Annotated in this window: 45 protein-coding genes, 1 tRNA gene and 1 other annotated feature (1 of these 47 running past the window's edge); of the genes, 44 read left to right on the top strand and 2 right to left on the bottom strand. The window is 46.0% G+C overall.

All coding sequences use genetic code 11. The annotated features are described in order from the left end of the window. From DWX28_RS19370 to DWX28_RS07960, 18 genes are all read left to right on the top strand, one after another. Positions 1–268 (top strand): hypothetical protein (locus DWX28_RS19370; protein ID WP_158565295.1); only part of this gene is annotated, 268 nt, incomplete at its 5' end. Between the two features lie 113 nt (positions 269–381). After that, positions 382–1,884 (top strand): glycerol kinase GlpK, encoded by a 1,503-nt coding sequence (glpK, locus tag DWX28_RS07875; RefSeq protein WP_022215633.1) that lies wholly within the window; start codon positions 382–384, stop codon positions 1,882–1,884. A 135-nt stretch (positions 1,885–2,019) separates the two neighbouring features. Then, positions 2,020–3,471, top strand: a complete 1,452-nt coding sequence (locus DWX28_RS07880) for an NAD(P)/FAD-dependent oxidoreductase (RefSeq protein ID WP_118252370.1) — start codon at positions 2,020–2,022, stop codon at positions 3,469–3,471. Continuing rightward, on the top strand, positions 3,471–4,751 hold the full coding sequence (locus DWX28_RS07885) for an NAD(P)/FAD-dependent oxidoreductase (RefSeq protein WP_118252422.1): 1,281 nt from the start codon (positions 3,471–3,473) through the stop codon (positions 4,749–4,751). The genes DWX28_RS07880 and DWX28_RS07885 overlap by 1 nt, the downstream gene beginning before the upstream one ends. A gap of 4 nt (positions 4,752–4,755) precedes the next feature. Further along, positions 4,756–5,151: a DUF1667 domain-containing protein gene (locus DWX28_RS07890; protein WP_118252371.1), complete on the top strand. Its 396-nt coding sequence runs from the start codon at positions 4,756–4,758 to the stop codon at positions 5,149–5,151. 92 nt (positions 5,152–5,243) lie between these two features. Further along, complete coding sequence (gene hemA / locus DWX28_RS07895; protein ID WP_118252372.1) at positions 5,244–6,473, top strand: glutamyl-tRNA reductase; 1,230 nt, start codon at positions 5,244–5,246, stop codon at positions 6,471–6,473. Then, positions 6,463–6,936 (top strand): precorrin-2 dehydrogenase/sirohydrochlorin ferrochelatase family protein, encoded by a 474-nt coding sequence (locus DWX28_RS07900; protein WP_022215628.1) that lies wholly within the window; start codon positions 6,463–6,465, stop codon positions 6,934–6,936. The genes hemA and DWX28_RS07900 overlap by 11 nt, the downstream gene beginning before the upstream one ends. Next, positions 6,926–7,837 carry a hydroxymethylbilane synthase gene (hemC, locus tag DWX28_RS07905; protein ID WP_118252373.1) on the top strand — a complete coding sequence of 304 codons (912 nt, stop codon included), beginning with the start codon at positions 6,926–6,928 and terminating at the stop codon, positions 7,835–7,837. Before DWX28_RS07900 ends, hemC begins: the two co-directional genes overlap by 11 nt. Next, positions 7,834–9,342 (top strand): uroporphyrinogen-III C-methyltransferase, encoded by a 1,509-nt coding sequence (cobA, locus tag DWX28_RS07910; protein WP_118252374.1) that lies wholly within the window; start codon positions 7,834–7,836, stop codon positions 9,340–9,342. The genes hemC and cobA overlap by 4 nt, the downstream gene beginning before the upstream one ends. A 5-nt stretch (positions 9,343–9,347) precedes the next feature. After that, on the top strand, positions 9,348–10,331 hold the full coding sequence (hemB, locus tag DWX28_RS07915) for a porphobilinogen synthase (RefSeq protein WP_118252375.1): 984 nt from the start codon (positions 9,348–9,350) through the stop codon (positions 10,329–10,331). Next, positions 10,331–11,608, top strand: a complete 1,278-nt coding sequence (gene hemL / locus DWX28_RS07920) for a glutamate-1-semialdehyde 2,1-aminomutase (protein ID WP_022215624.1) — start codon at positions 10,331–10,333, stop codon at positions 11,606–11,608. The genes hemB and hemL overlap by 1 nt, the downstream gene beginning before the upstream one ends. Positions 11,609–11,672: 64 nt before the next feature. Further along, complete coding sequence (locus tag DWX28_RS07925; protein WP_118252376.1) at positions 11,673–12,251, top strand: LytTR family transcriptional regulator DNA-binding domain-containing protein; 579 nt, start codon at positions 11,673–11,675, stop codon at positions 12,249–12,251. A 257-nt stretch (positions 12,252–12,508) separates the two neighbouring features. Beyond that, positions 12,509–20,662, top strand: a complete 8,154-nt coding sequence (locus tag DWX28_RS07935) for a Cna B-type domain-containing protein (protein ID WP_118252378.1) — start codon at positions 12,509–12,511, stop codon at positions 20,660–20,662. Continuing rightward, on the top strand, positions 20,659–22,575 hold the full coding sequence (locus DWX28_RS07940) for a SpaH/EbpB family LPXTG-anchored major pilin (RefSeq protein ID WP_022215620.1): 1,917 nt from the start codon (positions 20,659–20,661) through the stop codon (positions 22,573–22,575). Before DWX28_RS07935 ends, DWX28_RS07940 begins: the two co-directional genes overlap by 4 nt. Beyond that, positions 22,576–23,430 carry a class C sortase gene (locus tag DWX28_RS07945; protein ID WP_022215619.1) on the top strand — a complete coding sequence of 285 codons (855 nt, stop codon included), beginning with the start codon at positions 22,576–22,578 and terminating at the stop codon, positions 23,428–23,430. Next, positions 23,427–24,269, top strand: coding sequence for a class C sortase (locus DWX28_RS07950; protein WP_022215618.1), 843 nt, complete (start codon positions 23,427–23,429; stop codon positions 24,267–24,269). Before DWX28_RS07945 ends, DWX28_RS07950 begins: the two co-directional genes overlap by 4 nt. After that, entirely contained in the window at positions 24,266–24,997 is a 732-nt protein-coding gene (locus tag DWX28_RS07955) for a pilin N-terminal domain-containing protein (RefSeq protein ID WP_022215617.1), read from the top strand. Before DWX28_RS07950 ends, DWX28_RS07955 begins: the two co-directional genes overlap by 4 nt. A 189-nt stretch (positions 24,998–25,186) precedes the next feature. After that, positions 25,187–26,296: a lactonase family protein gene (locus DWX28_RS07960; RefSeq protein ID WP_118252379.1), complete on the top strand. Its 1,110-nt coding sequence runs from the start codon at positions 25,187–25,189 to the stop codon at positions 26,294–26,296. A 185-nt stretch (positions 26,297–26,481) separates the two neighbouring features. Here DWX28_RS07960 and aroC read toward each other — a convergent pair whose 3' ends face one another. Next, positions 26,482–27,576, bottom strand: coding sequence for a chorismate synthase (gene aroC / locus DWX28_RS07965; RefSeq protein WP_118252380.1), 1,095 nt, complete (start codon positions 27,574–27,576; stop codon positions 26,482–26,484). Between the two features lie 270 nt (positions 27,577–27,846). On the opposite strand from aroC, the gene DWX28_RS07970 reads away from it, so the two are divergent. The 14 genes from DWX28_RS07970 to DWX28_RS08040 all read left to right on the top strand — a co-directional run bounded on the left by DWX28_RS07970 (position 27,847) and on the right by DWX28_RS08040 (position 42,775). Further along, a complete protein-coding gene (locus DWX28_RS07970) occupies positions 27,847–28,788 on the top strand; it encodes a magnesium transporter CorA family protein (protein ID WP_022214634.1) in 942 nt (313 codons plus the stop codon). Between the two features lie 66 nt (positions 28,789–28,854). Beyond that, complete coding sequence (locus DWX28_RS07975; RefSeq protein WP_022214633.1) at positions 28,855–29,733, top strand: hypothetical protein; 879 nt, start codon at positions 28,855–28,857, stop codon at positions 29,731–29,733. Between the two features lie 32 nt (positions 29,734–29,765). Continuing rightward, positions 29,766–31,058 carry a diaminopimelate decarboxylase family protein gene (locus DWX28_RS07980; protein WP_022214632.1) on the top strand — a complete coding sequence of 431 codons (1,293 nt, stop codon included), beginning with the start codon at positions 29,766–29,768 and terminating at the stop codon, positions 31,056–31,058. 80 nt (positions 31,059–31,138) lie between these two features. Further along, positions 31,139–31,218 (top strand) — tRNA-Leu (locus DWX28_RS07985). A gap of 216 nt (positions 31,219–31,434) precedes the next feature. After that, positions 31,435–33,306: an ATP-dependent zinc metalloprotease FtsH gene (gene ftsH / locus DWX28_RS07990; protein WP_022215463.1), complete on the top strand. Its 1,872-nt coding sequence runs from the start codon at positions 31,435–31,437 to the stop codon at positions 33,304–33,306. Positions 33,307–33,469: 163 nt separating this feature from the next. Beyond that, complete coding sequence (locus DWX28_RS07995) at positions 33,470–33,805, top strand: anti-sigma factor family protein (RefSeq protein WP_118252423.1); 336 nt, start codon at positions 33,470–33,472, stop codon at positions 33,803–33,805. A 43-nt stretch (positions 33,806–33,848) separates the two neighbouring features. Next, the gene (polA, locus tag DWX28_RS08000; protein ID WP_118252382.1) at positions 33,849–36,488 is read left to right on the top strand and encodes a DNA polymerase I; all 2,640 of its coding nucleotides are present in this window, start codon (positions 33,849–33,851) and stop codon (positions 36,486–36,488) included. Position 36,489: 1 nt separating this feature from the next. Continuing rightward, positions 36,490–37,080, top strand: a complete 591-nt coding sequence (coaE, locus tag DWX28_RS08005; RefSeq protein WP_118252383.1) for a dephospho-CoA kinase — start codon at positions 36,490–36,492, stop codon at positions 37,078–37,080. Beyond that, complete coding sequence (locus tag DWX28_RS08010; protein WP_118252384.1) at positions 37,077–37,874, top strand: MBL fold metallo-hydrolase; 798 nt, start codon at positions 37,077–37,079, stop codon at positions 37,872–37,874. The genes coaE and DWX28_RS08010 overlap by 4 nt, the downstream gene beginning before the upstream one ends. A 17-nt stretch (positions 37,875–37,891) precedes the next feature. Continuing rightward, positions 37,892–38,164, top strand: coding sequence for an ACT domain-containing protein (locus DWX28_RS08015; protein WP_022215458.1), 273 nt, complete (start codon positions 37,892–37,894; stop codon positions 38,162–38,164). A gap of 34 nt (positions 38,165–38,198) precedes the next feature. Further along, positions 38,199–39,563 carry a PFL family protein gene (locus DWX28_RS08020; RefSeq protein ID WP_022215457.1) on the top strand — a complete coding sequence of 455 codons (1,365 nt, stop codon included), beginning with the start codon at positions 38,199–38,201 and terminating at the stop codon, positions 39,561–39,563. Positions 39,564–39,659: 96 nt separating this feature from the next. Continuing rightward, positions 39,660–39,907 (top strand) — a binding site (T-box leader). Between the two features lie 69 nt (positions 39,908–39,976). Next, positions 39,977–41,002 (top strand): ABC transporter substrate-binding protein, encoded by a 1,026-nt coding sequence (locus DWX28_RS08030; protein ID WP_118252385.1) that lies wholly within the window; start codon positions 39,977–39,979, stop codon positions 41,000–41,002. Between the two features lie 70 nt (positions 41,003–41,072). Next, positions 41,073–41,984 carry an ABC transporter permease gene (locus tag DWX28_RS08035; protein WP_118252424.1) on the top strand — a complete coding sequence of 304 codons (912 nt, stop codon included), beginning with the start codon at positions 41,073–41,075 and terminating at the stop codon, positions 41,982–41,984. Positions 41,985–41,986: 2 nt separating this feature from the next. Then, positions 41,987–42,775 (top strand): ABC transporter ATP-binding protein, encoded by a 789-nt coding sequence (locus DWX28_RS08040; protein WP_118252386.1) that lies wholly within the window; start codon positions 41,987–41,989, stop codon positions 42,773–42,775. Between the two features lie 17 nt (positions 42,776–42,792). Here DWX28_RS08040 and DWX28_RS08045 read toward each other — a convergent pair whose 3' ends face one another. Next, complete coding sequence (locus tag DWX28_RS08045; protein ID WP_118252387.1) at positions 42,793–44,121, bottom strand: tRNA(Met) cytidine acetate ligase; 1,329 nt, start codon at positions 44,119–44,121, stop codon at positions 42,793–42,795. Between the two features lie 265 nt (positions 44,122–44,386). Between DWX28_RS08045 and pta the strand changes: the two genes are divergently transcribed. The 12 genes from pta to DWX28_RS08105 all read left to right on the top strand — a co-directional run. Then, positions 44,387–45,394 (top strand): phosphate acetyltransferase, encoded by a 1,008-nt coding sequence (gene pta, locus DWX28_RS08050; RefSeq protein WP_118252388.1) that lies wholly within the window; start codon positions 44,387–44,389, stop codon positions 45,392–45,394. A 59-nt stretch (positions 45,395–45,453) separates the two neighbouring features. Beyond that, entirely contained in the window at positions 45,454–46,644 is a 1,191-nt protein-coding gene (locus tag DWX28_RS08055; RefSeq protein WP_022215450.1) for an acetate kinase, read from the top strand. A gap of 196 nt (positions 46,645–46,840) precedes the next feature. After that, positions 46,841–47,368, top strand: coding sequence for a YceD family protein (locus tag DWX28_RS08060; protein ID WP_022215449.1), 528 nt, complete (start codon positions 46,841–46,843; stop codon positions 47,366–47,368). 3 nt (positions 47,369–47,371) lie between these two features. After that, a complete protein-coding gene (gene rpmF / locus DWX28_RS08065) occupies positions 47,372–47,554 on the top strand; it encodes a 50S ribosomal protein L32 (protein ID WP_005425421.1) in 183 nt (60 codons plus the stop codon). Positions 47,555–47,691: 137 nt separating this feature from the next. Further along, a complete protein-coding gene (locus DWX28_RS08070) occupies positions 47,692–49,122 on the top strand; it encodes a hypothetical protein (RefSeq protein ID WP_118252389.1) in 1,431 nt (476 codons plus the stop codon). 80 nt (positions 49,123–49,202) lie between these two features. Then, positions 49,203–49,883 (top strand): hypothetical protein, encoded by a 681-nt coding sequence (locus tag DWX28_RS08075; protein ID WP_118252390.1) that lies wholly within the window; start codon positions 49,203–49,205, stop codon positions 49,881–49,883. A 2-nt stretch (positions 49,884–49,885) separates the two neighbouring features. Further along, positions 49,886–52,249, top strand: coding sequence for a serine/threonine protein kinase (locus tag DWX28_RS08080; protein ID WP_118252391.1), 2,364 nt, complete (start codon positions 49,886–49,888; stop codon positions 52,247–52,249). Between the two features lie 3 nt (positions 52,250–52,252). Continuing rightward, complete coding sequence (locus DWX28_RS08085; RefSeq protein WP_118252392.1) at positions 52,253–53,953, top strand: serine/threonine protein kinase; 1,701 nt, start codon at positions 52,253–52,255, stop codon at positions 53,951–53,953. A gap of 11 nt (positions 53,954–53,964) precedes the next feature. Continuing rightward, entirely contained in the window at positions 53,965–55,551 is a 1,587-nt protein-coding gene (locus DWX28_RS08090) for a serine/threonine protein kinase (RefSeq protein WP_118252393.1), read from the top strand. 23 nt (positions 55,552–55,574) lie between these two features. After that, the gene (locus DWX28_RS08095) at positions 55,575–56,063 is read left to right on the top strand and encodes a VWA domain-containing protein (protein ID WP_118252394.1); all 489 of its coding nucleotides are present in this window, start codon (positions 55,575–55,577) and stop codon (positions 56,061–56,063) included. 38 nt (positions 56,064–56,101) lie between these two features. Then, the gene (locus DWX28_RS08100; protein ID WP_118252395.1) at positions 56,102–56,986 is read left to right on the top strand and encodes a hypothetical protein; all 885 of its coding nucleotides are present in this window, start codon (positions 56,102–56,104) and stop codon (positions 56,984–56,986) included. A 115-nt stretch (positions 56,987–57,101) separates the two neighbouring features. Further along, a protein-coding gene (locus DWX28_RS08105) for an MATE family efflux transporter (RefSeq protein ID WP_118252396.1) crosses the window boundary here: on the top strand, positions 57,102–57,671 show its 5' portion. Its footprint extends 777 nt past the window's final position; the window shows 570 of its 1,347 coding nt (coding positions 1–570); its start codon is at positions 57,102–57,104; its stop codon lies off the right edge, out of view.

A 57,671-nucleotide genomic window follows, 5' to 3' on the forward strand; every position in this document is an offset into this window, starting at 1 on the left:
AAAAGGCGGTATCCCGCCAGATTTCAGATGCTCTGGTAACTTGTTGCCGAGTAGTTCACCAGCAGTTTCACGTACTATTCTGAAGTCGCTGGCAGGATATTTTATTTTAAGTCTGCTTCTGGGAAAAGGCTGGTTTCTTCTTTTAAAGCTGATCCGATGGCTTTTGGAATCTACAATAGGTGTAATAGTGCTTATGCTTCTTGGCATTTCACTGGCTATTACGGTACCGGTAGCCATAGCATGGTGTATTGCAACACCAAGAAAATGAAGAATCAATCGGAAAGAAAAGGCATCTTCCAAAGGATTAGAAATCCGTTGAATCCCCACCATTTTTGCGTTACAATAAATGCATACTAAAATACCACAAAGGGGATTTTACCTATGCAGAAATACATAATGGCACTGGACGCGGGGACAACCAGCAACCGGTGCATCCTGTTTAATAAAAAAGGTGAAATGTGCAGTGTAGCACAGCGCGAGTTCCATCAGTACTTTCCGAAGCCGGGCTGGGTGGAGCATGATGCGGATGAAATCTGGGCGAGTATGCTTGGCGTAGCGGTGGAAGCCATGAATATGATCGGTGCGGAGGCTTCTGATATTGCGGCGATCGGAATTACCAATCAGAGAGAAACGGCAATTGTATGGGATAAGAATACCGGAGATCCCATTTATCATGCAATCGTCTGGCAGTGCCGCAGAACTTCCGAGTACTGCGACTCCCTCAAGGAAAAGGGACTCACAGAGAAATTCCGTCAGAAGACAGGTCTCGTGATCGATGCCTATTTTTCTGCGACCAAAATAAAATGGATTCTGGACAATGTAGAGGGTGCAAGAGAAAAGGCGGAACGTGGGGAACTCCTTTTCGGAACGGTTGAGACCTGGCTGATCTGGAAACTGACGAAGGGATCTGTGCATATCACAGATTACTCCAACGCATCCAGGACGATGCTTTTTAATATCAATACGCTTGAGTGGGATGAAGAGATTCTTGAGGAATTGAATATTCCATGCAGTATGCTTCCCGAGCCAAAGCCGTCAAGCTGTGTTTACGGAATGGCAGATCCGTCTTTCTTAGGCGGCGCGATTCCGATCGCAGGTGCAGCGGGCGATCAGCAGTCGGCACTTTTCGGGCAAACCTGCTTCCAGGCGGGAGAGGCCAAGAACACTTATGGCACAGGCTGTTTCCTTCTTATGAATACAGGAGAGAAACCGGTATTTTCGGAGAATGGTCTGGTAACAACGATTGCCTGGGGACTGAATGGCAAGGTGAATTATGCACTGGAAGGATCGATTTTTGTGGCGGGAGCTGCAATCCAGTGGCTTCGTGACGAGATGCGTCTGATCGATTCTTCAGAAGATTCAGAGTATATGGCACAGAAGGTTCAGGATACGAATGGATGCTATGTCGTTCCGGCATTTACCGGACTTGGTGCACCGCACTGGGATCAGTATGCGAGAGGTACGATCGTGGGAATCACCAGAGGAGTAAACAAGTACCACATTATCCGTGCGACACTGGAATCTCTGGCATATCAGGTAAACGATGTTTTACAGTCTATGAAGGCTGATTCCGGGATTCAGCTTGCGGCACTTAAAGTCGATGGAGGAGCCAGTGCCAACAATTTCCTGATGCAGACGCAGGCAGACATTATAGATGCACCGGTCAACCGTCCGAAATGTGTGGAGACAACGGCAATGGGAGCAGCCTATCTGGCAGGCCTTGCGGTAGGATACTGGAGCAGTAAGGAAGAAGTTCTCAAGAACTGGGCGATCGACCGGACCTTTGATCCGAAGATCACGCAGGAAGAGAGAACAAAACGAATCCGTGGATGGGAAAAAGCTGTAAAATATGCGTATGGATGGGCGAAAGACGAAGAGAACTGATCGAAGAATCAAGTGGACGATAAGTTTGTATTTAAAACAATTGCACATACTGGCGTGAAGAGGAGAGCCTGACAGGAAATCCATGAAAATGGGTTTATTTGTCAGGCTCTTTTATATATACAGGAGGTTTTTACAATGAATAAATACGATATTGCGATTATCGGTGCGGGAGTTTCCGGTACGGCGATTGCACGGGAACTGTCCCGTTACCGGATAAAGGTATGCGTACTGGAGCGGGAGGAAGATGTCTGCTGCGGAACCTCCAAGGCGAACAGTGCGATCATTCATGCAGGTTATGACGCAGAGCCGGGATCACTCAAAGCAAAACTGAATCTTCGGGGAAATCAGATGATGGAGCAGCTTTCCTGTGATCTTGATTTTCCATTCCGAAGAAATGGTTCACTGGTTTTGTGCCTGGATGAAAAAGACCGCCCCGGTCTGCAGAAACTTTATGAGAGAGGAATCCAAAACGGTGTAAAGGGACTTCGAATTTTAAATAAAGAAGAAATAAGAAAAATGGAGCCGAATGTTTCTGACCAGGCTGTGGCGGCATTGTACGCACCCAGCGGAGGAATTGTATGTCCATTCAACATGACGATCGCACTGGCAGAAAATGCCTGTGCAAACGGAGTGGATTTTTATTTCAATACAGAAGTGCACAAGATCACACGGGGAGAAAAAAACTGGACGATTGAGACAACAGAGGGAATTTTTGAGGCAGACTGTATTGTAAGTGCGGCAGGAGTTTATGCAGATAAATTCCACAACATGGTCAGTGAAAAGAAACTTCATATCACTCCGCGAAAAGGAGAATACTGTCTTCTTGATAAAGCTGCGGGGACACATGTAAGCCGGACGATTTTTACCCTTCCCGGCAAGTTTGGCAAAGGAGTTCTGGTCACACCAACCATTCACGGAAACCTGCTGATCGGGCCAACAGCCACAGATATAGAGAATAAAGAAGGAATCAATACCACCAGAGAAGGTCTGGAACAGGTTCTGAAAAAAGCGTCCGAAAGTGTCAAAAACATTCCGGTCCGTCAGGTGATCACTTCTTTTGCCGGACTTCGAGCACATGAGGACGGAGACGATTTTATTATAGGAGAGACGGAAGAAGGATTTATCGACTGTGCCGGAATTGAATCACCGGGCCTTTCCAGTGCTCCTGCGATCGGAGAAATGGTTGCTGACATTCTGAAGAAAAAATATGATCTGAAAGAAAAAGAGGATTTTCTTTCCACAAGAAAGGGAATTACCGATGTATCAAAGTTTTCACTGGAAGAACGAAATGCGTGGATTCGACAAAATCCGGCTTATGGAACGATTGTCTGCCGCTGTGAGATGGTGACAGAAGGTGAGATCATAGATGCGATTCGAGGACCTCTGGGTGCCAGATCACTGGATGGAGTGAAACGCCGTACCAGAGCAGGCATGGGACGTTGTCAGGCAGGATTCTGTTCGCCGCGTGTTATGGAGATTTTAGCCAGAGAACTTGGAATTCCCGTGGAAGAGATCACAAAATCCGGAGGCAACTCTGGAATCATAAAAGGCAGCAACAAAGATTCTTTTGGGGAGGACGGCAAATGATAAAAAAATATGACATTGTGATCATAGGCGGCGGTCCGGCAGGACTTGCAGCGGCTATTTCAGCGAGAAAAAACGGAATCGAAAGTACTCTGATTCTGGAGCGGGACAAAGAACTGGGAGGAATTCTGAACCAGTGCATTCATAATGGTTTTGGGCTTCATACCTTTGGAGAAGAACTGACCGGACCGGAATATGCCGACCGTTTTATTCGTCAGGTCAGAGAACAAAATATAGAATACAAACTGAATACCATGGTCATAAACATCAGCAGGGAAAAAGTTATCACAGCGATGAACCGTGAGGAAGGCATGTTTCTGATTCAGGCAAAAGCGGTGATTCTGGCAATGGGCTGCCGGGAACGTTCCAGGGGAGCACTGAATATTCCGGGGTATCGTCCGGCGGGAATTTATTCTGCGGGGACGGCACAGAGACTTGTAAATATAGAAGGGTATCTTCCGGGAAGAGAAGTTGTCATCCTTGGCTCCGGGGATATCGGACTTATCATGGCCAGGCGTATGACACTGGAAGGTGCAAAAGTAAAAGTGGTAGCAGAGCTGATGCCGTACTCCGGCGGGCTTAAGCGGAATATCGTGCAGTGTCTGGATGACTTCGGAATCCCGCTGAAACTCAGTCATACTGTGGTAAATATTAAAGGAAAAGAACGTGTAGAAGGAGTTACTCTGGCACAAGTCGGAGCGGATGGAAAACCGATTCCGGGAACGGAGGAAGAATATGCCTGTGATACTCTGCTTCTTTCAGTAGGCCTGATCCCGGAGAATGAACTTTCCAGAGAGATGGGAGTGGAACTGAACCGTGTCACATCGGGGCCGGTAGTCAATGAGAGTCTGGAGACGAATATCGAAGGGGTGTTTGCCTGCGGAAATGTTCTGCACGTTCATGATCTGGTAGATTTTGTATCCGAGGAGGCAGCAGCGGCAGGAAAAAATGCGGCAGATTACATAAAATGGCAGCAGCCAGTGGAAGTTCCGGAACAAAAGCAGAATCGGACAATTATTCTGGAATCCCGAAATGGAGTTCGCTATACTGTCCCGGCAGTGATAAGACCGGAGCGCATGCCGGAAGAAATGACAGTCCGTTTCCGTGTGGGAGCTGTTTATAAAAACTGTTATATCAGCTGCTATTTTGATGAAGAACGTGTTCTTCACAAAAAACGGACAATTCTGGCACCGGGGGAGATGGAACAGATTAAACTGACAAAGGAACAGATTTTAAATGCTTCATCACTGAGAAAAATCAGCATTCTGATTGAGGAGGAATAAAGATATGGAAGAAAAAAATCTTACCTGCATCGGCTGCCCGATGGGCTGTTTCCTCACTGTAAAAATAAAAGACGGAGAAGTACAGAGTGTAGAAGGCAATAGCTGTAAGCGGGGAGCCGTCTATGGAAGAAAAGAAGTGACCAATCCGACCAGAATTGTGACAACAACCGTTCGTGTATTAAATGGCACGGAAAAGGTCGTTTCCGTCAAGACAAAAGAGGATATTCAAAAGTCCGGAATTTTGGACTGTATCCGGGAATTGAAAGAGGTCACTGTTACTGCTCCAGTAGAGATCGGAGATGTGGTTCTGCATGATGTGGCAGGAACCGGTGTGGACATTGTTGCAACGAAAAATATTTCTGTTTCCATTGACATTACAGGGTCAAACGACTATCATTAAAACAGTATGTTTTTCTGTAGGCACCTCTTGCGGATTCGACAGATTTTTACAGAAAAAGATACAGGAGGAACACAAAGGAGAACAGAAATATCATGACAATATCCATGATAGGGATAGATCACGACAGAGCACCGGTAGACGTCCGTGCCCTGTTTGCATTTACGAAGAAAAATGCCGGAGAGGCAATGGAAAAACTGAAAGAAAAAGCAGGCATCCGGGGATGCATCATTCTGTCTACATGCAATCGTCTGGAAATCTGGGCGAGCCATGAGGATGAGCAGGAACTTTCTTTATACCAGTGTCTCTGCGAGCTCAGAAATATACAGGATCCTTTTTATGAAGAATATTTTATTTCAAGAGAAGATAAAGAAGCGGTTGAGCATCTTTTTTATCTGGCAGGAGGTCTGAAATCACAGATTCTTGGAGAAGATCAGATCCTTACACAGATCAAGGATGCACTCAATCTTGCGAGAGAACATTTTACCACGGACAGTGTGCTGGAAGTCCTTTTCCGCATGGCAGTGACCGCGGGCAAAAAGATCAAGACAGAAGCTCCGCTTGCACATGGAAATCCGTCTGTGATCCATCAGGCAGTCAGCAGTCTGCGGGAACAGGGATATGACATGCATGGCAAAATCTGCATGGTTATCGGAAACGGAGAGATGGGTAAGGTTGCAGCGCAGACTCTCCGTGATGCCGGAGCGAATGTCACCGTAACCGTCCGTCAGTACAGAAGCGGAATGGTGAGCATTCCGATCGGATGCAGCAGGATCCATTATGGTGAACGAATGAACTTTCTGCCGAAATGTGATGTAGTAGTCAGTGCGACAGCCAGTCCGAACTATACACTTCGCAGAGAACTGTTTGATGATATCACGCTTACGAAACCACTGCTTCTTCTTGACCTTGCTGTGCCGAGGGATATCGAACCGGCACTTGGAGGAGAAGAGGGCGTTACCTTATATGATATGGACAGTTTCCGCACCGAGAGGATCTCTCCGGAATCCATGGAGAGCATCACAAAAGCCGGCGAGATCGTCAGGGCACAGATGGATGAATTTTTCCAGTGGCTGGATGGCAGGGATGTGATCCCGAGGATCCAGGAGATCAGGGAGGATGCAGTGCAGGATCTGAACCTGCGTATCCACAAGATCCTCAAGAATACACCAATGGATGACTCCGACCGTGCAAATCTTCTCAAAGCAGTAGATACTGCAGCAGGAAAAGTGGTCAACAAACTTATTTTCGGACTCCGGGACAGTCTGGAACAGGACACTTTCCTGGAGTGCGTGGCAGGATTGGAGAAATTATATGAAGAATAAACGTTTTTTTCCAATGTTCGTAGATCTGTCTGACAAGAAAATCGTAGTGGTAGGCGGCGGGAACATTGCGACCAGGAGGATTAAGACTCTTTTGCAGTTTACCAGGAACATTACCGCAGTAGCTCCAAAGACAACGATGGAGCTTCATGAACTTGGCAAGGCAGGATTCGTAAATCTGATCAACCGTCCGGTGAAACGGTCTGATTTTGCCATGGCATTTATGGTGATCGCGGCGACAAACGACTGGAAACTAAACGATGAGATCTATCGAGTCTGTAAGGAGCAGGGGATCTACGTCAATGTCGCAGATGACAAAAGCAAATGCGATTTTTATTTTCCGGGGATCTACATGCAGGACGAGGTTGTTGTGGGAATCACAGCGAGCGGGCTGAACCACAAGAAAGCCCGAAGAGTCCGTGTGGCGATCCAGGAGGCAATGGAGGCATCAGACAATGAAGAATAAGATCACGATCGGCAGCAGGGAAAGCAAGCTTGCAGTGCTGCAGAGTGAGATGGTGAGGGACTACATAACCGAGCATAATCCAGATCTGACAGTAGAGATCCTGACCATGAAGACAACGGGTGACAAGATCCTGGACCGCACCCTGGATAAAGTAGGCGGCAAGGGACTTTTTGTAAAAGAACTGGATCACGCACTTCTGGAAGGAAGGTCAGAACTTTCTGTTCACAGCCTGAAGGACATGCCGATGGAAGTGCCGGCAGAACTTCCTCTGCTGGCTTTTTCCAGAAGAGAAGATCCGAGGGATGTGCTGGTACTGCCGGAGGGCGTAACAGAACTTGACAGATCCAAACCGCTTGGCTGTTCCAGCCTTCGCCGGACCCTGCAGCTTCGGGAGTTATATCCGGATATGGAGGTCGCAAGTGTCAGGGGAAACCTTCAGACAAGACTCCGCAAACTGGATGAGGGACAGTATTCAGCTCTGATCCTTGCGGCGGCAGGACTTAAGAGACTTGGACTGGAATCCAGAATCAGCCGGTATTTTACAGAGGAAGAAATGCTCCCGGCAGCAGGTCAGGGAATCCTGGCAGTACAGGGACGTACCGATGTTGACTATGCATTTCTGGACGGCTACTGTGATGCAGATGCATGGAGCGCAGGAAGTGCAGAGCGTGCTTTTGTACGTTTTCTGGACGGCGGCTGTTCTTCTCCGGTGGCGGCGTTTGGTGTGGTCGAGGGAGAGGAACTTTTCCTTCGCGGACTGTATTATAATGAAGAAACAGGAAACTGGTTCAAGGACAGCATCCGCGGAAAGCGCGAGGACGCAGAGGTACTTGGCATCGCGCTTGCAAAACAAATGAAAGAATCCGACAGAACAAAGACGGATAAAGGTGAGGCAGAATGAAACAGGGAAAGGTATGGCTCGTAGGAGCAGGACCGGGAGATATCGGTCTTTTTACACTCAAAGGAATGGAGGTTCTCTCCCAGGCAGAGGTTGTCGTCTATGACAGTCTGGTGGGACAGGGCGTACTTGCAAAAGTACCTTCTTCTGCAAGACTCATCAACGTAGGAAAGCGTGCAGACAAGCACACCATGCCGCAGGAGCAGATCAATCAGGTGCTCCTTGAGGAAGCGCAGAAGGGATACCGTGTCGTGAGACTGAAAGGCGGAGATCCGTTCCTGTTCGGAAGAGGCGGAGAGGAGCTGGAACTTCTGACTGCCAATGGGATCCCGTATGAAGTGGTCCCGGGCGTGACCTCTTCGATCGCTGTGCCTGCTTATAACGGCATTCCGGTAACGCACAGAGATTTCTGCTCTTCCGTCCATATCATCACAGGACATAGAAGAGCAGGTAAGGAATATGACATCGATTTTCAGGCACTGGTCAACACAAAGGGAACACTCGTATTCCTGATGGGGATCGCTGCTCTGAATGATATCTGTCAGGGACTTCTGAATGCAGGAATGGACCCGGAGATGCCGGCGGCCGTACTGCAGAAGGGAACAACTTCCGACCAGAAAAGAGTCGTTGCCACAGTTGCAACACTCAAAGAAGAAGTAGAGCGTCAGGGTATCGAGACTCCGGCGATCATCGTAGTTGGTAAAGTCTGCCGTCTTTCTGAGGAATTTGGCTGGTATGAGAGACTTCCGCTCGCAGACTGGAAAGTCCTTGTGACACGTCCGAAGGGCAGAAGCTCCCGCACAGCAGATGAACTTCGAAGAAAAGGTGCAGAAGTCCTGGAACTTCCGTCCATCCGTACCGTGGCACTGGAAGACCAGAGCGCACTTTATCAGGCACTTGATGAGATCAGCGAGTATCAGTGGCTGGTATTTACTAGTCCGACAGGGACAGAGATTTTCTTTGAAGAAATGTTCTCCATGAAAAAAGACATCCGTTGTCTTTCTTCATTGAAGGTGGCAGCGATCGGACAGGGAACAGCCAAAGTTCTGGAGCAGAGAGGCATTCTGGCGGATCTGATCCCGGAAATTTACGATGGAGACTCCCTGGGAGAAGCACTGGCACAGACCCTGCATGGCGGCGAAAAGATCCTGATCCCGCGTGCCTCAAAGGGAAATGCAAATCTGGTCAGAATCCTTGAAGAACACGGTGCCAGGGTGGACGATGTACCGACCTATGATACCATCTATGACAAAAATCCTCTGATCGATGTAGCAGCAGAGATCACGAGGGGCGGTATCGACTGCGTGGTATTTACCAGCGCATCTACCGTCAAAGGTTTTGTAGAAAGCACAGGACTTTCTGATTATTCAAATGTGACAGCAGCATGTATCGGCAAACAGACAAAAGCAGCAGCAGACAGCTATGGAATGAAAACATATATGGCATCCAAAGCTACGATCGACGATTTGACGACACTTGTTGAACAGATAAAAACAGATAAGGAGTGACAATAATGGATCTGATTCAAAGACCAAGAAGACTGCGTGGCAGTGAGACTCTGCGCAAAATGGTAAGGGAAACAAGAATTGACAAATCTTCTCTCATCTACCCTCTGTTTGTAAGAGAAGGACAGGGGATCGAGGAGGAGATCCCGTCTATGAAAGGACAGTTCCGCTACAGTGTGGACCGTCTCCCGTATGAACTGGAACGTCTGACGAAAGCCGGAGTCAGCAACATCATGCTGTTCGGTATTCCGGATCATAAGGATGAAGTCGGAAGCGGCGCTTACGACGAAAACGGAATCGTACAGAGAGCACTCCGTGAGGCAAAAAAACAGTTCCCGGATCTCTACTATATTACAGACGTATGCATGTGTGAGTACACTTCCCACGGACACTGCGGTGTTCTATGCGGTCATGAAGTAGAAAACGATGCAACTCTGGAACTGCTTGCAAAGACAGCTCTTTCCCATGTTGAGGCAGGTGCGGATATGGTAGCACCTTCTGATATGATGGACGGACGTGTGCGTGCGATCCGTGAATGTCTGGACAAAGCAGGACACAAGGAAGCACCGATCATGTCCTATGCAGTAAAATATGCATCTGCTTTCTACGGACCATTCCGTGATGCAGCTGGTTCCGCTCCGGCATTTGGTGACCGCAAGAGCTATCAGATGGATTACCACAACCGCCGTGAAGGAATGAAAGAAGCCCTGACAGATATCGAGGAAGGCGCAGACATCATCATGATCAAACCTGCAATGTCTTACCTTGACATGGTATCAGAAGTTTATAAGGCAACCAATGTTCCGATCGCAGCTTACAGCGTCAGCGGTGAATATGCAATGGTCAAAGCAGCAGCCAAGATGGGCTGGATCGATGAGGACAAGATTGTGTGCGAGATGGCAGCAAGTGCTTACCGTGCAGGTGTTTCTATTTATCTGACCTACTATGCAAAAGAACTTGCCCGTTTTATCGATGAAGGGAGAATTGGATAATGGGAAGATCAGAAGACTTATTTGAGCGTGCAGTCAAAAGAATCCCGGGCGGCGTCAACAGCCCGGTAAGGGCTTATGGTGCGATCGGAATGGCTCCGCGTTTTATCGAGCGTGCAGATGGCTGCTATATTTATGACGTGGATGGAAACAAATACATCGACTACATAGATTCCTGGGGACCGATGATCCTCGGCCACAACTTCCCGGCAGTCCGTGAGAGCGTGCTCAAAGCCTGCGAAAACGGGTTAAGCTTCGGCTGTGCGACAGAGATCGAGGTCGAGATGGCAGAATTTATCTGCGAGCATATCCCGCATGTGGAGATGGTTCGTATGGTCAATTCCGGTACAGAGGCCGTTATGAGTGCGATCCGTGCCGCAAGAGGTTTTACAGGAAAAGACAAGATCATCAAATTTGCAGGATGCTATCACGGACACAGTGATGCACTTCTTGTAAGTGCAGGTTCCGGCGTAATGACCAGCGGAGTTCCGGACAGTGCCGGTGTTCCGAAGGGATGCACCCAGGACACCATGACAGCAGTTTACAATGATCTGGACAGCGTCAGAGCACTTCTCGAGGAAGCTCCGGATCAGGTTGCGGCCGTGATCGTAGAGGCGGTTGGAGCAAACATGGGCGTTGTCCCGCCGAAGAAAGGATTCCTTGAGGGACTTCGTACTCTGTGCGACCAGTATGGAACACTTCTTATCTTTGATGAGGTCATCACAGGATTCCGTCTTGCATTTGGCGGGGCAGCAGAATATTTTGGCGTAAAACCGGATATGGTTACTTATGGCAAGATCATCGGTGCAGGAATGCCGGTCGGTGCTTACGGCGGAAGAAAAGAGATCATGCAGATGGTTTCCCCGGCCGGTCCGGTTTACCAGGCAGGTACCTTAAGTGGAAACCCGATCGCCATGGCAGCAGGACTGACACAGCTCAAATATCTTTATGAACATCAGGAAGTTTATAAGGATCTGGAAGCAAAAGGTCAGAAACTCTATGGAAGCATGGAAGAGATCCTCAAGGAAACAGGAAGCCCGTACCAGGTAAACCATGTTTCTTCTCTGGGAAGCATCTTCTTTGCGACAGAGGAAGTAAGGGATTACACTTCTGCAAAAGCTTCCGACACAAAGAAATTCGCAGAGTATTTCCTGCACATGCTGAAAAATGGAATCCACCTCGCACCGTCACAGTTCGAGGCAATGTTCCTTTCCACAGCACACAGTGATGCCGTGATTGAGGAAACTCTGGACAAAGTCAGAGGCTTTTTTACAAAATAAAAACTGAATAAGGATTAGGATCTGTCCGCAGGAACTCATTTTATTTATTTTTGGGAGGGCACTTATGTTTCGGATCGCAGTATGCAGCAGTCAGACGAACGATAAGAACGAAACCAGCAGGACCATACAGAAATGGATAAAACGAAATATCACAGCAGATGCAGAGCTCTGCCAGGTGGAAAGTGTAGAAGAACTTCAGAACATCATGGAAACACAGCCGGATAAGTATAACTTTTGCATTATGGATATGCCTGCCCTTAAGAGTGCTTTTGAGGCGCAGACAGAGCAGAAGAAGCATCCATTACTGATCCATGGGACAGATTCGATCCGACATATTTTTGTGGAAGATATCATGTATGCAGAGAATTCCCTGCGGCGCATCACTTACACGCTGTACAACCGGCAGAAGATCATCAGTGTCCGGCGGGCGGGAAGTTTCGAGAGCGCAGTCGGGGAAATTGCAAAGGCACAGGCTTTTATGCAGCCGCACAAGTCTTTTTTTGTCCAGTTCCGGTACATTTCCGAACTGGGGACAGATCATATCCTGATGGCAGACGGCAAGAAGATCCCGGTAGCACAGAGCCGCCTGGTCACGGTACAGAGCAGGTATCTGCATTATCTCACACAAAGAACGAAAGCATGAATAAAAACTCCACAGACTGTTTGATAAAAACGGTCTGCGGAGTTTTTTTATATGCATATCGTGGTCTGCGCAGAAACAAGGCGCAGTGCGCAGAATCAAAGAACAAGAAGTGTATAAAATCTGCTATGATAACACTACAGAAGAAAAAGAGATGCGTGACCGCTTCTTCAGAGTACCTGAATATTTTTTTGGAAAATGCCTGATGAGTTTTTCGGCAGTTCTTTGAAAATCAAACAGCAAAGGAAGGAGAGGTGGCGTTGAACGGTAAAAAAAGAATCACAAAGATACTTGCCATGATAATCTGCCTGATCTTCTGCACCAACCAGGTCGCAGTTTATGGGGCGGAACTTGTTTCGTTTTCCGATGGGGTGGAAGAGCAGGGAGAGATATCATCTGCAGGCATAGAAGAAATGGGTTCTTCAGAGACAGAAGAGGAGGTATCAGCTGACAACAGTCCGGGTGATTCAGAAGGGACGGAGATTTCGGAGGAAGATTTTTTAGATAACAGCACAGAAGAAAATCCACAGGAAATGCAGGGCGATGGATCTGAAGGTACTGCGGATGCTGCGATTGAAGATGATCTGCAGGACAGTACAGAAGATGTGCAGGAAGAAGTTTCCGATGCGTCAGAAGAACTGTTTCTCTCGGAAGAAACGCAGGATGTTTTTTCGGCAGGAGCTGACAATATCCCAGTCTATTCATCCGAGATCAGCCAGGATATCTACTGGCAGGACAACAACGAAAGCGCACAGGCGGGACGTCTGAGTGCAGACGAGTATGCAGCGTGGTTTTATCAGTACGGCAAGGTGGAGGTGACATATCAGGATTCTGACAAGACACAGAAAACACAGATCATGAAGGTGAGTGAACTTCTGGTGAATGGTCAGAGCGGGATCACGATGGAAGATCTTGAGGGAACCGGACATTATGTGATGCATTTTGCACAAGATTCACTGAAAGGAAGTCTTTCCGTTACAGGAAGCGATGGCCAACTATTTAATGCGACGATTCAGACGATCACACTTCTCCCGCCGGATCCGGAGACAGACAGAGACTATCCACAGGATGATAAGCTGGCACAGAATTATAAGTTTCTGAATATTCCGGACGAGAAAGTGAGGGAGGAATACATCTCTAATAAAAATATCGGGTTTGGATGGTATTACATCAAAAAGATGGATGTTACTACACATGTAGAGATCCGCTGTGGCGATATGAGCTGTGGCAGTGATCTGACAGATGCAGTACAAAAGGAACTGTATCTTCAGTATCAGAAAAAGAATCAGGATGTGAACACCATTTCCAGTTCGCTGGAACAGACTCGAAATGCACAGGTAAAAGAACAGAAAGACGGAAGCAAAGTTGTTTCCATGGATATCACAGTTTCCGGACTGCCGCAGTATCGTATTGACGGCACGGAGATCCTCTATGATATCCGGGAAGGTGATTCGCAGGATTATCGCCTGAACAGCTATGATCCGGGGGAGGGAGATTATTTTAGCATTGATTACAACAACACAGATCTCTCCAATCATGGCACAGATACTACAGCGGTTTATAATGGTGGAACGATCATCCTGACGCGGCGCGGCACGGCTTCCTATCAGGCAGAGAAAGAATGGAAGGATGCGGAGGACTGTACAGAGCGGTCGGAAGTATCTTTTACCCTGTGGCGTTACAGCGAGCGGGGGGATGCGAGTTACCGGAAGGCATCTCAGGTGAAAAACAAAGAAGGGGATACGCTGAAATATGTGATCCCTGCAAACAGCACTGAAGACAGCCAGAAGATCACGTTCGAATATTTGGCGAATCCCGGAGCAGGAAGTGTATGCCTGACAGAGCAGGAAGCCCTGCCGAAATATGATCCCGAAGGATATCCCTATGTGTATTTCACACGAGAACGCATGGAGAATAATGGAAAGTATGAGCAGGTTCTCGGGAAGATTACTTACAAAAAGAATGGAGACTTTGCGATAAAGGATACTCTTCCAGATGGAGTTACCCGTGAAAGCACAGACAAAAGCATCTACAACGACGGCACGGTCAGCAACGTTCTCACCGGAACGGTAACGGCTGATTACACTAAAACCTGGCGTGCTCTTGCCTGGCAGGGTGAGCTTACGGATGTGCGGGTAGAATTTGCGCTGCAGGCCAAACATGTTGAAAGTTATGGAACAGATGATGACCAGTGGTACACAGTACAGGAAAACGGTGCAGATGTGACACAGAGCCTGTCTGGATTCGACGAGGAAATGACCTCCATGTCCGGAAGCAGAAGCATGCCGAAATATGACAAACTTGGACATGAACTGGAATACCGATGGATAGAGATTGGAGTATATCAGGGAAATGATACCACGAATCTGCTTAAGAAAGATGCAGATTCCGGGAATGCTTCGTTTGTCCTGACGCAGAAAAACAAAAAAGTTTCTTATACTTCTTCTGTGGAAAGTGTGCTTAAGGAAGACGGAAGTTATCATTCCGAGATCGTCAACCGGATAGAGCGAAAGGTAAATTACAAAGTTGTCAAAAAATGGCAGGAGGCCGAAGGCAACGAGACAGAAGCACCGGAAGATGCGAAGATCACACTGGCACTGCTTCGGCAGGATTCCACCAATCAGGTAAAAGAACTTGGCACACTGACTCTGGATGGAGAGAAGGACAGTGTGGAAACACAGATCCAGGATGAAGAAGGGAATGTGATCCGTGCGGCAGAGACAGAAAGCTGGCAGGGGGAATTTCTTGATCTTCCTCTCTATGATAAGGACGGACGCTGGCACGATTACCTTGTAGTGGAAAAGGACACAGATGCTTATCGTGTCATCTACGGCGAGGTTCAGTTTGATGAAGAAACTTTAACTTATTACAGGGAGATCATCAACCGTCCAGGTGCTGGGAATTTTCAGTTTATCAATGTCCGGAAGGAATGGATCGACGACAGCGACGCGGAGCATCGTGGTGACGTGACATTTACAATCTATCAGCGAATCGGAGAAAATGAGTTTCAGGAAATCCAGACAGTGACGCTTAAGGCACTGGATTTCTGGCAGAAACAGGTGGAGATTCCAACGGATCTTGATCTGAAAAATATCCTGGTGTTGGAAACGTCTGTTTCACATACCAGTAACAACGGAGAAGCAAAAGTCCCCTGTGATCTGTCATCCAACACTGCCAGAGACTATAGCGGTGAAGAAATGGAACAGATCTGGAAACGCTATCAGGACAGTTCTTCCGCGCAAAATCCGGCGATTTATTATCATTCGGATGAACACTGGTATCGTGTCATGTTCCAGACGAAAAACATCGAGGGGATTTCCTATTATACCATCACAAACCAGAGACTTGGAAGAATCCTTCTGGATGTGACAAAAGAATGGATCGATGGTGACGGAACCAGAAGGACCGAACTGCGAGAAGCTCTTAAGACGCAGGGACTTGGTCTTTATGCGAAGCTGATCTGTGACCAGGCAGGTGTGATAGATTATCAGAAAGGGACGATCAACACCGGAACAGGTGAGCACGCTCCTGTTGATGCAGATGGAAAAACAGTTTCCATGTATCAGGAGATCAGCATTGACACGGCGGTAAAAAATCAGAAATTTTATTTCTATGATCTTCCAAAATACGATGAGAACGGATCTGTCGTTCACTATTCCGTGAAAGAAGTCTATGCAAAAAAGACTCCTGACGGCAGTTATCAGGAACTTTCCCTGAATGAATTAAAACAGACCGGGATCACAACAGAATACACTTCCCTTACTTCCAGTAAGTATCAGGTAGGAGATTCCCACACAAAAGACCAGCAGCATTTTTATCTGAGAAACAAACTCAGCGGAACGAAGAAGATCGTCTTCCACAAGCAGTGGAAGGATCATTATCGTTTCGAAAAAGGCGACCGCCCTGACATTTATCTGAATCTTTATCGTCAGGTGCATGAAGCAGATGGAAGCGTGAAACTGGAGCTGTTTTACAAAGATCATCTCTGGCGGCCGACAGAAGAAGGAGACAGCCATTATGACTGGACTGTCGATTTTGACAATCTGCCGAAGTATGATAAGTATGGATATGAAATTTTGTATTATGCGCAGGAAAAAATGCATGTCAACGCCGAGCTTTTTGATTACACAACGGTGGAATATCTTGATCCGGAAAAAAATCTGATCGGAAATGAGGAGGGATTTTTGGAAGAAGTGACGGAGAACACCCGTCTGGCGCAGCTGTCTGATGGAAGCTGGATTCTTGGTGAGAACGGAACTTTTGTCAATCGCTTGAAGGAAGATATTCGAATCGAAGGCAAAAAGATCTGGGGAAATGTCCCGAGAGGTTTTGACAAAGCGGTACTTCCAAAAGCAACCTTTACCATTTACCAGAAACTGGAAGAAGAAAAGGGAGAAGGCAGCGAATGTGCATCCGTTACGATCAAAGACTGGTCGAAACAGTATGTCAATGCAGCATACCGTTTTCTTCTGGAATATATGGGTGAAAACTGTAACCGGATCGATACAGATGCAGATGGCAGACAGAAACTGACTGCCGAAAGTGCAGATGGAACAGATCAGAAACTTCCTCTTTATGATAAGGATGGAAGACGATATTCCTATACAGTCAAAGAAACCATGGAGGGGATACCGAAAGACCGGGAAGGAAAGGTGTTTTTACAGCCGGAGATCCATAACTTTATGGTAGAGAATTTTTATGAAAGTGAGAAAGGAAATCTCACCGTTAAGAAAATTCTGGAGGCAGAAAAGACAGAAGAAGAAAAATATCCTTCTGTAACCTATGTTCTGACCCGTTATTATATGGGAAAAGACGAGAATGGAAAAGATGTACTGAAGCGGGATATATCCTTCAAAAAGATGTTAACGCTTGATTATAATGAGTTTTCTCCTGTTGGAAAAGATACAGGATTGGCATCCGCAGAAGGAACGTTTGAGGATCTGGAAATTTATGCACCAAGTGGCGAGAAATTTCAGTACAGAATTGAAGAGAAAAAAATATCAGAAACTTATGACAGTTACAGTCTTGCCTTTGCAAAGCCGGGAAACCGTGACAAAGCTGGCAGACTGATCCGGGGACAGACCGGAGATCAGCTACAGGGAGAAGAAAATCCACAGGAATATAGGGTAGAGAATCTGTATGCTTCGGATGATGAAGAAAAAATTCCAGATGCGACGTTTAAGAATGTTCTCAGCGATGACAGAATTGTGATCGAAGGAACCAAAAAATGGGATGACAACAATAACCTTTTTGGTTTCCGTCCGTCTGTGGATGAATTGAACAGTCAGGGACTTATTTCGTTTGAAGTGATTCGTTATGCAGAGGCACAGCCGGGAATGAGAAATGCTATCGGAAGTGCACTATATCCATTAAAAGTTGTTGATGAACAGGGACATAAACCATATCAGATTGTCTGGGAAAAAGTGAAAGGAAAAAACGACAGATATCTGTTTCAGATTACAGGAACAGATGGAGAACTGGAAAAGTATGCACCAAATGGAATACCATGGAAATATGGTATTCGTGAAATATATGCAAGGGACAAAGAAGATGGACTTCCGGGTTATCGCGACAATACGAGAGATTACTGGTGTTATTTTTATGGAAAAAAACATTTGCTGAAAGAAGATAAAACTTATGAAGCAGAGGTAGCAGAGACAACCGTTACCAATCATGTCCGGGTAGTGACTGCACGGATTGAAAAGAGATGGCGTACACTGGATGTGAAGCATAAAGATGCAGAGAATGCAGACCAGGTATTTTCTGAAAGACCTGAAAATATCACAGACAAATCAGATATCCGGGAATCTACGGGAGCAGATTATCTGGGATATTACCTGTCATTGCAGTTTGTATTGCAGGGAAGAGTAAAAGCCTGCTATAACGCGCAGGGAGAAAATGTTGCGCTGGAAGAACCTTCTTCCTGGATGGGACTGAAAGAATTATTTAAAGGAAGCAGGAAAGAAAAAGGCTTTGCACAGACACGACCGCTTCAGGAAATTCTGAAAAATCTGGTACAGGAGGATGCATCTGTTACAGTATCTGAAGATGGCGTGAATGTTATTTTGCAGGGGTATATGAAAGATAATACATGCTGGATGCATAAGCTGCAATATCTTCCGAAATATGCAAAAGGTGGAGCTTACAATAAAGAAGGCTGTTATTATGAACTGGAATACAGGCTATGTGAAGAAAACATTTCTTTCAGGCAGTCGAAGGATGCGGAAATCTTATTTAAAGTGGATTTAAGTAAGGCATCACTTTCAGAAACACCAGATGGCATCTTGAATGAGATCATCAGCCGCGGAACAGGAAAATTTGATCCATTTTTTGTGATGGGATTTTTTAGAGGAACTTCCGGTACGGATTATTCCTATGGAAATCACGAATCAGACAGTTTATCTGTCTGGGCAAATGCATTTCCGGTTACGAGACTGAAAGTGAGTAAGGTATGGAATGATACCAGTAACGTGTATGGTACCAGGGTATTAGACAAAAATGGAAACTGGACGGTGAGCTTTGCAGTACAGAGGCGGGCAGTTAAACTGGAAGCTGGATCAACCTGGAAATCTCCCTGGCAGAATCTGTCTTCCACGGATAAAACAGGAAACAAAACAGAAGTCAGAATCACTTTGAGCGGCGAAGACAATGTAGAGGCAGAGGACATCAATGAGAAATCAACAGAACTTGGAGGGCTTCCTGTCTATGGTATTGAGAGTATTGACGGAACATATCAGGTGGTTCGATATGAATACCGTGCAAGAGAACTTAATACAGATGGAACAATGATTACTGAGCCAGAGGGAGAAACTTCTGTAAATCATGCGTATTCTGGATCTTTTTCAGGTGGGATTTATGATGTGGATTATCAGGATGGAAAGAAAAAGAATAATGAGACAGATGGTGACTGGAGATATCGTTATATAACTACAGTTACAAATTCTTTTGATCCGACCGTGCGCTATGCAGAGAAAAAATGGGATTTGTCCCAAATTCCGGAAAAATTCCGAGATGAATGGAATTGTCCGGAAATCACGTTGGAAATTCAGTATCAGAAAGCAGATGGAAGTTATCAGTCTTTCAGCAAGAGGGCAATTGTGGTGCTGAATGGAGAAAAAGATAGTGGAGTAACACAGGATACTTCGAAGGATGGACTGCTTCCGGCATATGGAGAATACGATTCCTGGAAAGCCATCTGGAAGGGGCTCCCAGAATATATTCCGGGATCTGCCACGATAAAAAAGGATGGAAAGGATGTCACTGTCTATCACGTCAGAGAAAATCATGGCGGATACTATCAGGAGGAAGAGAAAAATACAGCAGAAGGCAAAGAAAGAAACGGTGAAACGGAAAAGACGGCGTTTTGCTTTGTTAATACGCCTACAGAGATTCAGGCATCCAAAACTGTAGATCTTGGTGAAACAAAGAAGTTTAACCTAAATGACCGTATCTTCGGGTTTACACTTACGAATAATGGAAAAGTTCAGGGAACTTATCACGCAGTGATTGCTATGGAAACGGAGAAAGAAAATGGAACAGCAGTAGTAACAAAAGAGCAGAAAGATATTACTGTTGGCAGGGAATTTTACCTCAAAAACAACCAGACCATAACCATCTATGGACTGCCAATCTACAGGAATAACGATGGAAAAAACAAGATCACATATTATATAGAAGAAACAGATTCTTCAGGAAAGAAAAAAGAAGATGGAAAGGATTCAGGATATGTACCGGGATTCCGTACCGAAATTGAAGCAGAAAATACAAACCTTTCTAACTCCGTCAGTGGAAAAAGTGGCGGAGCACAATTTGCAGATACAAAAGAAACACATCCATCATTTGCATTCAGAAATATTCTGGAAGGCAGCATTGAAATCATCAAAACAGACGGTACCGGCAAAGCACTTCAAAATGTAGAATTTTTGCTGCAGTACAGAAAAGATGATGGAAAAACAGACGAAGACAGTGAAGCGGAATACCGGAATCTGGATGCAACTGTGTGCAGTAACAGAAATCTGGTGCGAAACAACGGTATTGCAAAAACAGATAAAAATGGCCGAATTACATTCCGGGGTCTGAAACTGGGTTACAAATATCGCCTGACCGAGATCAGGCCACTTGCAGGAACCCAGGGACTTGAAAATTCGATTACGGATATAGAACTTCCAATGCTTCTGAAAACGAAATCTGGAAACGAAATCAAACCAGTAGCAGAAACTCAGGGCAGGTTTGTCTATGTAAAACTGAAATATAAGATTTCAAATAATACATTCACAATGCCGATGACCAGCGGAAACGGTTTCTTCTGGCCAGGTATTCTGGGACTTATTGCTACAGGTATCGGAGGTGCGTTCTGGATCAGCAGTGGAAGCAGAAATAGAAACAGCAAAAAGAAGGGAGAGTATGCAGAATGAAAAAAGGAATTCTGAAATTTTTGGCTGGTACGGCGGCCATCGCTACGTTGATAGGAGGAGCACCGCTTTCTGTGCAGGCAGCAGCGACAGATACACCAAAGGCGACACTAGTGACAGATAAATATTATAAAACATTGCTTGGAGAGGAGGATGAAGAATCGGAAGCTCCATCTCTGACACTTAAAAAATACAAAAATGGAAGTGAAAGTAAGGACCCTATTGATGGAGTAGAGTTCAGATATGCAAAAGTCGGTGATCTCTATCAGATCGTAGATGGAAATAAAATTTCCATGGCGTATGGTGTGGAAGCTGTGTTTGCAGCTGCGTTTAAAATCACTGCAGCAGCGGATTATCACATAACTGAAAATGGCGATATGTACTATTACAAAGATATTAACGAAATTAATACACAATATTTGCAGAGTATTAATTTACAGACAGAGACTTCATTGAAAGAATATATAGGAGGAACTGCTTTTACTTCTGTAACAACAGGCTGTGATGGAAATGCCAGTGGCACAGCTAAGATCGAAAATGCGGACTATGGTCTGTATGCTGTAGTAGAGTGGAGCTCTGCAAATGCGAGTATTAATGGAGAAAAGGTATCCCTGACGAATATTCAGAGTCCTTTCCTCATTGCACTGCCTACGTATGTCACTACAAATGAGGGAGAAGCTTACTGGGAAAAAAATGTAACAGCAGAGGTCAAAAACAGCACCGACGAACCGGAAACAGAAAAGAAGATTGTGACAGCAAACGAAGATAAGACAGATGGAAGTGAAAGTGTAGACGATACAGACATTACTTCCATTGGAGACACTGTTCATTTCCGTCTGAAAGGAACAGTTCCGAATATTCCAACCGTAGCCAATGGAAATAAGGAACAGTTCAAAAAATATATTCTTGTGGATAACCTGAGCAAAGGTCTGACACCGGAAACAGAGGAAGATGGAATTCAGTTAAAAAATGTAATTGTACGTACAACAAATAATAATTATTCACTGGAGAACACCGATGAGGTACAGTATTATACTACAAAAGTCGAAAATTATACCGGAACAGAACCGGAATATATAGGTGGCAAGACAATTGCTGTTACCCTGACAGAAGAAGGCCTTAAAAGGATCAGTAACTGGGCAGCAGCTGATGCAGAAGAAACAACAAAGGAAATCTATTTCTATTACACGGCAGTAGTAAATGAAAATGTAAAGATCGGACCAGATACTCAGATCAGCGGACCGGCAGGAAACCCGAATGAAGTAAAACTCCAGTATAAGATCGGCAGCAGTGCAGACATGGAAACGGATTGGGATAAAGTTACAGAGTATACATTTGGAATCAAAGCAGATAAACAACTGGCAGGAAGTGCAGCAGCGGTAACAGATTCCAATAAAAACGCGATCACGTTCGTTCTTTATTCCACAAAAGATGGAAAGGCAGAAACAACAGGCAGAACCTATTATGAGATGAAAAAAGTAAGTGATGGTGTTTACCATGTAACTTCCAAAACAGAAACCAGTGCAGAAAACAATACAAAAATACATCCGGCAGCAGGCGGTGCACTGAATATCAAAGGTCTTGAAGAAGGAACATATTTCCTTGAAGAGCTTAGTACCGTTTCAGGCTATAATCTCCTCAAGGCACCGGTTAAGATTAAGATTACAGCAAAAACAGGAAACAATACCTATGTATTGGATGGAAAAGAAGAGAATAACAATCAGTATATTGGAACAATCAGCCAGGATGGCAACACAGACGGTATCTTCAAAGTAACGATCAATAATATCAAAGGCTTCGAACTTCCATCTACCGGCGGCAGCGGTATCTGGTTCTTCGTTCTGGCAGGTGCGTTTGCCGTGGCAGCAGGATGTGGCTACTATTCTATGACCATCCGCAAAAACCGTGCAAAATAAATGAAGACTAGGAAAAAACGCCCGCTTCTGGTTCCAGGATTTCTGATCGGAACAGGGATACTTCTGATGGCATATCCTTTTGTCAGCAATTCTCTTTATGAGCACAGGCAGGAGGAAGTCATCTACGAATATCAGAAAGAAACCGACAAAATGGATACAACACAGATCCATCAAATGCTGAAAGAAGCAGAAGAATATAATGTAAAACTGAAAAACAGAGAAGCCGTTCTGACAGATCCTTTTGACCCGGATCTTGCTGTGGATGGAACAGAAGAAAAGCAGTATGAACATCTTCTGGATCTGGAAAGTGACGGGATCATGGGGTATATAGAGATCCCGGAGATCAATGTATTTTTGCCCGTGTACCACGGCACTTCACAGGAGGTGCTGCGAAAGGGTGTTGGGCATCTTGAGAACACTTCTCTGCCTGTAGGGGGAAAGGATACGCACTGTGTCCTTTCTGCCCATACAGGACTTTCTGACAAGAAACTGTTTACAGATCTGGTTCTTCTGAAAAAAGGAGATCTTTTTTATATACAGGTTCTGGACCGGCATCTTGCCTATGAGGTGGATCAGATCCGGGTCATCAGGCCTGAGGATACGTCACTTCTTCGGATCATTCCGGAAAAAGATCTGGTAACGCTGGTAACCTGTACACCCTATGGCATCAACAGCCATCGGCTCCTGGTAAGAGGACATCGTGTCACAGAACAGAAGAATCCGCAGAAAGCAGCCAGGAAAAAGCAGACGGCAAGTCCGTGGATGCGGCAGTATGTGCTTTCGATCCTGATCGGCATGGCATTTCTGATGGTCTTTCTGACAGGGCTGTTTCTGTACAGAAGGAGGAAGACGTGAAAAGACAGAGACTGATTTTTTTCCTGTTTCTTCTGGTGGGGATGGGATTTTTGAACTATCCGTTTGTCAGTCAGTGGGTAAATCAGAGAAACCAGAGCAAAGTCATCTATGAATATGAAAAAAAGGCAGAGAAACTGTCGGACACCGGGAAGCAAAAACTTCTGGGCGAAGCCAGAAACTATAATTCAAAACTTCGCGCAGGCAGAGTACTTCCGGGTGACAGTTTTGGAGGTGGCGCAGAAGAAACTTCTGCATACAGAGAATATCAGAAACTTCTGGATGTCTCCGGAGACGAGATCCTGTGTTATCTGGAAATTCCGTCGATCGAGGTCTTTCTGCCGGTTTTTCATGGAACTTCGGAGCATGTTCTGGAACAGGGGGCGGGACATCTGTTTGGTTCTTCACTTCCTGTCGGGGGAGCGGGGACACATGCTGTGATCGCGGCACATACAGGAATCGCGACCAGGATGTTTTTTACAGATCTGGATCAGATGAAGACGGGAGATCTTTTTTTCCTGAATGTTCTGGGAGAAAAGCTGGCGTATCAGGTGGACCAGATCGTTACCGTGACACCGGACCGCACAGATCTTCTGCGGATCGAAGAGGGAAAGGATCAGGTGACACTGGTGACCTGTACTCCCTATGGGATCAACTCACACAGGCTTCTTGTAAGAGGAAAGAGGATTCCATACCGGGAAGCACAGAAACGTGCAGAACAGGCAAAAGAATCCGGATTTCTGATCTGGGGAAAAAGAGTTTTTGTACTTTCCATACTGTTTCTGGGAGCAGCAGGATTCTGGCTCCTTAAGCCATCAAAAAGGAAGGAGGAAAAAGGTTGAAAAGAAAAAATAAAAAGACAGCAGGCGTTTTTCTCCTTGCTGTGATCCTGATATTTGTAGTTTTTCCGGCTGTTTCTGTGGATGCGGCAGAGAGAAAGGGAAGCATCACGGTTCAGCTGAATGAGATCGGGACAGATCGGGAAGGCACTGCACTGGAATGTTTTTATGTGGCAGAGCAGAAGGAGAATGGCTGGCATCTGACAGAGGCGTTTGAAGGCTGTAAGGTAACTCCCTGGAATCTGTCAAGATCCACAGATTACAAAGAAGCGGCAGAAAAACTTTCTTCCTGGGTGACGGCGAAGAAACTTTCGGCAGAAACAAGGATGACAGACGCAGATGGAAAACTTGTTTTTGAAGATCTCAATGAAGGAATTTACCTCATCCGCCAGAAGAACGGGAAAAAAACCTACGGGGTGATCGCGCCGTTTCTTGTCTGTGTCCCAATGGAAGAAAATGGGGAGATCCTCTACGACATCCACACAAAGCCAAAGGGAGAAGAGATCCAAAAGATCACTCCCACACCGGTGATATCTGTTACACCATCGCCATCTGTAACATCCACAGCAGCATCGTCTTCTTCCGGAAATAATCCTTCTGTAAAAAGCAGCTCTTCAAGTGTGAAAACTGTAAAAACAGGAGATGACACGGCACTCTGGGTATTCTGGGCACTTTTGATCCTGGCAGCAGGTGGGACCGTCGGCATTCTGTATTACAGAAAAAAACATTGAGTGGAAAATAAAGTACATTAAGTATAAGATAAAATACATTTCCTCCTGAATGCTAACTTGTTCTTGGAATTGGATTGTGATATAATAAGGACACTTGAGGTTGCTGGAGTGAACAGTAACCACTTAAGTTCATGCAGAGCACTGTCTCTGCGTGGACGACGACAACGCGCGATTTTAGGAGGCAATATCATGGGGAATAAGAAATATGTAGCCTATGTGGGAACATATACCCACGGCAACAGTAAAGGTATTCAGGTTTACGATGTAGATGTTGAGAAAGGTACTCTGAAAGAACGGAGCGAAGTACAGGTCAGCAATGCATCTCATACGGCAATTTCCAAGAATGGCAAGTTTTTGTATTCCATCGAGGACGAAGGTGTGGCAGTGTTCAAACGTGACGAGAACGGTGACCTGACCCGCATTAACAGAGTCAGCATCGACGGAATGAGAGGATGTTTCCTGGCAACAGACGTGGACGGCAAATATCTGTATGTGGCAGGATACCATGACGGCAAGGTGACGGTTGTACATACACGCCGCGACGGAAGTCTCGGACGTATCATGGATGGTGTTTATCACAAGGGACTTGGAAGCGTTGCAGAGCGTAACTTCCGTCCACATGTAAACTGTGTACGTCCTACACCGGACAACAAATACCTGTGTGCAGTTGACAACGGCATCGATCAGGTCAAGATCTACTGCATCAACAAGAGACAGCATAAGCTGGAACTGGTCGACATCCTCCGCTGCCCGAGAGAGAGCGGTCCTAGGATCATCCGTTTCAGTGCAGACGGCAGATTTGCATATATCCTGTTTGAGCTGAGCAATGAGATCAAGGTTTACAGCTATGACGGAAGCGGCAGTACTCCTGAGTTTGAACTGCTCCAGAGTGTCAGCACACTCAGAAAGCCGAATGACGAGGATGCGATCCACAATGCGGCATCCGGACTTGCACTTGCACCGGACGGCAGGCATCTGTTCTGTACAACTGCCGGAGAGAATTCGGTTTCCATGTATGAGATTGACCATGAGACCGGACTTCTTGAGAAGAAGTTCAATCTTCCGATCAGTGGCGATTATCCGAAGGATCTGGTAATCTTCCCAGATAATAAGCACATCGCACTTGCGAACCATGCAAGCAACTCTATCACTACGTTTACTGTAGACTATGACAAGAATATTATCGTTATGAATGATAAACCCCATCATATTGAGACACCAAACTGCATCCATATCTGGCCGGTACCGGATGAGGTAGCAGGAGATGTACATATCGACGAAGACGAAGAAATAATGTAAAGGAAATGTCGCAGTAATGATTTTTTAAATCATTACTGCGACATTTTTGTTGCTTGAAAAATATCAGATATTTATTCTTTTTTATATGTATTTGTGATTTTAGAGACTAGCCAATATATGTGTTTGAAACATCTGGTAAATCCAAAAACTTCCCACACCGATATGGTATGGGAAGTTTTTGAATATTATTTCTGGTAAAATTCCTGAATACGATCCATCTGGGATGTCATATTGGAAAAAAGTGCATCCACGATCGCCAGGGCGCACATGGACTCTACAACAACAACGGCTCTCGGCACGATAACAGGATCATGGCGGCCATGGATCTCAAGAGAAGTTTCCTCTCCGCTGTCTGTGACGGTATTCTGTGGCTGGCTGATCGATGGGGTCGGTTTGACCGCAGCGCGGAGGATGATCTCACTTCCGTCACTCATTCCACCCATAATGCCGCCGGCGTGATTGGAATTCTTGGTGATCTGTCCGTTTTCCATATGGAAACCATCGTTGTCCTCGGAGCCTTTCATCGCAGAAACCTGGATTCCATCGCCAATCTCCACCGCTTTGACAGCACCGATCGACATGACTGCCTCGGCAAGAACGGCGTCCAGTTTTTCAAAGACCGGATTTCCGAGACCGGCAGGAACGTTTTTGATTCGGCATTCGATGATACCGCCTGCGCTGTCCTGATTCTTCATGCATTCTTCTAGATAAGCCCCTGCTGCCTCGGCTGCCTTGGCGTCCGGCATATAGAAAGCGTTTTTGCTGATCTCTTCTGCATCAAAACTTTCGATCTTTACAGGTCCAATAGATTTGGTGTAGGTGTAGAAAGAGATCTCGAGAGTTTCAAGAATCTTTGCTGCGATCGCCCCTGCTGCCACACGACCGATCGTCTCACGTCCTGAAGAACGGCCGCCTCCGCGGTAATCACGGAAACCATATTTGGCATCAAACGTAAAATCGGCATGTCCCGGACGATAGGTGTAAGCAATGTTGCCGTAATCCCTGGAACGCTGGTCTGTGTTTCTGACTATGAGTGAGATCGGAGTTCCGGTTGTTTTTCCCTCAAAGACACCAGAGAGGATCTCTACAAGATCGCCTTCCTTACGTGCGGTGGTGTAGCGGCTCTGACCAGGCTTACGGCGGTCAAGGAATTTCTGGATATCTTCTTCGTTGAGAGAAAGACCGGCAGGGCAGCCGTCTACGACAGCTCCGAGAGCCTTGCCATGGGATTCTCCCCAGGTGGTAACGGTAAAATGATTCCCAAAACTTGATTTATTCATAAATATATGATTCCTTCCTGAAATATACTGTCCGATATGGTAAAAACCATGCAGACAACCATATTTTAACACGTTAACCCGTGAAAAACAACAGGATAGACAAGGTTTCCGGTGCTTCTATTAAAATTGTGTAAATCCAAAACGGTTGGAATTGACAAAGAACAACACACAACTTATAATGAAAATTGTGTTTGACCTATGGGTTAACAAAAGTTGCTGTGAATGAAATGAGCGGCAACAGACAAATAAGAGTGGAAGGGGAGTGGAATCGTGGTTAGAATGTTTCGAACATCAGATGGAGCGATCCATGAGATTCAGGAACCGCAGGACGGCTGCTGGGTTGCACTGACAAATCCGACAGCGACAGAGATTTTTGAAATTTCAGAACAGTTCCAGATTGAGGTCGACGACCTGCGAGCTCCTTTGGATGAGGAAGAGCGTTCCCGTATCGAGGTAGAGGACACTTACACACTGATCCTGGTGGATGTCCCGATGATCGAGGAGCGTAATGATAAGGACTGGTATGGTACTATTCCGCTTGGTATCATTGTCACAGACAAAATGATCTTTACGATCTGCCTGGAAGACACACAGGTACTGACGAGATTTATGGAAGGGCGTGTCCGCAATTTCTTTACTTATATGAAGACACGTTTTATCCTGCAGATCTTGTACAGAAATGCAAGTATGTACCTGCGCTATCTGCGTATTATTGACAAGAAGAGTGAACAGGTGGAGGAGAAACTACACTTTTCACCGCGAAATCAGGAGCTGATCGAGCTTCTGGAACTGGAGAAATCACTGGTATACTTTACGACATCTCTTCGTTCCAATGAAGCTGTTCTGGAGAAACTGATCAAGATCGAGAGCATCAAGAAGTATCCGGAGGACACCGAACTTCTTGAGGATGTTATCATCGAGAACACGCAGGCGATCGAGATGGCGAATATCTACAGTGGTATCCTTGCCAACATGATGGATGCGTTTGCGTCAGTTATTTCCAACAACCTGAATGACGTCATGAAGATCCTGTCTGTGATCACGATCGTTATGAGTATCCCGACGATCGTGTTCAGCGCTTATGGAATGAATCTGAATCCCTCAGGTATGCCGTTTTCCAGCATACAGTGGGGATTCCTGATCGTCATACTGCTTTCGATCGTGGCAAGTATCGTGGCGGCGATCTTCCTGTCAAAAAAGAAATATTTCTAACATTTCTAGCAGGGGGATTCATCTTTCCAAACAGTATAATGACTGAAAAGGAGAAAAAGTGATTTTATGAATTGGATTGATAAACTGGAACGTAAGTTTGGACGATTCGGGGTTGAGAACCTGACGATGTATGTGATCATCTGTTATGTGGTGGGGTATTTTCTGACTTACCTGAATCCGAATCTGATGGATATGATGAGCCTTGATGTGGCAAAGATCCTTCACGGACAGGTTTGGAGACTTGTGACCTGGGTGATCTACCCGCCAAGCACAGGAAATTTCCTGCTGTTTGTGATCTCTATCCTGTTTTTCTATTATCCGATTGGAACTTCTCTGGAACGTACCTGGGGTGCTTTTCGATATACCCTGTATATTTTTTCCGGACTGTTCTTTGTGCTGATCGCCGCTTTTCTGACTTATTTTATAACAGGTGGTTATGTTACGATCGGTGGAGTGAGCTACATGATTGGCGGCGGAGTGTTTACGACATATTACGTCAGCCTTTCTGTATTTCTTGCTTATGCGATGTCATGCCCGGATATGCAGATCCTTTTGTGGTTTGTGATCCCGATCAAGATGAAATGGATGGCGATCGTCTATGGTGCGATCATTCTTTATGATATGATCACTTATCTGAGAATGGGACTCTGGGTATATGTGGTTCCGATCATTGCCTCTCTTCTGAACTTCGTGCTGTTCTTCTTCAGCACAAGAAACATGCAGCGATATAATCCTAAGGAAGTTCACAGAAGAAGAGAGTTCAAGAAAGCGGTCGCACAGAGCAGGGTCAATCCGGCAACAGGCGGTATCACCAAGCACAAATGCGCAATCTGCGGCAGAACAGAGAAGGACGATCCGAACCTGGAATTCAGATTCTGTTCCAAATGCAATGGAAATTATGAGTATTGTCAGGATCATCTGTTTACGCATCAGCATGTGAAATAACAGGTAATAATAAAAACGAGGAGATATACATTATGAAAAAAGAGCCGTTTGTAACATTAGACAAGCTGAAAGAGATTACAGCACAGTATCCGACACCGTTTCATCTCTACGATGAAAAAGGAATCCGCGAGAATGCAAAAGCATTAAAAGAAGCATTCGCATGGAACAAAGGCTTCAAAGAATTTTTTGCTGTAAAGGCAACTCCGAACCCGTATCTGATCCAGATCCTTCAGGAGTACGGCTGTGGCTGCGACTGCTCTTCCATGACAGAGCTGATGCTTTCCAAGGCGATCGGATGCAAAAAAGGTGATATCATGTTCTCTTCCAACGATACTCCGGAAGCAGAATTCCGTTATGCAGATGAGATCGGCGGAATCATCAACCTGGATGATATCACACATATCGAAGCAGTAGAGCGTGCTGTAGGCAAGATACCGGAGACGATCAGTTGCCGTTACAATCCGGGCGGTGTGTTCAAGATCAGCAATGATATCATGGACAACCCTGGAGATGCAAAATACGGAATGACAACAGAGCAGATCTTTGATGCTTTCCGTATCCTCAAATCCAAAGGAGCCAAGAATTTCGGTATCCATGCATTCCTTGCCAGCAATACCGTAACAAATGAGTATTATCCGATGCTTGCAAAAGTAATGTTCGAACTGGCAGTAAAACTTCACGAAGAGACAGGAGCAGACATCAAGTTCATCAATCTTTCCGGTGGAATCGGAATCCCGTACAGACCAGATCAGACTCCGAATGATATCCGAGTGATCGGTGAAGGTGTCCGCAAGGTATATGAGGAAGTTCTTGTTCCGGCTGGAATGGACGACATTGCGATCTATACAGAACTTGGACGTTTCATGATGGGACCGTATGGCTGCCTGGTAACAAAAGCCATCCATGAGAAACACACCCACAAAGAATATGTCGGTGTAGATGCCTGCGCAGTAAACCTGATGCGTCCGGCTATGTATGGTGCATACCATCATATCACCGTTATGGGCAAAGAGGACAAACCATGCGATCATCTCTACGACATCACAGGATCTCTCTGCGAGAATAACGACAAATTTGCGATCGACCGTTACCTTCCGGAGATCGAGATGGGCGACCTGCTTGTAATCCACGATACAGGAGCACACGGATTTGCAATGGGTTACAATTACAATGGTAAACTCAAATCCGCAGAGATCCTTCTCCATGAGGATGGAAGCTTCGAGATGATCCGAAGAGCAGAGACACCGAAGGATTATTTTGCAACTTTCGACAGCTTCCCGATCTATGAGAAACTTCTTGAGGACGAAGATAAACTTTACAAATAATTTTTGTTATTATTACAGATAATTCCAAAAAACACTTGCAGGGAACCGGAAATTATGATAATATAATTTTCGGTTCTTGTGCCGCTGTGGCGGAATTGGCAGACGCACTTGACTCAAAATCAAGCGGGAAACCGTGCCGGTTCGAGTCCGGCCAGCGGCACTTACAGAAGCTCTCTGAATGGTTCAGGGAGCTTTTTTCTGCCCTTAAATAACTTCCAGTCGAAAAACGCTTTATGAAAAGTTTATAAAAATTCATACAATGAACATTGAATAACCATGAAAAAAATGGTATGGTACATGACATAAATGATTTCGAAAGAATACGGGAATGCTGAATATACCGAATGATTTCGAAGAGATGGAGGACAGAGGATAAATGAAATTTGGTAACAAGAAACCAGAAAAGATACCAATGTATGTCTATTACATCATTGCCGGTATCATTATCATTCTTCTGAACATGCTCGTAGTTCCGGCAGTGCAGGAACGAAGCGTGCAGAAGACAGATTATTCTACTTTCATACAGAGCGTGGAGAAGGGTGAAGTCACCAAGGCCACAGTAGAAGAAAATTATATTTATTATGAGATCGGCTCCGAGGATTCAGACGATGCCGTTCTCTGCAAGACCGTCAAAATGGACGACCCGGATCTTGTAAACCGTCTGCTGGATGCAGATGTGACCATGGACGAAGTACTTCCTGAGAGTCCGTCTATCTTTATGACACTTCTTTTGAGCTATGTAGTGCCGATCGTGATCTTTATCTTTATCGGACGCTGGCTCAGCAAGAAGATGATGGCATCCATGGGCGGCGGTCCTGGAGGAACGATGTCCTTTGGAAAGAGCAATGCCAAAGTCTACGTCAAATCATCCACAGGGATCAAGTTTTCTGATGTGGCAGGAGAGGACGAGGCGAAGGAGCTTCTGACAGAGATCGTTGACTATCTCCACAATCCGCACAAATATACAGAGATCGGAGCTTCCATGCCAAAAGGTGCCCTCCTTGTAGGCCCTCCAGGAACAGGTAAGACCCTTCTTGCCAAGGCTGTTGCAGGTGAGGCAGAAGTACCATTTTTCTCTATCTCCGGTTCTGAGTTTGTAGAGATGTTTGTTGGTATGGGTGCGGCCAAGGTCCGTGACCTTTTTAAACAGGCGAATGAGAAAGCTCCTTGTATTGTCTTCATCGATGAGATCGATACCATTGGTAAGAAGCGTGACGGTGCCGGATTCACAGGCGGTAACGATGAGCGTGAGCAGACACTGAACCAGCTTCTGACAGAGATGGATGGTTTTGACGGCTCCAAGGGTGTTGTGATCCTTGCCGCAACAAACCGCCCGGATTCCTTGGACCCGGCACTTCTCCGTCCGGGACGTTTTGACCGGAGGATCCCTGTAGAACTTCCAGATATCCAGGGACGTGAGGAGATCCTCAAAGTCCATGCGAAGAAGATCAAGATCGCAGATACCGTCAGATTTGACGAGATCGCCAAGGCAGCAGCAGGTGCTTCCGGTGCAGAACTTGCCAATATCGTCAATGAGGCAGCTCTCCGTGCTGTCCGTGACGGACGTAAGTTCGCAACACAGGCAGACTTCGAGGAGAGTATCGAGGTTGTTATCGCCGGTTATCAGAAGAAGAACCGTGTGCTTTCCAACAAGGAGAAACTGATCGTATCCTACCATGAGATCGGGCATGCGCTGGTCGCTGCGAAGCAGACAGAGTCCGCACCGGTTCACAAGATCACGATCATCCCGCGTACTTCCGGTGCGCTTGGATACACCATGCAGGTCGATGAGCAGGAACACTACCTCATGACCAAAGAAGAACTGGAAAACAAGATCGCTACATTCACCGGTGGACGTGCGGCGGAGGAGCTGATCTTCCACTCCATCACAACCGGAGCATCCAACGATATCGAGCAGGCGACCAAGATCGCAAGAGCGATGATCTCACGCTATGGTATGAGTGATGATTTTGATATGGTTGCGATGGAAACAGTCAGCAACCAGTATCTTGGCGGCGATTCCAGCCTTGCATGCTCTTTTGAGACACAGACACTTCTGGACAAGAAGGTTGTAGACCTTGTCCGCACCCAGCATGAGAAGGCACTCAAGATCCTTCAGGATAATATCGGCAAGCTTCATGAGCTGGCGAAGTATCTCTATGAACATGAGACGATCACAGGCGAAGAATTCATGAAGATCCTTGAGGCTCCGTCGGAGATCCCGGGTGTAAGCCTTACAAAAGAATAAAAGACACCGCTATTTTGAGCGTGCGGCAGAAGAACAGAAGACAGTTCCGGCGAAATTCGTTGAGAACTGTCTTTTTTTATGCTATACTACGAAGAAGAATGAATACTGCCCGGTCGGAATGGGCAGCCAGACAGAAATAAGGGAGGTGCAGTCGGTGTCGGGAATGGATTGCAGAACAGCAGAGAGTATGGTCACACGTTTTATCGATCACAGTCTGTCTGTGAATGAACTGGAGGAATTTCTGGATCATATAGAGACCTGTCCCTCCTGCTATGATGAACTGGAGACTTATTTTATCGTACATGAGGCAATGCAGCAGCTTGATGAGAAGGAGGACGGGACAGTCCTTGACTTTAAGAAACTTCTGGAGCAGGAGATCCGGAGATCCAGACGCTCTATCCGGCAGAAGAGGGGGCTTCGTTTTACGCTGGGGCTTATCTGCATGGCAGCCGCTGTGGCCTTGTGCGTGTTTGTGATCTTTGCTATATTAGGGAAATAAAGAGCATCGAGTGTGAGCCAAAATGTAACAGGAGGACAGAAACTTGAGTGAAAAAATATTATTGATAGATGGACACAGTATACTGAACCGCGCTTTTTATGGGCTTCCGGATCTGACCAATTCAGAGGGGAAACATACAGGCGCGGTTTATGGATTTTTGAATATCCTTTTCCGCATTCTTGAGGAGGAAAAACCAGATTATCTGACTGTTGCGTTTGACCTTCATGAGCCGACGTTCCGCCATAAGATGTACGAGGCATACAAAGGCACGAGAAAGCCGATGCCGTCAGAACTGCGTGAGCAGGTACCTCTGATCCGGGAAGTACTCACGTCCATGGGAGTCAAGACCGTATCCATGGCAGGATATGAGGCAGATGACCTTCTTGGCACACTGGCGTTCCGAAGTGAGAAACAGGGGATGGATGTCACAATCCTTTCCGGAGACCGTGACCTTCTCCAGCTTGCGACAGACAAGATTATGATCCGTCTGCCAAAGACATCCCGGGGCAAGACAACGATCGAGAATTTCCATGCAGAGCAGGTTCTGGAGAAATATCAGGTAACACCGCCGCAGATCATTGAGCTCAAGGCCCTGATGGGAGACTCCGCCGACAATATCCCGGGGATCCCGGGTGTCGGAGAGAAAACAGCGACCAAACTGATCGTACAGTATGGCTCCATTGAGAATGCACACGAGCATCTCGAGGAAGTGAAGCCAAACAAGGCGAAGGAATCTCTCAGGGAGCACTACGATCTGGCAGTCTTAAGCAAGACTCTGGCAACGATCAACACGGACAGCCCGCTGGAATTTGCATACGAGGAGGCAAGGCTTCAGGATCTTTATACGCCAGAAGCTTACGAACTTTGCAAACGTCTGGAATTCAAGAACCTTTTGAGCCGTTTTGATGCGGCAAGTGTGTCACAGCAGACGATGACAGATGACTTTTTTACCTGCGAAGACCTTTCTGGGGCAGAGGCACTTTTCCAGAAGGCAGCAGCGAAGCCTTATGTCGGCGTAGAACTTCTCTGTGACAGGGAAGACGTTTACGGAGTCGGGATCGCACTGGAGGAAGAGGAAGTTTATCATATTCCGGCGCAGGGGCTTATGACAGGCGACTATCTCTGCGGTAAATTAAAAGAACTCGCCGACACGACGGTTCTCTGCTGCATGGATGTCAAGAGCGTTCTGAAACATGTGAAACTTACAGAAACTTCCCATGTGTTTGATACAGGAATCGGTGTATATCTTCTGAATCCGCTGAAATCTTCCTACACTTTCGACGACGTGGCAAAGGAATATCTCGATGGGAAACTCCTTCCGACCCGTGAGGACCTTCTTGGCAAGGACAGCATCCAAAAAGCCTGGGAAAAATCCTCCGAAGGACTGGGGACCTACGCCTGCTATGTGGCATATACAGCTTTGGCGTCCAGAGGACCGATCGAAAAAGCCCTCCACGAGACGGAAATGTGGAAAGTCTACACAGAGATCGAGCTTCCGCTGGTATTTACCCTGAATTCCATGGAAGAGTGGGGGATCCGTGTCAAGGGCGAAGAATTAAAGAGCTACGGAGAAAAATTAAGCGTCCGCATCCAGGAACTGGAAAAAATGATCTGGGAGCAGGCAGGAGAAGAATTCAACATCAACTCTCCGAAACAGCTCGGTGTGATCCTGTTCGAAAAAATGGGGATTCCGGGCGGCAAGAAGACAAAAACAGGTTATTCTACAGCCGCAGATATCCTTGAGAAACTTGCACCGGAACATGAAATCATCAAAAATATCCTGGAATACCGCCAGCTTGCGAAACTCAAATCCACTTATGCAGACGGACTGAGTGCCGTGATCGAACCGGATGGAAGGATCCATTCCACCTTTAACCAGACGATCACAGCGACGGGACGTATCAGCAGTACGGAACCGAACCTTCAAAACATTCCGGTCAGAATGGAACTCGGACGGCTGATCCGCAAAGTTTTTGTGCCGGAAGATGGTTTTGTATTTCTGGATGCAGACTACTCGCAGATCGAACTTCGAGTACTCGCGCATATGTCCGGGGACGAGAAGCTGATCCAGGCATACAGAGAGGCACAGGATATCCACCGCCTGACAGCATCTCAGGTATTCCACGTTCCGTTTGACGAAGTGACACCACTGCAGCGAAGAAACGCCAAGGCGGTCAACTTTGGTATCGTATATGGGATCAGCTCCTTCGGACTCAGTCAGGACTTAAGCATCACCCGCAAAGAGGCGGCTGCCTATATCGAGAAATATTTTGAAACTTATCCAAAGATCAAGGGATTTCTGGATGAACTCGTTGCAACGGGCAAAGAAAAAGGCTATGTGTCCACCATGCTCGGACGCCGCCGCCCGATACCGGAATTGAAATCCAGTAATTTCATGCAGCGGTCTTTTGGCGAACGAGTGGCGATGAACTCCCCGATCCAGGGAAGTGCGGCAGATATCATCAAGATTGCGATGAACCGCGTCTATGAGAGGATGAAACAGGAAGGACTGGAGTCAAGGCTTGTCCTTCAGGTACACGATGAGCTTCTGATCGAGACAAAGAAAGAAGAGATCGAAACCGTTTCAAAGATCCTGGAAGAAGAAATGAAGGGTGCTGCACATCTCTCCGTGGAGCTTGAGATCGACATGCACGAAGGCGAAAACTGGTATGAGGCAAAATAAAATGAAGATCATAGGAATCACTGGCGGGGTCGGTGCCGGCAAGAGCACCGTCCTTGACCATCTCGAAAAACAATACAATGCCTGTGTGCTCCAGGCGGACAAGATCGGCCATCTTGTCATGGAGCCGGGCGGCATCTGCTATGGGCAGGTGATTGCATTATTTGGAAAACAAATCATAAAAAATGATAAAACCATTGACCGGAAGATGGTTTCTGATGTAGTATTTGCCCATGAAGAAATGCGGCAGAAACTGGATGATATCATCCATCCGGCTGTAAAAAGCTATATTCTGGATAAGATCGAAGAACAAAAAAAGGCAGGCTGTACGCTCATGATAGTGGAGGCTGCACTTCTTCTGGAAGATCATTATGATGCATTTTGTGACAAAGTATGGTATATTCATACAGACCAGGAAATCCGGATCGAACGTCTGATGAGCAGCCGCGGCTACACAAGAGAGAAAGCCGAAAACATCATCGCACGTCAGGCAACGGAAGGATTTTTCCGGGAACATGCGGATTATATCATACAGAATAATGGAGATCTGGACGAAACATGGCGTCAGATCGAAGAAGGGATCAGGGCATTATGAGATTTTGCAGTATTGCAAGCGGCAGCAGCGGAAATTGTATTTACATAGGATCTGAGCAGACACATATGCTGGTGGATATCGGGATCAGCGGGAAGAAGATGGAGGCAGGGCTTAACAGCATTGACCTTACCGGACGCGACCTGGACGGGATCCTGATCACCCATGAGCATTCTGATCACATCAAGGGACTTGGAGTGATCGCGCGCAGATACGGACTTCCGGTCTATGCGACGGAAGGGACAATAGATGCAATGCTGGAGAGCGGATCCCTGGGAAAACTTCCTGAGGGGATCTTTCATGAGATTCGAGAGGATGAAGCTTTTTATGTCAAAGATCTGACCATCAATCCGTTTGGCATCCCCCACGATGCGGCACAGCCTGTTGGCTACCGCGTGGAATGTGGAGACAGCTCCGTAGGGATCGCGACGGATCTTGGTAAATATGATGAGTATATTGTCGAAAATCTTCAGAATCTGGATGCCCTTCTTCTGGAAGCAAACCATGATATCCGGATGCTTCAGGTAGGCAGATACCCTTATTACCTGAAACAGAGGATCCTGGGTGACAGAGGGCATCTGTCCAACGAAAATGCAGGCAGGCTTCTGTGCCGTCTCCTCCATGACAACATGAAGGCAATTTTTCTTGGACATTTGAGCAGGGAAAATAATTACGAAGAACTTGCTTACGAGACTGTATGTTCAGAGGTAACACTGGGAGACAACCCTTACAAATCAAAAGATTTCAGAATTCAGGTAGCGCACAGAGATTTTGCTTCTGAGGCAGTTACCGTATAAGAGAAAGGGAGAAAGTCATGAAAAAAACAATCATTACAGTAGTAGGAAATGACACCGTAGGAATCATTGCAAAGGTATGTACCTATCTTGCAGACAACAACGTAAACATTCTGGATATTTCCCAGACTATCGTACAGGGGTATTTTAACATGATGATGATTGCAGACACCAGCGGTTCAGAGAAGGATGCTGCAACTATTTCAAAGGAACTTTCTGAAATCGGCGACAAGATCGGTGTAGTGATCCGCTGCCAGCATGAAGATATTTTCAATGTAATGCACAGAATCTAAAACCTTGATAAACCTTATACAAAGGAGCACCGACATGATAAATATTTTTGAAGTAAACGAAACAAACAAAATGATCGAGCAGGAGAATCTGGATGTGCGTACCATCACCATGGGAATCAGCCTTCTGGACTGTATCGACAGTGACCTTGACACTATGAACCAGAAAATCTATGACAAGATCACCACAAAGGCAAAAGACCTCGTAGCTACCGGTGATAAGATTGCAACAGAGTTTGGAATCCCGGTTGTAAACAAACGAGTTTCCGTGACACCGATCGCTCTCGTAGGCGGCGTGGCATGTCACTCCACCGAGGATTTCGTATCCGTTGCCAAAACTCTTGACAGAGCTGCCAAGACCATCGGAGTCAACTTCATCGGCGGATATTCTGCACTTGTAAGCAAGGGAATGACACCGGCAGAGGAACTTCTGATCCGTTCTATCCCGCAGGCACTTGCTGTGACAGAACGCGTGTGCAGTTCTGTAAATGTTGGTTCCACCAAGACCGGTATCAACATGGATGCGGTCAAATTAATGGGCGAGATCGTTCTGGAGACAGCAAAAGCTTCCAGAGATCAGGATTCCCTTGGCTGCGCGAAACTGGTCGTATTCTGCAATGCGCCGGATGATAACCCGTTCATGGCAGGAGCTTTCCATGGCGTAACAGAGGCAGACTGCATCATCAACGTTGGTGTCAGCGGCCCTGGCGTTGTCAAGACAGCTCTGGAATCCGTTCGTGGAGCAGACTTCCAGACACTCTGTGAGATGATTAAGAGAACCGCTTTCAAGGTAACACGTGTAGGCCAGCTTGTTGCACAGGAAGCATCCAAACGTCTTGGTGTGCCGTTCGGCATCGTTGACCTTTCCCTGGCTCCGACACCGGCGATCGGCGACAGTGTTGCTGAGATCCTTGAGGAGATCGGTCTTGAGAGAGTAGGAGCACCGGGAACCACAGCAGCTCTTGCACTTTTGAACGACCAGGTCAAGAAGGGCGGCGTTATGGCAGCTCAGGCAGTCGGCGGATTAAGCGGTGCGTTCATTCCGGTCAGCGAGGATCAGGGAATGATCGATTCTGTAAATCTTGGTGCACTGACACTTGAGAAACTCGAAGCTATGACCTGTGTCTGCTCTGTAGGTCTTGATATGATCGCAATCCCAGGAGATACCAAGGCATCTACCATCGCCGGAATCATTGCAGATGAATCTGCGATCGGTATGATCAACCAGAAGACAACAGCAGTCAGAGTGATCCCGGTGATCGGCAAGGGCGTAGGCGAGACCGTAGAGTTTGGCGGACTCCTTGGTTATGCACCGATCATGCCGGTAAACCAGTTCTCCTGTGAGGCATTTGTAGAGAGAGGCGGACGTATCCCGGCTCCGATCCACAGCTTCAAGAACTAAGGCAGGATTAATTGCGATACCTTTGACAGTGAAAAAATCTCGAAGAAGTCAAAAAATGATTGACAGGGAGAATTTCGTGTGGTAAAGTATAAAACAACAAAACCGATGAGGAAGAAGAGTAAATGATCCGGCAACATTCCAGAGAGCAGGTACTGGTGGAAGCCTGTATGAAGCGGATGATCGAATGGCCTTCCGAGGGCAGTCCGAAATTTGAATCCAGAGAGTAGGCACTGACGGGAACCGAACCCGTTATCAATCAGGAGTGTATGTTTGTACATGAGAAAGTGGACGATACGTCAATTTGAGTGGTACCGCGATAATAAGAAATTATTACCGTCTCAAGCATAGCTTGGGACGGTTCTTTTTTTCTCATGGCACATTAAAATGAATGTAGAAAGAGAGAGGAAAAAACAATGAAAAAAAGAATGTTAGTAATCGCAGCAGCAGTAGCAACCAGCATGATGATGGCTTCACCGGTAATGGCGGATGATTTCAAGGTAGGTATCTGCAACTATGTAGATGACGCTTCCCTGAACCAGATCGTAGACAACATCCAGTCCCGCCTTGAGGAGATCGGCGAAGAGAAGGGTGTCACTTTTGATGTATCTTATGATAACTGTAATGCAGATGCCAGCGTTATGGAGCAGATCATCTCTGATTTCCAGGCTGACAATGTAGACCTGATGGTAGGTGTCGCAACACCGGTTGCCATGCGTATGCAGTCCGCAACAGAAGGAACCGATACACCGGTTGTTTTCTCCGCAGTATCTGACCCGGTTGGATCCGGTCTTGTAGAATCTCTGGATGCTCCTGGAGCAAACATTACAGGAACCAGTGATTATCTGGATACGTCTTCCATCATGAAGCTGATCCAGGCACAGAACCCGGATGTAAAGAAGATCGGTCTTCTCTATGATGTAGGACAGGATTCCTCCACAACAGCGATCCAGGAAGCAAAGGATTATCTGGATGAAGAGGGAATCGAATACGTAGAGCGTACCGGAACCACAACAGACGAAGTTCAGCTTGCAGCAGAAGCACTGATCGCAGATGGTGTGGATGCAGTCTTTACACCAACCGACAACACTATCATGACAGCAGAGCTTTCCATCTATGAGAAATTTATTGAAGCGGGGATCCCGCACTACACAGGAGCTGATTCCTTCGCACTGAACGGTGCATTTGTAGGATACGGTGTTGACTATGCAAACCTCGGACAGAAAACAGCAGACATGATCGCTGATATCCTGGTAGACGGTGCAGATCCTTCTTCCACAAAAGTGGAGACCTTTGATAACGGTACTGCAACAGTAAATACAGAAACATGTGAAGCTCTCGGACTTGACCTTGAGACCATCAAAAAAGATTTCGAACCTCTCTGCACACAGGTAAACGAGATTACCACAGCAGAAAGCTTCGACGATGTAGAAGCGAAATAAAGTTACTGTGAATGGAGGGAACAGTAACAAATAAACCTAACTGGAGGAATTCATCGTGACGATTGCAACAATGCTCTCCCTCGGAGAGACTGCCCTGAAGCTCGGACTGATCTGTTCACTGACCGTCCTTGCTCTGTTTCTTAGCTATTCCATGCTGAATGTCTGCGATCTTTCCACTGACGGCTGCTTTACTTTTGGAGCAGCCGTAGGTGCTGTCGTGGCAGTCAGCGGTCATCCGTTCCTGTCTATTCTGGCGGCCATGCTCGCCGGTGTGGGTTCCGGATTTGTGACTGCGATCCTGCAGACGAAGCTTGGCGTTGACAGCCTGCTCGCAGGAATCATCGTAAATACAGCTCTTTATTCTGTGAACATTGCGGTGATGGGAGGTTCTTCCCTCATCAATATGAACAGGACTACGACCGTATTTACCATGATGAAAGATGCGCTTGCAGGTACACCATTGAAGGGAAGAGAGGATATCCTCATTGCTGCGATCGCGGTGATCCTTGTCATCGTATTTCTGGTATTTTTCCTGAAGACAAGACTTGGTCTTGCGATCCGTGCAACCGGAAATAACTCTGATATGGTCAAATCTTCCTCGATCAACCCGGTATTTACAACGATCATCGGACTGTGTGTAGCCAACTCCTTTACCGCACTTTCCGGATGCCTTCTGTCCCAGTCACAGAAATCTGTAGATATCAACATCGGACAGGGAATGGTCACGATCGCACTGGCATCCCTGCTGATCGGAGGCACGATCCTCGGCCGCGGCGGAATCTTTGTAAGAGCCGTAGGAATGGTCCTTGGTTCCTTTATTTTCCGTCTGGTCTATACGATCGCGCTTCGTTTCAACATGCCGGCGTTCATGCTGAAACTCGTATCATCTGTCATCGTTGTCCTTGCGATCTCCGGCCCATATCTTAAGAAACAGTGGCCGCAGATCCGCCGCAGACTAACACACAAAAAAGGAGGCAGATGATCATGTTAAAAATCAGCCATATCTCAAAAACATTTAATCCGGGAACCGTCAATGAGAAAAAAGCGATCACAGATCTTTCACTTGAATTAAAAAAAGGTGATTTTGCAACGATCATCGGTTCCAACGGAGCGGGAAAATCCACTCTTTTTAATGCAATCTGTGGTGACTTTATGACAGATACAGGTGTGATCGAACTGGATGGCAGGGATATTACTTTTATGCCACAGCATGTGCGTGCAAAAGAAATCGGCCGTCTTTATCAGGATCCGATGCGTGGAACAGCACCTGGTATGACGATTGAGGAAAACCTTGCCCTTGCAGCGGGAAAAGGCGGTTGGCTTTCTCACACGACCCGCCAGGAAAAAGAAAGATTTCGTGAAGAATTAAAGAAACTTGATATTGGTCTGGAAAAACGTATGAGCCATCCGGTAGGACTTCTTTCCGGTGGACAGCGGCAGGCACTTACTCTTCTGATGGCGACCATGAATCCACCGAAGCTTCTGCTTCTGGATGAACATACAGCAGCGCTTGATCCGGGGACTGCCGAGAAGGTCCTGAACCTGACAAAACGTATTGTGGAGGAACATCAGCTCACCTGTCTGATGATCACTCACAATATGCAGTCTGCGATCGATCTCGGAAACAGGATCCTGATGATGGACTCCGGTAATATTGTGCTGGACATCGGCGAGGAAGAGAAGAAGAATATGACTGTGGATGCACTTCTTGAGAAATTCAAGACAGGAGCCGGTAAGGCTCTTGATAATGACCGTATCCTTCTGTCAGACTAAAATAACAGCAGCTGGCCCTAGATCAGGACCAGCTGTTTTTGATATTCATGGATGAATTTTTTGCCGCTTTTCTGGCAGAGTAGTTTTTCATAGAGATTTGAAGCGAAGGTTGTTTCTGCAAGCAGTTTCAATCCAGTCTCATCGAGGAGACTGTCTGCGTCTGCGAGTTTGGTGAGAAGCGGGATCGAGCTGCTGTGTTTGATTTCTTTCAGCAGTGTACTGCTTTCTTTGCGGAAACCGAGGACACGGGCGTAGGGAACAGCCAACGGTACATTCCGGATCTCAAGGATGATATGGAGCAGGGCACGCTGGATCCTGGTCTGGGTAAGTTCCTTCGTCTTGAGGAGAGAAGCAGTCTGAAGGAAACCGCTGATCTCATTTGAGCGGTTCACGATCCTCTCGGCGAGATCTCCGGAGACATCCAGATAATTGCAAAAACTGTCCGCCTTTCCCTTTAATATACAATAAGAAAGAAGTGGGTCAAAGGCATCTTCTGTCAGGTATTCATTCTTCCGCAGGGAAGAGGCAAGGAGAGTGCAGACCTCATCTGGAACCTGCGCGGTGATCCGGGAGATTGTTTCCTGCGTGAGATCGGATTTCAGAAGTTCGCGGATCGCAGAGGCAGACGCGAAGGGAATGTTATCGGCAGTAGTATCTGCAGAAACAGATGCAAAAGGAGCATCTGTGGAAACAGCGGCCGGAATCGTTTCGTGATATCCCATGCCCTGACGTTTCAGGGTGACTGGTTTTATATTGCTTTCAAGCCGCAGAAGTGCCTTGCAATATTCAATTCCAAGAATATTGTTCGGAGAATTCAGGATCTGCGCAATCTGATTCAGGAGCGGAGTCAGCACACCGTCAAAATCATCTCCTGTAAAGTTGCGGGGATTTCTGAAATATTCCATCAGTGCCTGGCTTCTGGCAGCAGGAAAGGACAGTCCTTTTCCCAGAAATTCTTTCAGTAATCGCCGGTATTCTTCTGGTTCCTTTACAAGAATTTCCGCAAGCTCCTGCAAGGCAGAAACGTCACCGTATTCGCTTCCGAAACAAAGTTCATCCACAACATGTAGCCCATCCAGCATGGAAACTCCGCCCATGGCAAAAGCTTCCGCGCTGGCAGTGCTCACCGACACCGGCATTTCAAGCACGAGATCCGCACCACATCGAAGTGCCATCTCAGCCCGCACATGTTTCGAAAGGAGCGCCGGCGTGCCCCTTTGCACATAATCGCCACTCATGGCAACGATCACATAATCTGCCCCCAGTTCTTTTTTGCAGTAATCTATCTGATATTTATGTCCCCTGTGAAACGGATTGTACTCCGCAATGATCCCGGTTACTTTCATAATAAAATCCTTTCTGCCCACGGCAAAAGTTATCTGTTTTTCCTATTGTAACATAAAAAATAACAGCTGGACAAATATTTTGTTTTCAGACTTTCGTGATTTTGCCCGGATTGCACGTTAAAAAATACCGCTCTTTGGAAGAATCTACATGTCAACTACTTGAAATGCACAAATTCTGGGGGTATAATAAATTTAGCTGTGAGGTCATATTCTGGACACTCACACGGTCATCTGACCGAAATAACGAAAGGAGAGCCATTTAATCATGGGATTTGTTGATTTACTCAAAGAAAGAGCCAAAAAAAGCATCAAAACTATCGTACTGCCAGAAACAGAGGACATGAGAACTCTCGAGGCAACTGATAAGATTCTGAAAGAGGGAGTTGCCAAGATCATCCTCATCGGAAACGAAGAAGAAATCAATAAGAAAGCTGCTGAAGGCGGATTCGATATCTCCGGAGCAACAATCGTTGACCCAGAGACATCTGACAAAACTCAGGCTTACATTGACAAATTTGTAGAACTGAGAGCTAAGAAAGGTATGACACCTGAAAAAGCAAAAGAGATCCTTCATACTCAGTACCCATACTATGGTGTAATGATGGTAAAAATGGGCGATGCAGACGGTATGGTATCCGGTGCATGCCACTCTACAGCAGACACACTTCGTCCATGCCTGCAGATCCTCAAAACAAAACCAGGAACCAAACTGGTATCCGCATTCTTCCTGATCGTAGTTCCGGACTGCGAATACGGCGCAAACGGAGCATTTGTATTTGCTGACTCTGGTCTGAACCAGAACCCGACTCCGGAAGAACTTTCTGCAATCGCAGCATCTTCTGCAGAATCATTCCAGCTTCTTGTTGAGGAAGAACCGATCGTTGCTATGCTTTCACACTCCACAAAGGGAAGTGCAAAACATCCAGACGTAGACAAGATGGTAGAAGCTACAAGAATCGCAAAAGAAGAACATCCGGAACTCAAACTGGACGGAGAATTCCAGCTTGACGCAGCGATCGTACCAAGCGTTGGTGCATCCAAAGCTCCGGGAAGCGAAGTTGCCGGTAAAGCAAACGTTCTGGTATTCCCTGACCTTGATGCAGGAAACATCGGATACAAACTTGCTCAGCGTCTTGGCAAAGCAGAAGCATACGGACCTGTTACACAGGGTATCGCAAAACCAGTCAACGACCTGTCCAGAGGATGCTCTGCAGATGATATCGTTGGTGTTGTTGCTATTACAGCTGTACAGTGCCAGGCAGAAGACAAATAATTTTGCACAAACAATAAATAATATTACATATTGAAATATATGGAACAGGAGATATTAAGATGAATGTATTGGTAATCAACTGCGGAAGTTCCTCTCTGAAATATCAGCTCATCAACTCTGATACAGAGGATGTTCTGGCAAAGGGTCTTTGCGAAAGAATCGGAATCGACGGAAGACTGGTTTATCAGAAAGCCGGATCTGACAAAGAAATCACAGAGTGTGCAATGCCTACACACAAAGAAGCGATCCAGTTCGTACTGGATGCACTGACAAACGACAAGACAGGTGCGATCAAGAGCCTTAAAGAAGTAGATGCGATCGGACATCGTATCGTCCACGGTGGCGAGAAATTCGCTTCCTCAGCAGTGATCACAGACGAGATGATCGCAACAGTAGAAGAGTGCAACGATCTTGCACCACTTCACAACCCGGCAAACCTGATCGGTATCCGTGTCTGCGCAGAACTTATGCCAGGCGTACCGCAGGTTGGTGTATTTGATACAGCTTTCCATCAGACAATGCCTGCAAAAGCATATCTGTACGGACTTCCGATCGAATACTACAAGAAATACAAAGTAAGAAGATATGGTTTCCACGGAACCTCCCACAGCTTCGTATCCAAACGTGCTGTAGAATTCCTCGGCCTTGACAAAGACAACTCCAAAGTTATCGTCTGCCACCTTGGAAACGGATCTTCCATCAGTGCTGTTCAGAACGGCAAATGCGTAGATACTACAATGGGACTTACACCACTTGAAGGCGTTGTTATGGGAACACGTTCCGGTAACATCGACCCGGCAATCGTTGAGTTCATCGCAAAGAAAGAGAACCTTGACCTTGCAGGTGTTATGAACGTTCTCAACAAGAAATCTGGTCTTCAGGGTATGTCAGGAGTCGGCAGTGACATGCGTGACATCAGAGCAGCGATCGAAGCAGGAAACGAAGACGCTAAGAATGCATACGATGTACTCTGCTATGGTATCGCTAAATTCGTTGGCGGCTATGTAGCAGCTATGAACGGTGTAGATGCGATCGTATTTACAGCTGGTATCGGCGAGAACGTAGGAGCACTTCGTAAAGATGTATGTAACTACCTTGGATACCTCGGAGTTGAGATCGATGACACTGCAAACAACACATTTGGAGAAGAAATCGTTATTTCCACACCAAACTCCAAAGTCAAAGTTGCAGTTATTCCTACCAACGAAGAACTTGCAATCTGCAGAGATACAGTAGCACTGGTTAAGTAATGCCAGGGTTCATGACTCAAATATAAGAAATAAGAGAGGGAATTTACCGTATCGGCAGATTCCTTCTCTTTATCTATGCTAAATACAGTATACCCTGTCAGATTTTCTGGCAGAAAAATACAAAATAATTTAAAAATCAGATTGACAAACCAAGGTCATCTATGTATAATTGATAAGGTGTGAGTAGGAGATAATTATGCAGATTCATTTATCAGAGATTATTGATAGTGAAGGAAAGGTCATTCAGATCACTCCTGAGCTTGAACTAGATACAATTTCATTTCAGTTGGGAGAATATCCGATCCTGGATAAGACTCCGGTGAAACTTACCATTGCCAATACCGGCAATAAGGTACTGGAATTAACCGGTAACGGAAGTGTCACAGTCGGTATTCCGTGTGACCGCTGTCTTGAACAGGTTTCCGTTGAGATTTCATACAGCATTGAGCGCAAACTGGATATGAAACAATCTGATGAAGACAGAGTAGAAGATCTGGATGAGAATGACTATCTCACGGGAATAGACCTGGATGTGGACCGGTTGGTCTATCTTGAGGTACTGATGAACTGGCCTTTGAAGGTTCTCTGCAGGGAGAACTGCAAAGGAATCTGTAGCCAGTGCGGGAAGAATCTGAACCAGGGACCCTGCGGATGTGCAGAGGAACCGAAGGATCCACGTATGGCCGCCATCAGTGATATATTTAGTAAATTTAAGGAGGTGTAACCTATGTCCATATGTCCAAAGAACAAATCATCCAAAGCTAGACGTGACAAAAGACGTGCTAACTGGAAAATGAGTGCTCCGAACCTGGTAAAATGCAGCAAATGCGGCGCCCTGATGATGCCTCACAGAGTTTGTAAAGAGTGCGGAAGCTACAACAAGAAAGAAATCGTGAAAGTAGAAGACTAATCACAACAATAAGAAGCAGAATCTTTTATAGGTTCTGCTTTTTTTGTTGCCAAAAACAGGATGACGATTTCTTCGTTGTCAGTGTGGAGAAAACAGGGTATAATTTTATTATTACAAAGAAGAAATGGAGAAGAAAAATGAAACAGAGGAATATTTTTGAAAATCTGGTTATGAATTTTTCCATAGATCCGGAAGAACTGCCGGAATTATCAAAGGCAGAAGAACGGAAACTGAAGGCTGTTCCGACAAGACTGGAAATTCTGGCAGAGGGATTTGCTGCCGGCTGGGATCTGGATGAGGTGAATCAGCATCTTGAAGAAAGCGGATGCGAGAAACTTTACGCAAGAAGTTTCTATGAGGCGTGTCTGATCTATGCGTTTGACCATCAGATCGGGTATGAAGAATGGAAGAAACTTTTTGCTGAGGGAAGGAAAATATTTGAGGAAGCTGATGGAGCACAGAGACGTTTTTTTAAGGGCGGAAAGATTACTCTGAAGGAACTCAAAGAATATATGGAAGCAGAATCCTCTTCCGATGAACTAGAGACCATGCTTATGACAAAATCTCTGGAAGAGAAAATCATGCAGAGCGATTCCAGAGAGGAATTCTGGGCATTTGTACATGAGAATATTGAGAAATTCTCTTCTGTGCGGGAGCGTGCGAGATATTATTTTTGCAAGTATCTTTATTTTTACATACAGGACCGCTGTGACCGGTATTACGAAAGCTGCATCAAAGAAGAAAAACTCCGGAATCAATATGGAAATATGCTGGAAAAAGAAGAACGGGGCAGAGAGGAAAAATTCGCTCTGGAAGAGCTCGCGTTTCTGAAACCACTGACAAAATTAAAGAAAGATGCAGACAAACAGAAGAATAACATGACACTGGAAGAGAAAAAAGAATATCTCGAAAATACAGCTCTGACACCGGGCGGTATCTTTGACGAATTTAACTATTTTTATTTTGGGTATGTGTCTGTGGACTGGATGGAAATTCTTTTTGAACTTTATGGAAATTTTGACCAGTGGCCGCAGAATATGAAGATCCGTGTCGCACATTCTCTGGGGCTCTGCAGCCAGAATCCGTCTCCGGACGAGTGGAAAGCAGCATCGGAACAACTTTTTCTTATGGAAGAAGAACAGCGCAAAAAAGAAGAGGCGAAGGATTTTTCCGGAAGCAGGGATGAGGGCGAGCGCAAAAAGGCCTATCAGAGAGGCCGTTCCGGAGAAGATTTTTTCCGCGAATTTATCACAGGAGGCAGGGACATCAACAGGGCAACACTGATCAGTTTTCTCTTGTTTGTCAAGGTAAGAGTTCCGCTGGATGAGGAAAACAAGATTACAATGAACCGACTGAACCGTATTCTGATGAACTGCGGATTTGCCGGCTTGAAACCGGATCAGGAATTTGACCGTTTTGTGATCCGTTTTCTGCGTTCTACCGAACCCCTGGATGTGCTGGAGGAAGAAGTGGAGAAGCAGGTGATCCAGGGAAGAAACTTTTATCTTTACAAAGTATACCGGGATTCTTACTGCCATCAGAAAGAATTACTGGATTATCTGATGTGAAAAACAAATTTTCCAAATGGTTTTATATACTGATATCATACAAAGAGGACAGGAAATAAAGCAAAAGGAGAGGTAAGAGAATGAAAAAGAGCAGAATATTTTTGACAAGAACCATACTGGGAATCCTGGCAGGACTCTTTCTGAGCACAGGAATCCTGGCATCGCCGGTGCAGGCAGCAGGGATTAGTTACCAGAAGGCAGTGCGCATGTATAATAATAAAATGAGAGACTGGGCAAGAAGAGGAGTGCGTGTCAATATTAACTATGATCTGCGAAGTCGTTCCGGATGGAAATACAACGACTGTGGAAAGAAATTTTCCATGAAAACCGTATATTATGATGATAATCTTCGTTATATCTACCGTGATGTAACTGGAGACAATGTTCCAGAAGCGTTTTATTACAGTGAACGTGCGAGGGTCATGCTGGTCTGGACGATCTACCGGGGACAGGTACAGCTGGTTGGAGCTATGCGTACTTCTTATTTCGGACCACAGAAGCTGCTTTATAACAAAAAAGAAAAAACATTTATTGTAAAGACTCTTATCACAGGAAGAAGTGTTTCCAGAAATATCTTCAAGATCAAAGGCCGTACCCTTTATATTAATCTTACCATGTCTGATTATGTCGGACAGCGCCAGTCCAATGGCAGAATCAAGGTGAATTACTGGATTGATGGAAGATCTGTATCAAAGGCGAGATATCAGAGCTATTACAACGCATACTTCCGTTATCATGCAGCTTATTCCTGGGGACCGTGAAGATGAAAGAAAGAGTTACAGAAGAGATGCTGGAATTCGGTTATCTGCTCAAAAAACGTTATCTCATCGGGGATTTTCTTCAAAAAGGAGAACAACACAGCCACATTTACCGGGCGTATGATACAGCACTGGATCAGGAAGTTGTGATCAAGGAATTTGTTCCGGGAGATCCGGATGGGGCAGAGGCATGGACAAAAGCGTTCACAGAAGAAGCCGGAAAGTTTTTTGGCGTGTATGAATACCGGGGAATCACAGAAATAATGGATGTTTTTCAGGATGGGGAACATGCTTATATGGCGATGGAATATCTGCCGGGCAAAAATTTAAGACAATATCTGGAAGGGCAGAAAAAGAAACAGATTACAGCAGAAAATGCATGGACACTGCTTCTTCCGGCACTGGAAGCAGTGTCTTTTCTTCACAGCACAGGTATGGTTCATGGCGGAATCACAATGGAGCGGCTGATTTTTGATGAAAATGATACACTCTGTCTGACAGGCCTCGGTGACTGCTTTCTGAGAACGAAAAAAGATACGGCAGGTCCCTGGACAGATGTAAGAGCAGTGGCAGAAATTCTGTATGAATGTCTGACCGGAAAAGCACCATCGCAGGCAGGACGATTCGGAGACAAAAAGAAAGTCAGGTCGATCAGCACCTGGGCGGATGTCAGCAGCAGAGCAGATGAAACAATTCTCGGGGAACTGAACCGGGAGGCAGGAGGCGGCTGCTTTGGAATCTATGCGCTGGCAGAACAGCTTGGAATGAAGAATGATTCTCTGGAAGTTTATCTCGGGGCAATTCAGTCGACCTGGGGAGAAAAATGGCTGGATCTGACAGAAAAGTATCAGAGAGACCATGCAGAAGCAGACCGGATGACCATATTTATGACAAGGAAGCGAAGGAGAGCAGCCGGAATCCTGCTGGGAGTCCTTGTGATCGCAGGAGCATCCGTATCTGGATATGTGCATACACACGAACGGCAGATTCTGGAATTTCAGATTCAGAGAGACCACGAGAAATACCAGAAGGATCCGGTATTTCTTCTTTCGGCAGAGAAGAAGGAGGCAAAAGAAATCTGGAATGCCGCCAGAGAAGAAGGAACAGTGGATGAAACAGTCAGCTCCCCGGGAACTGCTTATAAAGTGTCCCCTGAATTTATGGACAAAAGAAATCTGGCAGGAAATGCGTCACAGGGATTTTCCATCCGGGACAGACATCTCAAAAAGCGGATCGAGGAGGAACTTGGCATTCCTCTGGAAGAAAAAAGCTCCGACCGTGAATGCAGTATTTCGTACCTGGGTGAAAAGACTGCGTATCTGGAATTGTGCAATCAGAAAACCATTGTTTACACAGGTACAGAAAAAGGAGAAGAAAGAAGCCTGGAGATTATCAGTGACGCAGAGAACGGAAGAGTGGATTCTTGTACGGTCGTGCTCTCAAAGGAAGAGATAAAGATTTTCCTGGGGGAGGTTTTTTCTGAAATTGTCCCGGAAACGTATTTTACAGATGCAGAGACGGAGGAAATTTTCGCACAGGCAGAGCAGAATGGTTATTATGATTTTGAAGACCACGGAAAGTTCCGGATGAGCCTGCTGAAAAAGCAGAATACTACTGATGAAGGAGAAGTTTTTTATAATTATCAGCTGGGTCTCACAAGCTATGCCTCGGAAACGGAAGCGGAGAGTGAGACGGCAGCCGGAAGTTATACCAGAAATTCAGAAGAATACAAAGAGTTTCTGGATTTTGTGAAAACGCACGCGGTAAAAAGTGAAAAAGAGGAATTCACAACTCTGTATATGCTTCCGGAAAATGCAGTACGGGAATGGAATCAGCCTTCCAATCTGAAACTTCTCAAAAAAACAAGAAAAGATTTCATAAAGATTCTGGAAAGTCAGAAACCATCTTTTGAACAAAGTTCTGAGGAAAATCTGTTTCAGGTAACAGATTGCGGAATGGGAGCTCTGAAAGCACAGTTTCTGCGGAAACAGGATTTTGCGTCAGAGACGGGGCAGAGGATTTCTCTTCTGTATGATCTTGTCTCGGAAAGAATTTACAGGATCAATGTTGCCGTGGAGAGAGAGAAGGCCGAACGGGACTGCGCTCTGGCAGCAGATCTGGTGACTGCTCTTTCGGAGGACTGCAGCGAATCTGAAGACGAGATCATCTCCGATCTGAAAAAAAATCTGTCGGAATTATCAGAAACAGAGGGAACTGCTGTGTATCAGTATGACTATATGGATCTCAGTCGAATGATCCTTCGGGATGACGAAAATACCATACAGTTTATCATCCGGGCGAATGGCATCCTGGATGGCAGAAAGTACAGCGTGTCAGAGATACAATGGCCGCAAAATGGAGAGAACTGAGTTATGGAACAAATGTTAAAAAGCCGCTATCTGATCCAGGAACAGATTGGACATGGAGCTTTTGGCGTGATCTATCATGCACTGGATGAAGAGAAGAACCGGGAGATCGCCATAAAAGTCTGGAAAGCAGGAAGCGAGACGGAAGTTTTTTCTCATGCGGACAGCCCGTTTCTAAGAGAAGAACAGATTCCCGGAATTGTAAAAATCTATGACTATTTCGAAAAAGCCGGAATGAATTTTCTGGTCATGGAGTATCTTCCGGGTGGAACTTTGAAACAGAAAGCCGATACGATCCGAAAGGAATATTCATCGGAAGAAATCCTGAAACTGTTTGAACCGGTGCTGGAAGGTCTTGCTTTTCTGCACAGTGAAGGTCTGGTTCACTGTGATATGAGCCCGGACAATCTGATGTTTGATGCGGCGGGAAATCTGAAGCTGATTGATCTTGGTGCCTGCCGGGGAAGGAATATCGTCTGTGAGAAGAAGTTTCTGAAAGAATCCTACAGTGCGCCGGAGCAGTACACCGATCCGGAACAGATCGGACCCTGGAGTGATGTTTATGGAATCTGCGCAGTCCTTTTTGAGATACTGACAGGACAAAAACCGCTCTCTGTAGCAGATCGGCTTCAGAATCAGAAACTCCGGCCGGTCTCGTATTATACGAAGATTGACAGAGCGGCAGAGCAGACGATCCTGAAGGGACTGAATCTGGAAATCCAGCAGAGATATTTCAGCATGGAGCTTTTACTGCACAGTCTGGGACTTCACACAGAAAGAACGGAAATCCTTTCAGGAAGTACTAGGCACTTCTGGGGACAGAAATGGATTCAGATCAGCGGGCTTGGAGCTGCTTATCATACAGGAAAGCAGAAAAAAAGCTTTCGCATAGTAAGACGTATGGGGCTTGGAATTCTCGGAATCCTTCTGCTTGCAGGAGGTTTCCGGGCAGGAGATCAGTGGCTTCAGAATCATGATACGGTACGGTATTTTGAACGAAAAGCAAGGAGAGCAAAAGAACGCGGAGCCGCCAGGGAGGATGAACGTCTGATCTCCAGCCTGGACAAAGACTACGATGCAATTTTGAAAAAGCTCACAGACTATGCACCGGAAATGGGAGATAAACCAGAGAACGGATATATTTCCTGCAAACTTACAGAAGAGCAGATGCGTAAGTGGAAGGTGCCGGATAATCTGGGAAGGAAAATGTATCTGGACAGGGATTCTGTCAGAAAAGTACTGTTTTCCACGATGGGATTCCAGGAGAAAAATATTCAGATAAAAACCGAAAAAGAAACTTACGGATCTGTCAGCCGCAGTGTAGATGGATCTTATGAATTCCTCAGAAATTCTTCTGGCATAAAAGAGTCCTTTCAGGTGGACATTCCAGAGAAAGAAACAGAATCCTATGAAATTTACTATGATCCGGCAGATCAGAGAGTGATCTGTCTGAATGGAAGCATGACAGATCCGGAACATCTTAGGATTTTCCTGGAAACTCTGTTTTCCATCTGCTGTCCGGAAGGCCGTCTGTCATCAGAAGAAATTCAGGATCTGCAGAAACGGATGGAGCAGTCAGAGGAGAGTATGATACTACAGGTCAGCTTTCACAGCTGGCTCAGTCTTTTCGGTATATCTGATGCGAATGGAGAAAATATACGATATTATGTGAAGATCGCTGCGTCAAAGGCAGGACTTTTTTACTGACAGGAAAAAATATGGAAAAAAAGACACAGACAAAAAACATAGGGAATGGCCGCTACCAGCTGGAAAAAACGCTTGGCCGGGGAGGCTTTGGAGTTACCTGGCTGGCAACAGACCAGGAAAACCATCAGAAAGTGGTCATAAAGGAATTATGCCCTCCAGAGGGTGAAAAAAGAGAAAAAGAGATCCGGAATTTTCTACGGGAAGCAAGAATGATGGCTTCGCTGCATTCGGTCAGAGAAATCGTGAAGGTTCTGAATTATTTTGAAGAACAGGGAAATGCCTATATTGTCATGGAATACTTAAGAGTCACCAGTCTGCGGCATTATCTGGAATGTCAGGAAGAACCGCTGTCCTTTGAAAAAGCAAGAGATATGCTTCTTCCGGTCATGAACGGGCTGGAACAGATGCACAGGAAGCATGTCCTGCACAGGGATCTGACGCCGGATAACCTGATGCTCCGGGAGAATGGCAGTCTCTGTATCATAGATTTTGGCTCGGCACGGGAAATTACGGAAGATGACCAGACAAAAACGGTTCTTCTGAAGGAGGGATATGCACCGCTGGAACAGTATGAAGCACACGGAAAGCAAAAAGCATGGACGGATGTCTACAGTCTCTGTGCAGTGCTCTACGAGATGATTACAGGAGCAATTCCGGAATCTGCTCTGGCGCGCAGAGGAAAAGATACACTTTATCCGCCATCTATGTATGGCGCACAGATCACGTCGGAGCAGGAAAAGGTTTTGCTGAAAGGGCTGGCGCTGGATTATCATGAGCGTTATGCGTCAATCCCGGAGCTGAGAAAAGCACTGCTTCAGGAAACAGATGAAAAAGAACCACAGACAGATAACAAGAAAAATTCCGGTACATTTAAAATTGTCATACCACTGCTCCTTCTGACTGTCACTCTGAGCGCATGGGGGATAGAACTCAGCACAGAGAGAAGCGGACAGAAAACGGATTATGCCGGGAATTTTGACAGAGGCTCCGTGGAGGCACAGGAATTCCTGGAACTGATCAGGAAAAACGCAGTTTCTTCGGAAACCGCAGAAGATGGAAAAAGTATGATCTATCATCTGCCGGAAAAAGTGATTCGATCATATGGAAAGCCCTGTAACCGGTACCGGCTGTTAAAAACAAAGAAAGAACTGGATGCGTATCTGACGCAGAATGATTTTTCCTATACAAAAACGGAAAAAGAGACAGAGTGTACTGCAACAGTCAGTGAATATGACCTGATACAGACGGATTTTTACAAAAAAACAGAATATCAGCTGGAAGATTTCTGTATGCTGACCGTGGAAGAAGATCTGAATAATGGAGATATCCTGGATTTTTATATGACCTGTCAGAGGAAGGCAGGAGTCGAGCCGGGGGAAATGGCTTCAAAACTTCTTCTGTTTCTGACAGATGCTTCAGATCCGGAGGGGAAAACAGTAAAGGATCTTACCGCGCGGGATCAGGAGCTTCTGGAACAGGGAAAAACAGAAGGTACGGTCTATATGTATCAGTGGGAAGAGGGACTTTTGATTTTTGATGAGAGTGGGAAGGAGAGCCTGACGGTCCGGATCCTTCCGAGAAAAAGTGTCGGGCTATGATAAAGAAAACGGAGGAAAAGCCTATGGAAAAAGAAGAATATAAAAAGATACCGGAGTTTGTCTGTGTGATCGACCGCAGCAGATCCATGTATGGAAAAGAAAAAGAAATTATAGAAAGTTTTAATGCATGGCTCGCAAGGCAGAAACGAAACAAGAAAGAACTTCTGGTGACGCTGGCGCTCTGCAATGAAGAATGTGAACTGCTTTACAGCAGGATGCCGGTAAAGTATGTGAAGCCGCTGGATTCTTTCACATATTTTACAAAAGGATATACGGCTTATATAGACCGGGTAGAAGAAGTACTGGAACTGCTCTCCGGCTTGATGCCATCCGCAGGAGAAAATCAGAAGGAAGTGAGCCTGTATCTGCTCACAGACGGGCTGGATAATTCCAGCAGCGAGGAAGACAGAGAAGAATTCGAAAAAAAACTGGAAAGTCTGAAAAAACGGGGATGGAAGATCCACATGTCCGGTCATGGAATACAGGAGAGTTTTGAGCGTATTGGCGCTTAAGAATATAGAAAAGAAAATAAGAAAAGGAGATTGTATTTATGAGAAAGAGAAAATTTAAGACAGTAACAGTGGCAGCGCTCGCTGCAATGACACTTACCGGAATGAACGCAGTTCCCTGTTATGCAGGGATCACCCTTCCGTTCATCGGAGAGATTGGCGGTTCCTCTGTGAAAGAGCCGGAACTGGAATCCATGCTCGGAAAAAGTCTCAAAGAAATGGCGGGAAAATTTGACGGGATGTCAGAACCTTACTGGAATATGGGAATGACCAGCTGCTCCAACGGACAGGTGACCCTGATGAGTGCAGACTCCGGCGATGGCGGGGACAGTATTACACAGATCCAGCTGACAGGAAGCGGGAATCCTTACTGCTTAATGGGCGTAGATACAGGAATGTCGTACAGCGATGCGACAGGAAAACTGGGAGAAGAGGGACTTTATCAAGTGTGGGGAAGGCCGGTTCGTTTTGACGAAAATGGAAATTATGTAGCATTAAGCGGGGAAGATCATAATCTGACTGTCACAATGTCGCATATTACACTGGGAAACCACACAGATAAAACAGATGTTTCTCAATATATGGGAGCAGATATGCGGTCTCTTTTTTTCGAAATAGACAATGTAGGAGCAAGGACAGAAGGAGAAGACACAGTGGTCGAAAATGACCAGGTGATGTTTTATGCCAGAGGGCAGGCTGTGGAACTGGGAGATCTTAAAGTATCCAAAATCGTAATCCGGGGAAATAACAGCAACTACTGCATGTACGGCTACCAGCCGGGTGACAGCTGGGAGTCTATGTATCCGGGAATGCAGGAAGGCGGTTCCGGTGAATGGACAGATCCGCAGGGCAATGTCTTTTCGATGTATTCCTCCACAGATCCTTCCAGTCCGCAGATCGAACTGTTGGATCCGTCTTTCTGGTAAAATAATTATTCGTCATGCTGTAAAATGCATTGCTTTTCCAAATTTCCTCTGCTATACTGACAGAGATGAGAAATCGAATTACCTCGAAAGAGGAAGAAACGGGAGAGTCATGTGAATGAATGAGAAGAATCAGATTACAGAAGGTGTGATCTGGAAACAGCTTCTGATTTTCTTTTTTCCGATCGTGATCGGAACATTTTTTCAGCAGATATATAACACGGCCGACAGCATTGTTGTCGGTCGTTTTGTAGGTAAGGAGGCTTTGGCGGCTGTCGGGGGATCGGTCAACCAGATCGTCAATCTGGTTGTGGAAGTTTTTGTGGGACTGACTTCCGGTGCATCGGTGGTCGTTGCGCAGTTTTACGGGGCCAAAGACAAAAAAAACCTCAACAAAACGCTTCATACCTCCTATGCATTTGGTATAGTGACCGGATTTGTGGTCGGTGTGATCGGGTTTACGCTGACAGATACCGTCCTCGGTTTGATGAAGACACCACAGGAACTTATGGCAGATTCCAGAATCTATCTTCATATTTATTTCTGCGGAATGATCTTTAACATCATCTATAATATGGGGGCATCCATTCTCCGTGCAGTGGGAGATTCCAGAAGACCGCTGTACGTTCTGATGATCACCTGTGGACTGAATATTGTCCTTGATATTGTGCTTGTCGTAATCTTCCGG

Source organism: Blautia sp. AF19-10LB, assembly GCF_003461245.1.
Taxonomy (GTDB): domain Bacteria; phylum Bacillota; class Clostridia; order Lachnospirales; family Lachnospiraceae; genus Blautia_A; species Blautia_A intestinihominis.

Excerpts from the sequence above, each read along its gene's own strand:
- pta (WP_118252388.1), top strand. The coding sequence starts at position 44,387 with ATGGGATTTGTTGATTTACTCAAAGAAAGAGCCAAAAAAAGCATCAAA.
- ftsH (WP_022215463.1), top strand. The coding sequence starts at position 31,435 with ATGAAATTTGGTAACAAGAAACCAGAAAAGATACCAATGTATGTCTAT.
- DWX28_RS08055 (WP_022215450.1), top strand. The coding sequence starts at position 45,454 with ATGAATGTATTGGTAATCAACTGCGGAAGTTCCTCTCTGAAATATCAG.
- DWX28_RS08045 (WP_118252387.1), bottom strand. The coding sequence starts at position 44,121 with ATGAAAGTAACCGGGATCATTGCGGAGTACAATCCGTTTCACAGGGGA.
- DWX28_RS07975 (WP_022214633.1), top strand. The coding sequence starts at position 28,855 with ATGAATTGGATTGATAAACTGGAACGTAAGTTTGGACGATTCGGGGTT.
- DWX28_RS08035 (WP_118252424.1), top strand. The coding sequence starts at position 41,073 with ATGCTCTCCCTCGGAGAGACTGCCCTGAAGCTCGGACTGATCTGTTCA.
- DWX28_RS07900 (WP_022215628.1), top strand. The coding sequence starts at position 6,463 with ATGAAGAATAAACGTTTTTTTCCAATGTTCGTAGATCTGTCTGACAAG.
- DWX28_RS07925 (WP_118252376.1), top strand. The coding sequence starts at position 11,673 with ATGTTTCGGATCGCAGTATGCAGCAGTCAGACGAACGATAAGAACGAA.
- DWX28_RS07890 (WP_118252371.1), top strand. The coding sequence starts at position 4,756 with ATGGAAGAAAAAAATCTTACCTGCATCGGCTGCCCGATGGGCTGTTTC.
- hemB (WP_118252375.1), top strand. The coding sequence starts at position 9,348 with ATGGATCTGATTCAAAGACCAAGAAGACTGCGTGGCAGTGAGACTCTG.
- coaE (WP_118252383.1), top strand. The coding sequence starts at position 36,490 with ATGAAGATCATAGGAATCACTGGCGGGGTCGGTGCCGGCAAGAGCACC.
- DWX28_RS07940 (WP_022215620.1), top strand. The coding sequence starts at position 20,659 with ATGAAAAAAGGAATTCTGAAATTTTTGGCTGGTACGGCGGCCATCGCT.
- hemL (WP_022215624.1), top strand. The coding sequence starts at position 10,331 with ATGGGAAGATCAGAAGACTTATTTGAGCGTGCAGTCAAAAGAATCCCG.
- glpK (WP_022215633.1), top strand. The coding sequence starts at position 382 with ATGCAGAAATACATAATGGCACTGGACGCGGGGACAACCAGCAACCGG.
- DWX28_RS07945 (WP_022215619.1), top strand. The coding sequence starts at position 22,576 with ATGAAGACTAGGAAAAAACGCCCGCTTCTGGTTCCAGGATTTCTGATC.
- DWX28_RS07980 (WP_022214632.1), top strand. The coding sequence starts at position 29,766 with ATGAAAAAAGAGCCGTTTGTAACATTAGACAAGCTGAAAGAGATTACA.
- DWX28_RS08085 (WP_118252392.1), top strand. The coding sequence starts at position 52,253 with ATGGAACAAATGTTAAAAAGCCGCTATCTGATCCAGGAACAGATTGGA.
- DWX28_RS07880 (WP_118252370.1), top strand. The coding sequence starts at position 2,020 with ATGAATAAATACGATATTGCGATTATCGGTGCGGGAGTTTCCGGTACG.
- DWX28_RS08100 (WP_118252395.1), top strand. The coding sequence starts at position 56,102 with ATGAGAAAGAGAAAATTTAAGACAGTAACAGTGGCAGCGCTCGCTGCA.
- DWX28_RS08095 (WP_118252394.1), top strand. The coding sequence starts at position 55,575 with ATGGAAAAAGAAGAATATAAAAAGATACCGGAGTTTGTCTGTGTGATC.
- hemC (WP_118252373.1), top strand. The coding sequence starts at position 6,926 with ATGAAGAATAAGATCACGATCGGCAGCAGGGAAAGCAAGCTTGCAGTG.
- rpmF (WP_005425421.1), top strand. The coding sequence starts at position 47,372 with ATGTCCATATGTCCAAAGAACAAATCATCCAAAGCTAGACGTGACAAA.
- DWX28_RS08075 (WP_118252390.1), top strand. The coding sequence starts at position 49,203 with ATGAAAAAGAGCAGAATATTTTTGACAAGAACCATACTGGGAATCCTG.
- DWX28_RS08020 (WP_022215457.1), top strand. The coding sequence starts at position 38,199 with ATGATAAATATTTTTGAAGTAAACGAAACAAACAAAATGATCGAGCAG.
- DWX28_RS08080 (WP_118252391.1), top strand. The coding sequence starts at position 49,886 with ATGAAAGAAAGAGTTACAGAAGAGATGCTGGAATTCGGTTATCTGCTC.
- DWX28_RS08040 (WP_118252386.1), top strand. The coding sequence starts at position 41,987 with ATGTTAAAAATCAGCCATATCTCAAAAACATTTAATCCGGGAACCGTC.
- DWX28_RS08010 (WP_118252384.1), top strand. The coding sequence starts at position 37,077 with ATGAGATTTTGCAGTATTGCAAGCGGCAGCAGCGGAAATTGTATTTAC.
- cobA (WP_118252374.1), top strand. The coding sequence starts at position 7,834 with ATGAAACAGGGAAAGGTATGGCTCGTAGGAGCAGGACCGGGAGATATC.
- DWX28_RS08070 (WP_118252389.1), top strand. The coding sequence starts at position 47,692 with ATGAAACAGAGGAATATTTTTGAAAATCTGGTTATGAATTTTTCCATA.
- DWX28_RS08015 (WP_022215458.1), top strand. The coding sequence starts at position 37,892 with ATGAAAAAAACAATCATTACAGTAGTAGGAAATGACACCGTAGGAATC.
- DWX28_RS08060 (WP_022215449.1), top strand. The coding sequence starts at position 46,841 with ATGCAGATTCATTTATCAGAGATTATTGATAGTGAAGGAAAGGTCATT.
- DWX28_RS07960 (WP_118252379.1), top strand. The coding sequence starts at position 25,187 with ATGGGGAATAAGAAATATGTAGCCTATGTGGGAACATATACCCACGGC.
- DWX28_RS08030 (WP_118252385.1), top strand. The coding sequence starts at position 39,977 with ATGAAAAAAAGAATGTTAGTAATCGCAGCAGCAGTAGCAACCAGCATG.
- aroC (WP_118252380.1), bottom strand. The coding sequence starts at position 27,576 with ATGAATAAATCAAGTTTTGGGAATCATTTTACCGTTACCACCTGGGGA.
- DWX28_RS07995 (WP_118252423.1), top strand. The coding sequence starts at position 33,470 with ATGGATTGCAGAACAGCAGAGAGTATGGTCACACGTTTTATCGATCAC.
- DWX28_RS08090 (WP_118252393.1), top strand. The coding sequence starts at position 53,965 with ATGGAAAAAAAGACACAGACAAAAAACATAGGGAATGGCCGCTACCAG.
- hemA (WP_118252372.1), top strand. The coding sequence starts at position 5,244 with ATGACAATATCCATGATAGGGATAGATCACGACAGAGCACCGGTAGAC.